Origin of the sequence: Pseudoalteromonas sp. CNAT2-18.1 (assembly GCF_022347865.1) — a bacterium.
GTDB lineage: Bacteria > Pseudomonadota > Gammaproteobacteria > Enterobacterales > Alteromonadaceae > Pseudoalteromonas > Pseudoalteromonas ruthenica.
Genome location: NZ_JAKRFR010000007.1, coordinates 115,344 through 173,014, shown reverse-complemented (window position 1 = coordinate 173,014; position 57,671 = coordinate 115,344). Strand labels below are relative to the sequence as shown.

The 57,671-nt window shown below is 48.4% G+C and carries 47 protein-coding genes and 2 tRNA genes (2 of these 49 cut by a window edge); 28 read left to right on the top strand and 21 right to left on the bottom strand.

Annotated elements, in window-relative coordinates:
• On the top strand, positions 1 to 2,131 hold the 3' portion of the coding sequence (locus MHM94_RS16400; protein ID WP_235419980.1) for a DEAD/DEAH box helicase. Its footprint begins 2,042 nt before the window's first position; only the last 2,131 of its 4,173 coding nucleotides appear in the window; its start codon lies off the left edge, out of view; the stop codon is at positions 2,129 to 2,131.
• Between the two features lie 67 nt (positions 2,132 to 2,198).
• Here MHM94_RS16400 and MHM94_RS16395 read toward each other — a convergent pair whose 3' ends face one another.
• Positions 2,199 to 4,031 (bottom strand): fasciclin domain-containing protein, encoded by a 1,833-nt coding sequence (locus MHM94_RS16395; protein ID WP_235419981.1) that lies wholly within the window; start codon positions 4,029 to 4,031, stop codon positions 2,199 to 2,201.
• Between the two features lie 318 nt (positions 4,032 to 4,349).
• On the opposite strand from MHM94_RS16395, the gene MHM94_RS16390 reads away from it, so the two are divergent.
• The 6 genes from MHM94_RS16390 (at position 4,350) to MHM94_RS16365 (ending at position 12,398) form a co-directional block, all read left to right on the top strand.
• Positions 4,350 to 6,491, top strand: coding sequence for a TonB-dependent siderophore receptor (locus MHM94_RS16390; protein WP_235419982.1), 2,142 nt, complete (start codon positions 4,350 to 4,352; stop codon positions 6,489 to 6,491).
• Positions 6,492 to 6,500: 9 nt separating this feature from the next.
• Positions 6,501 to 7,715 (top strand): PepSY-associated TM helix domain-containing protein, encoded by a 1,215-nt coding sequence (locus tag MHM94_RS16385; protein ID WP_235419983.1) that lies wholly within the window; start codon positions 6,501 to 6,503, stop codon positions 7,713 to 7,715.
• Between the two features lie 183 nt (positions 7,716 to 7,898).
• Complete coding sequence (locus MHM94_RS16380) at positions 7,899 to 10,226, top strand: TonB-dependent receptor (protein WP_235419984.1); 2,328 nt, start codon at positions 7,899 to 7,901, stop codon at positions 10,224 to 10,226.
• 47 nt (positions 10,227 to 10,273) lie between these two features.
• Entirely contained in the window at positions 10,274 to 10,561 is a 288-nt protein-coding gene (locus tag MHM94_RS16375; protein ID WP_022944995.1) for a hypothetical protein, read from the top strand.
• Positions 10,558 to 12,165, top strand: coding sequence for a PepSY-associated TM helix domain-containing protein (locus tag MHM94_RS16370; RefSeq protein ID WP_235419985.1), 1,608 nt, complete (start codon positions 10,558 to 10,560; stop codon positions 12,163 to 12,165). Before MHM94_RS16375 ends, MHM94_RS16370 begins: the two co-directional genes overlap by 4 nt.
• Positions 12,162 to 12,398 (top strand): hypothetical protein, encoded by a 237-nt coding sequence (locus MHM94_RS16365; protein WP_022944993.1) that lies wholly within the window; start codon positions 12,162 to 12,164, stop codon positions 12,396 to 12,398. The genes MHM94_RS16370 and MHM94_RS16365 overlap by 4 nt, the downstream gene beginning before the upstream one ends.
• A 5-nt stretch (positions 12,399 to 12,403) precedes the next feature.
• On the opposite strand, the gene MHM94_RS16360 is transcribed toward MHM94_RS16365, so the two are convergent.
• From MHM94_RS16360 to MHM94_RS16350, 3 genes are all read right to left on the bottom strand, one after another.
• Positions 12,404 to 13,138 carry an SDR family oxidoreductase gene (locus MHM94_RS16360; protein WP_235419986.1) on the bottom strand — a complete coding sequence of 245 codons (735 nt, stop codon included), beginning with the start codon at positions 13,136 to 13,138 and terminating at the stop codon, positions 12,404 to 12,406.
• A gap of 39 nt (positions 13,139 to 13,177) precedes the next feature.
• Positions 13,178 to 14,104: a prohibitin family protein gene (locus tag MHM94_RS16355; RefSeq protein WP_022944991.1), complete on the bottom strand. Its 927-nt coding sequence runs from the start codon at positions 14,102 to 14,104 to the stop codon at positions 13,178 to 13,180.
• 80 nt (positions 14,105 to 14,184) lie between these two features.
• Complete coding sequence (locus MHM94_RS16350) at positions 14,185 to 15,057, bottom strand: MBL fold metallo-hydrolase (RefSeq protein ID WP_022944990.1); 873 nt, start codon at positions 15,055 to 15,057, stop codon at positions 14,185 to 14,187.
• Between the two features lie 227 nt (positions 15,058 to 15,284).
• On the opposite strand from MHM94_RS16350, the gene MHM94_RS16345 reads away from it, so the two are divergent.
• Positions 15,285 to 16,379 (top strand): GGDEF domain-containing protein, encoded by a 1,095-nt coding sequence (locus tag MHM94_RS16345; protein WP_235419987.1) that lies wholly within the window; start codon positions 15,285 to 15,287, stop codon positions 16,377 to 16,379.
• On the opposite strand, the gene MHM94_RS16340 is transcribed toward MHM94_RS16345, so the two are convergent.
• Positions 16,376 to 18,634 carry a penicillin acylase family protein gene (locus MHM94_RS16340; RefSeq protein ID WP_235419988.1) on the bottom strand — a complete coding sequence of 753 codons (2,259 nt, stop codon included), beginning with the start codon at positions 18,632 to 18,634 and terminating at the stop codon, positions 16,376 to 16,378. The two genes, MHM94_RS16345 and MHM94_RS16340, sit on opposite strands and share 4 nt — an antisense overlap.
• Before the next feature lie 153 nt (positions 18,635 to 18,787).
• Here MHM94_RS16340 and ycaO point away from each other — a divergent pair, with 153 nt between their 5' ends.
• From ycaO to folX, 6 genes are all read left to right on the top strand, one after another.
• Positions 18,788 to 20,548: a 30S ribosomal protein S12 methylthiotransferase accessory factor YcaO gene (gene ycaO, locus MHM94_RS16335; RefSeq protein WP_026111117.1), complete on the top strand. Its 1,761-nt coding sequence runs from the start codon at positions 18,788 to 18,790 to the stop codon at positions 20,546 to 20,548.
• Between the two features lie 142 nt (positions 20,549 to 20,690).
• Positions 20,691 to 25,094 carry a PAS domain-containing protein gene (locus MHM94_RS16330; RefSeq protein ID WP_235419989.1) on the top strand — a complete coding sequence of 1,468 codons (4,404 nt, stop codon included), beginning with the start codon at positions 20,691 to 20,693 and terminating at the stop codon, positions 25,092 to 25,094.
• Between the two features lie 95 nt (positions 25,095 to 25,189).
• The gene (nadE, locus tag MHM94_RS16325; RefSeq protein ID WP_235419990.1) at positions 25,190 to 26,020 is read left to right on the top strand and encodes an ammonia-dependent NAD(+) synthetase; all 831 of its coding nucleotides are present in this window, start codon (positions 25,190 to 25,192) and stop codon (positions 26,018 to 26,020) included.
• A 151-nt stretch (positions 26,021 to 26,171) separates the two neighbouring features.
• Entirely contained in the window at positions 26,172 to 26,879 is a 708-nt protein-coding gene (gene folM / locus MHM94_RS16320) for a dihydromonapterin reductase (protein WP_022944984.1), read from the top strand.
• 11 nt (positions 26,880 to 26,890) lie between these two features.
• Entirely contained in the window at positions 26,891 to 27,445 is a 555-nt protein-coding gene (folE, locus tag MHM94_RS16315) for a GTP cyclohydrolase I FolE (RefSeq protein WP_022944983.1), read from the top strand.
• 8 nt (positions 27,446 to 27,453) lie between these two features.
• The gene (gene folX, locus MHM94_RS16310; protein WP_022944982.1) at positions 27,454 to 27,810 is read left to right on the top strand and encodes a dihydroneopterin triphosphate 2'-epimerase; all 357 of its coding nucleotides are present in this window, start codon (positions 27,454 to 27,456) and stop codon (positions 27,808 to 27,810) included.
• A 27-nt stretch (positions 27,811 to 27,837) separates the two neighbouring features.
• On the opposite strand, the gene MHM94_RS16305 is transcribed toward folX, so the two are convergent.
• Both MHM94_RS16305 and MHM94_RS16300 read right to left on the bottom strand, forming a co-directional pair.
• The gene (locus MHM94_RS16305; protein ID WP_026111116.1) at positions 27,838 to 28,296 is read right to left on the bottom strand and encodes a YqaA family protein; all 459 of its coding nucleotides are present in this window, start codon (positions 28,294 to 28,296) and stop codon (positions 27,838 to 27,840) included.
• 39 nt (positions 28,297 to 28,335) lie between these two features.
• Entirely contained in the window at positions 28,336 to 28,650 is a 315-nt protein-coding gene (locus MHM94_RS16300) for a DUF4870 domain-containing protein (RefSeq protein ID WP_045979475.1), read from the bottom strand.
• Between the two features lie 268 nt (positions 28,651 to 28,918).
• Here MHM94_RS16300 and MHM94_RS16295 point away from each other — a divergent pair, with 268 nt between their 5' ends.
• Entirely contained in the window at positions 28,919 to 29,389 is a 471-nt protein-coding gene (locus tag MHM94_RS16295) for a DUF2721 domain-containing protein (RefSeq protein ID WP_022944979.1), read from the top strand.
• Positions 29,390 to 29,521: 132 nt separating this feature from the next.
• Positions 29,522 to 29,971 carry a cytochrome c gene (locus MHM94_RS16290; protein WP_045979403.1) on the top strand — a complete coding sequence of 150 codons (450 nt, stop codon included), beginning with the start codon at positions 29,522 to 29,524 and terminating at the stop codon, positions 29,969 to 29,971.
• A gap of 115 nt (positions 29,972 to 30,086) precedes the next feature.
• Here the strand turns inward: MHM94_RS16290 and MHM94_RS16285 are convergent, their stop codons facing one another.
• Both MHM94_RS16285 and MHM94_RS16280 read right to left on the bottom strand, forming a co-directional pair.
• Complete coding sequence (locus MHM94_RS16285; RefSeq protein WP_235419991.1) at positions 30,087 to 33,479, bottom strand: S8 family serine peptidase; 3,393 nt, start codon at positions 33,477 to 33,479, stop codon at positions 30,087 to 30,089.
• A 162-nt stretch (positions 33,480 to 33,641) separates the two neighbouring features.
• The gene (locus tag MHM94_RS16280; RefSeq protein ID WP_235419992.1) at positions 33,642 to 34,277 is read right to left on the bottom strand and encodes a cytochrome b/b6 domain-containing protein; all 636 of its coding nucleotides are present in this window, start codon (positions 34,275 to 34,277) and stop codon (positions 33,642 to 33,644) included.
• A gap of 112 nt (positions 34,278 to 34,389) precedes the next feature.
• On the opposite strand from MHM94_RS16280, the gene MHM94_RS16275 reads away from it, so the two are divergent.
• Together MHM94_RS16275 and MHM94_RS16270 are read left to right on the top strand one after the other, a co-directional pair.
• On the top strand, positions 34,390 to 35,076 hold the full coding sequence (locus MHM94_RS16275; RefSeq protein ID WP_235420058.1) for an AzlC family ABC transporter permease: 687 nt from the start codon (positions 34,390 to 34,392) through the stop codon (positions 35,074 to 35,076).
• Positions 35,076 to 35,375, top strand: coding sequence for an AzlD domain-containing protein (locus tag MHM94_RS16270; protein ID WP_026111113.1), 300 nt, complete (start codon positions 35,076 to 35,078; stop codon positions 35,373 to 35,375). The genes MHM94_RS16275 and MHM94_RS16270 overlap by 1 nt, the downstream gene beginning before the upstream one ends.
• 33 nt (positions 35,376 to 35,408) lie before the next feature.
• Here MHM94_RS16270 and MHM94_RS16265 read toward each other — a convergent pair whose 3' ends face one another.
• A complete protein-coding gene (locus MHM94_RS16265) occupies positions 35,409 to 35,597 on the bottom strand; it encodes a hypothetical protein (protein WP_022944972.1) in 189 nt (62 codons plus the stop codon).
• 340 nt (positions 35,598 to 35,937) lie between these two features.
• Here MHM94_RS16265 and MHM94_RS16260 point away from each other — a divergent pair, with 340 nt between their 5' ends.
• Positions 35,938 to 36,729: a YggN family protein gene (locus MHM94_RS16260; RefSeq protein WP_235419993.1), complete on the top strand. Its 792-nt coding sequence runs from the start codon at positions 35,938 to 35,940 to the stop codon at positions 36,727 to 36,729.
• Positions 36,730 to 36,738: 9 nt separating this feature from the next.
• Here MHM94_RS16260 and MHM94_RS16255 read toward each other — a convergent pair whose 3' ends face one another.
• Positions 36,739 to 38,184, bottom strand: coding sequence for a PLP-dependent aminotransferase family protein (locus tag MHM94_RS16255; protein ID WP_235419994.1), 1,446 nt, complete (start codon positions 38,182 to 38,184; stop codon positions 36,739 to 36,741).
• Positions 38,185 to 38,276: 92 nt separating this feature from the next.
• Between MHM94_RS16255 and MHM94_RS16250 the strand changes: the two genes are divergently transcribed.
• A complete protein-coding gene (locus tag MHM94_RS16250) occupies positions 38,277 to 39,224 on the top strand; it encodes a DMT family transporter (protein WP_045979409.1) in 948 nt (315 codons plus the stop codon).
• Here MHM94_RS16250 and MHM94_RS16245 read toward each other — a convergent pair.
• Positions 39,181 to 40,044, bottom strand: coding sequence for a YegS/Rv2252/BmrU family lipid kinase (locus MHM94_RS16245; protein WP_235419995.1), 864 nt, complete (start codon positions 40,042 to 40,044; stop codon positions 39,181 to 39,183). The genes MHM94_RS16250 and MHM94_RS16245 overlap by 44 nt on opposite strands.
• Before the next feature lie 277 nt (positions 40,045 to 40,321).
• Between MHM94_RS16245 and MHM94_RS16240 the strand changes: the two genes are divergently transcribed.
• The 4 genes from MHM94_RS16240 (at position 40,322) to MHM94_RS16225 (ending at position 42,061) form a co-directional block, all read left to right on the top strand.
• Positions 40,322 to 40,462: a hypothetical protein gene (locus MHM94_RS16240; RefSeq protein WP_022944967.1), complete on the top strand. Its 141-nt coding sequence runs from the start codon at positions 40,322 to 40,324 to the stop codon at positions 40,460 to 40,462.
• 172 nt (positions 40,463 to 40,634) lie between these two features.
• Positions 40,635 to 40,725 (top strand) — tRNA-Ser (locus MHM94_RS16235).
• 23 nt (positions 40,726 to 40,748) lie between these two features.
• A tRNA-Ser gene (locus MHM94_RS16230) sits at positions 40,749 to 40,841 on the top strand.
• Positions 40,842 to 41,446: 605 nt separating this feature from the next.
• Positions 41,447 to 42,061 (top strand): flavin reductase family protein, encoded by a 615-nt coding sequence (locus tag MHM94_RS16225; protein ID WP_235419996.1) that lies wholly within the window; start codon positions 41,447 to 41,449, stop codon positions 42,059 to 42,061.
• Here the strand turns inward: MHM94_RS16225 and MHM94_RS16220 are convergent.
• Together MHM94_RS16220 and MHM94_RS16215 are read right to left on the bottom strand one after the other, a co-directional pair.
• The gene (locus MHM94_RS16220) at positions 42,039 to 43,154 is read right to left on the bottom strand and encodes an aminotransferase class V-fold PLP-dependent enzyme (protein ID WP_235419997.1); all 1,116 of its coding nucleotides are present in this window, start codon (positions 43,152 to 43,154) and stop codon (positions 42,039 to 42,041) included. The genes MHM94_RS16225 and MHM94_RS16220 overlap by 23 nt on opposite strands.
• Positions 43,154 to 44,329 (bottom strand): monodechloroaminopyrrolnitrin synthase PrnB family protein, encoded by a 1,176-nt coding sequence (locus tag MHM94_RS16215; RefSeq protein WP_235419998.1) that lies wholly within the window; start codon positions 44,327 to 44,329, stop codon positions 43,154 to 43,156. The genes MHM94_RS16220 and MHM94_RS16215 overlap by 1 nt, the downstream gene beginning before the upstream one ends.
• A gap of 116 nt (positions 44,330 to 44,445) precedes the next feature.
• On the opposite strand from MHM94_RS16215, the gene MHM94_RS16210 reads away from it, so the two are divergent.
• The 3 genes from MHM94_RS16210 (at position 44,446) to MHM94_RS16200 (ending at position 47,498) form a co-directional block, all read left to right on the top strand.
• Positions 44,446 to 44,931: an Lrp/AsnC family transcriptional regulator gene (locus tag MHM94_RS16210; protein ID WP_045979413.1), complete on the top strand. Its 486-nt coding sequence runs from the start codon at positions 44,446 to 44,448 to the stop codon at positions 44,929 to 44,931.
• An 85-nt stretch (positions 44,932 to 45,016) separates the two neighbouring features.
• On the top strand, positions 45,017 to 46,357 hold the full coding sequence (locus MHM94_RS16205) for an alpha/beta fold hydrolase (protein ID WP_235419999.1): 1,341 nt from the start codon (positions 45,017 to 45,019) through the stop codon (positions 46,355 to 46,357).
• 1 nt (position 46,358) lies between these two features.
• Positions 46,359 to 47,498, top strand: coding sequence for a GNAT family N-acetyltransferase (locus MHM94_RS16200; RefSeq protein ID WP_235420000.1), 1,140 nt, complete (start codon positions 46,359 to 46,361; stop codon positions 47,496 to 47,498).
• On the opposite strand, the gene MHM94_RS16195 is transcribed toward MHM94_RS16200, so the two are convergent.
• From MHM94_RS16195 to MHM94_RS16170, 6 genes are all read right to left on the bottom strand, one after another.
• Positions 47,469 to 48,065, bottom strand: a complete 597-nt coding sequence (locus MHM94_RS16195) for a DUF938 domain-containing protein (RefSeq protein ID WP_235420059.1) — start codon at positions 48,063 to 48,065, stop codon at positions 47,469 to 47,471. The genes MHM94_RS16200 and MHM94_RS16195 overlap by 30 nt on opposite strands.
• Positions 48,058 to 50,130: a S9 family peptidase gene (locus tag MHM94_RS16190; protein ID WP_235420001.1), complete on the bottom strand. Its 2,073-nt coding sequence runs from the start codon at positions 50,128 to 50,130 to the stop codon at positions 48,058 to 48,060. The genes MHM94_RS16195 and MHM94_RS16190 overlap by 8 nt, the downstream gene beginning before the upstream one ends.
• 58 nt (positions 50,131 to 50,188) lie before the next feature.
• Positions 50,189 to 50,758: a hypothetical protein gene (locus MHM94_RS16185; protein WP_022944957.1), complete on the bottom strand. Its 570-nt coding sequence runs from the start codon at positions 50,756 to 50,758 to the stop codon at positions 50,189 to 50,191.
• Positions 50,759 to 50,969: 211 nt separating this feature from the next.
• Complete coding sequence (locus MHM94_RS16180; protein WP_053911053.1) at positions 50,970 to 54,092, bottom strand: efflux RND transporter permease subunit; 3,123 nt, start codon at positions 54,090 to 54,092, stop codon at positions 50,970 to 50,972.
• Between the two features lie 9 nt (positions 54,093 to 54,101).
• Positions 54,102 to 55,196, bottom strand: coding sequence for an efflux RND transporter periplasmic adaptor subunit (locus tag MHM94_RS16175; RefSeq protein WP_235420060.1), 1,095 nt, complete (start codon positions 55,194 to 55,196; stop codon positions 54,102 to 54,104).
• Positions 55,197 to 55,525: 329 nt separating this feature from the next.
• Positions 55,526 to 56,140, bottom strand: coding sequence for a PQ-loop domain-containing transporter (locus MHM94_RS16170; protein ID WP_040643146.1), 615 nt, complete (start codon positions 56,138 to 56,140; stop codon positions 55,526 to 55,528).
• A 274-nt stretch (positions 56,141 to 56,414) separates the two neighbouring features.
• Here MHM94_RS16170 and MHM94_RS16165 point away from each other — a divergent pair, with 274 nt between their 5' ends.
• The gene (locus tag MHM94_RS16165) at positions 56,415 to 57,554 is read left to right on the top strand and encodes a PepSY-associated TM helix domain-containing protein (RefSeq protein WP_235420002.1); all 1,140 of its coding nucleotides are present in this window, start codon (positions 56,415 to 56,417) and stop codon (positions 57,552 to 57,554) included.
• Positions 57,555 to 57,566: 12 nt separating this feature from the next.
• Here MHM94_RS16165 and MHM94_RS16160 read toward each other — a convergent pair whose 3' ends face one another.
• Positions 57,567 to 57,671 carry the final stretch of a PH domain-containing protein gene (locus MHM94_RS16160; protein ID WP_235420003.1) on the bottom strand. 1,434 nt of this gene lie beyond the right edge of the window, so 105 of the gene's 1,539 nt are visible here — the last part of the coding sequence; its start codon lies beyond the right edge, outside the window — the gene reads right to left on this strand; it ends in the stop codon at positions 57,567 to 57,569.

The window sequence follows — 57,671 nt, the reverse complement described above, 5'->3', positions numbered from 1 at the left end:
TATTACCCCTTTGGCGTCGGGGTTAAAGTTCGACTGCGTAGTGATGCCTTTTGGCGAGCATGGCCCAACCATGAAGCCAGGGGTGGGCAGCCGCAATGTCAGTGCTCATATTGACGGCAAGCGTATTGCTCTACAGCGCGATCTCGCCTACGAACAACGTTTGCTCGAGCAACTCGATGAGCATTGCAGTGATTTCCAGGCCATGACCGACACCAGCTTGTCACAACCCGATTGGCAACCTGCGTTAGTCACTTTAGAGCAATTGCAATTGGCGTTAGCCAACCAACACCCTGATTTACCGCTCAAGCTGCGCTGGCCGCGAGGAAAAGCTATTACCCTAACACAGCCACTAAAAAGTGAGCATTTACAACTCAGTATCAGCCAAAAAAATGAGTGGTTTGATATTACCGGCAGCGCCACACTGGACGATGGTAAGGTGCTGGAGTGGCAAGCTTTGATCACCGCTTTCGCCACGAGTGGGGGGCGCTTTATTACCTTGGAAGATAATCGTATTGTGGCGCTCAGCGAGCAGCTCAAACAGCAGCTCGAAGTGCTCAGCGGGGCGGCAGATCAGGGCTTATATCACCCGCTAACCAGCCGCTTAATTCGCGACCATACCACAGGTATGCGCATGCAAACTGTGCCTGGGTGGGAGCAATTAGATCGCCGCATGCGTGAAGCCAATACGTTACAGCCGCCACTCCCCAGCACCTTTCAAGCACATTTACGCGATTATCAATTGCAAGGTTTTGACTGGGCCATGCGTCTCGCCCACTGGGGTGCGGGAGGATGTTTAGCCGATGATATGGGCTTAGGTAAAACGGTGCAGGCTTTGGCGGTGTTAGTTGCCCGCGCCGGGGATGGCCCAGCGCTGATCATTGCCCCTACCTCGGTGTGCTTTAATTGGCAGCAAGAGGCGCAGCACTTCGCTCCGACCTTAACGCTAACACAATTCTCAGAACTAAAAGATCACCAGAGCAGAGCTCAAAAAGTTCAGGCGCTTGGCGCCGGCGATGGTTTAGTGATCAGCTACCAGCAACTACAGCGTCATATTGAGTTACTTGAGCCCATCCGCTGGCATAGCATTATTGCCGACGAAGCTCAGGCGTTAAAAAACCCGCTGGCCAAACGCACTCGCGCTGCGTACGCCCTAAAAGGCGAATTTAAACTGATCACCACAGGCACCCCCATTGAGAACAACCTCACCGAATTGTGGAGTTTGTTTCGCTTTATTAACCCTGGTTTGCTGGGCAACTTAAAACGCTTTAGTCGCCGCTTTACCCACGTCATTGATAATGCCGAGCAGGAGCCGGCCAAGGCCTTAAAGGCACGCCGGGCGCTCAAGGAACTGATCAAACCTTTTATGCTACGCCGCTTAAAGTCGCAAGTTTTGCAGGAGCTGCCGCAAAAGACTGAAATTAACCAGTTAGTACCATTGAGCGACGAAGAACAGCATTTTTATGAAGCGCTGCGCCAGCAGGCCCTTGAGCAACTGCAACAACTAGAACAGCTCGATAATCCCGGTGAACAACGCATCCAAATGTTGGCGCAGTTGACTAAGTTGCGTCAGGCTAGTTGTCACCCACAATTAGCAATGCCACAAAGCACCTTAACCAGTAGTAAACTCGAAGCCCTTGATGAACTACTACAGGAGCTACTTGAGAATCATCATAAAGCACTTATTTTTAGCCAATTTGTCGGCCATTTGCGGTTATTGGAAGCGCATATTAAGCGCCGTGGCATCGCCTATCAATATCTAGACGGCAGCACCCCAGCCGCTGCGCGCAAAGCACGTATTGAGGCCTTCCAGCAAGGCCAAGGGGAAGTGTTCTTAATTAGCCTTAAAGCCGGTGGCTCAGGCTTGAACCTCACGGCGGCCGACTATGTTATTCATATGGACCCTTGGTGGAACCCAGCGGTGGAGCAACAGGCTTCTGATCGCGTTCACCGTATGGGGCAAACACGACCAGTGACCATCTATCGACTCATTGCCAAAGGCACCATTGAAGAAAAGATTCTCGCCCTGCATCAGCACAAGCGCGAATTAGCCGACACCTTACTCAGTGATTTTGATAGCACTGCACAGCTCAGTGTTAGCGAGATGATGGCTATGCTTAAAGACACCTTTTAACTCTGTTCCACAGCAAGCACAAAAGCCCGCTTAAATAAGCGGGCCGACTGTCTACACTGAGTTGTACTTATTGCATGGGCATCAAAACGGTGTCGATGACGTGGATGACGCCATTGTCACTTGCCAAATCCGCCGAGCTCACCACCGACTCGTCGATATACAGCGCTCCATCTTGCAGTGACAAAGTGCTCATATCACCGTTGGCCATGGTGACCATTGGGTTGTCTGAATTAGCGATATCAATGGCCGCATCAGAGCTCACCGTAGCATCAGCAACTACATGATATAAAAGTACATTTGTAAGCGCTTCAGGATCGGCTAACAGCGCATCTAAGGTCGCTTGGTCAAGCTTATCAAACGCCGCATCGGTAGGAGCAAACACCGTAAACTCGCGCTCTAAGTCTGCCAAGGTTTGCTCAAGCCCAGCCTCTTGCAACGCACTGACTAGGGTTGTGAAATTACCATCGGCTACGGCAACATCCACGATTGACTGCTCACTAGGCGGCATTAGCACGCTGTCAATCACATGAATAACACCGTTGTCAGCAGCCACATTGGCGGTGGTTACCTGCGCATTGTCAATGTACAACATGTCATTTTGCAGCGATAACGTCGCTGTATCGCCATTGGCCATGGTGATCATCGGCTGCTCTGAGTTAGCCACAGCAATGGCCGCGTCTGATTGTACTGTGGCATCAGGAAGTACGTGATAAAGCAACAAATCTGATAGCGCTTCAGCGTCGGCAAATAGCGCATCGACAGTAGCTTGGTCAAGCTGCTCAAAGGCCGCATCGGTCGGGGCAAAAACGGTAAATTCACGCTCTAAATCGGCTAACGTGGTATCCAGCCCAGTGGTTTGCAAAGCCGCCACCAAAGTGCTGAAGTTGCCATTACCGACGGCGACATCGACCACAGATTGTGCTGGTGCCGGAACTTGAACTTCACCAACAACAACAGTATCGAGCACATGGATAATACCGTTAGTAGTTTGGATGTCTGTCATGGTCACTGTGGCATCACCAAATTTTAGCGTGTCGTTTTCGCCATCAATGGTTATATCTATCTGATTGCCTGATACCGTCTGTGCTTGTTGGCCATTCAAAGAAAATGCCGTGATTGAGTCTACCGAGCCACTGACAACATGCTGCAACAAAATCTCTTTGAGCACTTCAGGGTTGGCCAGTAACGTGTCGATGGTGGCTTGCCCTAATGCCGCAAAAGCCGCATCAGTCGGAGCAAAAACAGTGAACTCCTGCGATTCGTCACTCAAGGTTGCGACCAAATTAGTCGCTTCAAGGGCCGCCGCTAAGGTGGTGAAGTCGTCGCTAGCAACCGCTGTTTCAATAATATTCATCGTTGGCTGCTGCGGTTGCGATTGTGGCGGCGTCAATACCGCATCAATCACATGGATCACGCCGTTGTTGGCGCTAATATCCGTGGTGGTCACGGTTGCCGTGTTGACCAATAGCTCGTCGCCAGATAAAGACAAGCCCAATGCTGCACCATTGACTGTCGCAATAGTTGAGCCTGCGGCATCAATTGCGGCACTTGAGCTGATCCGAGAGTCCAAAACATGATAAGTGAGAATCGCCGAGAGGGTATCAGGGTCCTCAAGCAAGGCATCAATGGTTTCTTGCCCAAGCAAGGCAAAAGCGTCATCAGTGGGTGCGAATACTGTAAATTGACTGTCAGTGTCGCTGAGAGTGGCGTCTAGCCCGGTGGCCTGAAGTGCAGCGGTCAGGGTTTCAAAATCCTCAGACGCAGCGGCAACATCAACCACTGTAGTAATGGGCGCTTCGGGCGGTTCGACGACAGCAGTATCGTTGTCATCATCATCGCTACAAGCAGTAGTAAGCGCCAACAAACCTGCTATAAGCGTTAATTTCAGATAGTCTTTCACGTTTGCTTTCCTTTTTTTTAAGTGAGACAGCAAACTCAACTACGTCGGTAACGATAATAAAAGATCAATAAAGTGTTACTTTATTTATACAAGCTGCGCCTACATCATCAACAAACAACGGTGATTCTCTCTATCACAACCACATAGTAACTATCTAAATAAATTGAGATTTTTATCGCTTTCAGAGCAAAGATAAAGCATCGAGAGTGCTCCTAACTATTGCTCAATTTTATATAAGCCTTATACAACCACATTGTAAGTGATAATTATTTTCATTATACTTAAGTTCTGTTTTCAGTTTTACTTACTACAATAACTATGCGCTACTGTTCCATTTTCTTAGCTGTAATTAGCTCTTTACCGGCTCTTACTCTTGCCAATACGGCCACCGAGCAAGATCAAGCGAATAACGATACCATAGAGAAAATTGAGGTAGTTGGTCGCGCGTTTTCTCTTTATCGGCCAACAGAGTCAAGTTTCGGTACCCGCACCAATACGCCTTTGGAAGAAATTCCACAGTCGATTCAGGTACTGCCACAAGCATTAATAAGCGATCAAGCTGCACGGCAGATCACCGATTTATACAGCAATATCGCCGGCGTTAATGCGTTTAGTTATTCAGGGGTGACCTTTCGCGGCTTTCGCCAAGACGAAATTCTCTATGATGGTGTAAAGGGCGACCCATTTAATGGTTTTGCCGTTCCCCAGCTATTTAATATTGAACAAGTCGCCGTGCTCAAAGGGCCAGCTGGCGCAGTGTATGGCAGTGGTAACCCAGGCGGCATTATCAACTATGTGACTAAAAAGCCGCAGTTTAGTGAGCAAACCACGGTAGAACTAGAGGTAGGTAATGATGATTATCTTAGCGGAGCGTTTGAAAGCACCGGCGCCATCAGTGACTCCGACGCTCATGCCTATCGCGTTGGTCTATACCGTGATAGCGAAGAGCCCTTTCGCGCCAACACCACCACCGACAACACCATTGTCGATCTGGGCTATACCTGGCTGGCCACTCACGATACCGAGCTGACGCTACAGTATACCTATATAGAACAAGAGCTAGGAGGCGCACGCTTGCGTGGCGTTCCTGTAGACGAACAAGGTAACTTCGTCACCGATATTAGTTGGAATCACAACGAAGCGACTGATTTTCAAAACGTTGAGGCCCATGTTTATCAAGCCATTATAAAACATGACCTAAATGATACTTGGCGAATGGATATCATCGCACGTTACTTCGACAACGAGGAACTACAGAATTACCATGAGCCTCGCGGCCTAGTCGATACTGACAACGACGGCGTGGCTGACTGGAGCCATCGCGAATTTCGTGATCAAATACGCGAAAATGAAGGTTTTAGTCTAACAGCCAACGCTATTGCTGAGTTGCAACTTGGCGATACGCAGCATCAAATACTGCTTGGTAGTGATTGGTATAAGCATGACTTCGCTGGCGACTACCGTACTGCACGGCAACAAAGTAAAGGCGGCCCCGTGCCCGGGCTCGACCTACACAACCCTGAGTATGGCCTGACTTCACGCGCCGACTATAACATGGACGCCATTGCCTCTCGCTTGAGCGCGACTACGCTGACGCGTTGGGGGGTCTATGCACAAGACCAAGTCGACTTAACCGACCAATGGAGTGTGACTGCAGGGCTACGTTACGATCACTTTGAAGACCGTGATGAGCTTAATCACACCGAGTTCTCCGACAGCGATATAACTTATCGTCTCGGCACCAGCTATAACATCAATGACATGTTCTTCCCTTATGCCTTGCACGGTACCGGATTTGTGCCGCAAAGCGCGAGCAATCAAGACCCTGCAGCTGGTGGCCCGTTTGACCCAGAACACAGCCGTATCAATGAGTTAGGACTAAGAACTAAGCTTTTCGATGACAGCCTCGCGGTGAACATCGCCACCTACGATATTGTTCGCGAGAATATTTTACAGCCCAGCTTGCTCGGTGATATTGGCAATGATGGCACCGATGATCTGGTGGCCTTGGGAGAAGTGCAAAGTAAGGGGATTGAGCTGGAAGTGGTGGGAGATATTACCGAGCGTTGGGTGATCACCGCAAGCTATGCATACAACGACACACGAATCACCGAATCCAGTGATAGCATTCGCAACCAAATTCCCGACAGCGACAAGTTTGCTAATGCGCCACAAAACACGCTGGGAGTCTGGACTCGCTATGAACTGCCACAGCTTAACTCATCAATTTCCGCAGGTTTAGACTATGTCGACGAGCAAATGAGCCTAGGTGGATTGCCGGTGAAGCCTTACACCATTTACAATATGGCATGGCAAACCCAGTATCAAAACTGGCAATGGCAGCTCTCGGTTAAAAACCTCTTCGACAAAGAGTATGCATCCAGCGGCTTTATTACCCGTACAGGGCACTTCCCTGGCGAGCCTCGTCGCATTTATGTGAGCGCCAAGTATCGTTTTTAAGGAATACCAGTGAGCGCTAGGCAGTGGTTTAATGTGCACTCATGGGCAGGGCTGTTTGTTGGCGCCCTGCTTTTTGTGACTTGTTTATCGGGTACTTTGGCAACGCTCAGTCACGAGCTTGAGTACCTGAGTGATAGTCAGTTTCGCGCTATCAGTGACAGTGGCGACACCGATTTTGCCGCCATTGAACGCACCTTGAATACGCATTATCCCGGTGCTCAGGTGATGTATCTAGCTCGCCATAAACAAGACTATCTCGCCACTGAAGTTCAGTTAAAAATACAAGGGTCTTTTCGCTTCGTGTATGTGGATGGTGCCACCGGTGCATTACTCGGAGAGGGGCCGTGGGCGCGTATCTCACGATTCTTGCGTAACTGGCATATGACCCTATCCATGGGCTGGACGGGGAAGCTGATCATCACCAGCTTAAGCTTACTGTTAGTGGTGTTGCTGGTGTCCAGCCTTTACGTATACCGTCAGTGGTGGCGTCACTTCTTGAAGCGCCCCGCTGCTCTCACACTTAGCAAGCGCAATAGCTGGTCCGATTGGCATAAACTCCTCGGCCTGTGGAGCTACTGGTTTATCTTGGTGATGGCACTAACGGGGTTATGGTATTTAGTTGAACACGGCCTACAAACGGCGAAGATAGATCATTATGTTGCACCGCCGCCAGCAGTGACCCAATTGGCCAATCAAAATGAAAAGAGCTCACGCCCGCCGCTCACTTTGAGTGCCGCTTATCAGGCAGCGAAGCAGGCCTTCCCAAGTTTGGATATTCGCTATATCAGCTACCCACAACACAGTCATCAAGCTATCCAAATTCGCGGTTACAACGACGATATACTGCTGCGTCTACGCGCCAATAAGGTCTATTTGCACCCGGCAACAGGAGCCATATTAGGCATTCAAAAAGGCGAGCAGCTGCCCTTAGTACCGCGCCTAAAAGACACCGCCGATCCATTGCACTTTGGTAACTTTGCCGGCCTCGGCACTAAGCTCATTTGGGCGTTCTTTGGCGCGCTGATGACCTTTGTGAGCGGTGCTGGAGTGGTGATGGGCTGGTTACGAGTGCGACGTAAAACCTCTGCTATTCGCTGGCTAGGGGTATCCGGCGTTATCGCTATTGCGTTAGTGCTTGCCTCGGTGGTTGCCACGAGTATGTCATTTAGTGTGCGCGACGTTCCGGCGCAGTTATTTTCGCCAGTGCTCGGCGTTGAGACGTAAGAGGGTGTTGCAATAGTGCTACCACTCTAAAAATAACAATTAATCCCTTAGCTATTGAGTTGAAAGTAGAAAATTAGCGATTAATCAGCTTTATTAGCAAAAAATGAACAAATGATTATTGTTTGTACTTACACAACAGATCTATAATGCGAACGATTTTCATTTTTCATACAGGGAATTATTATGAAGTCCTCTCCCGCTCTCGCTCCCTTAGCCAGTGCTATTACTTTGGCGTTATGTGCAGCAAACAGCTTAACCGTTCACGCCGATGTTCAGGATATCGAAAAGATTATTGTCAGTGGTCAAAAAATTGATCGCGGTCTACAAGAAACCTCCACCAGCGTTGCCGTAATAACAGAGCAAACGGTAGAGCGTGAGAATCTCAATACCTTCTATGATGTCCTTGCTCGTACCCCCAACGTATCTGGAACTGACGGTGCAGGCTTTAATATTCGTGGCATTGATGCGTTTAATGTTACCGGCGGCGGTTCTGGCGGTTTAGCCAGTGTGTATATCGATGGCGCGCCTGTGCCGTACAGAATGATGCAACAAGGCGGCTTTTCTACTTGGGACATCAGCCAGGTGGAGGTTCTTCGAGGCCCGCAATCGACCCTGCAAGGCCGTAATGCATTAGCAGGCGCGGTGGTCATGAATACTCGCGATGCAGAGCAAGAATACAGTTTGAAAGCTCGCCTGGGCATGGGCGAATACGGTGCTCAAGAAGCCGCTATTGCTCTTGGAGGTGGCCTGGTTGAGGATGAACTGGCATTTCGTCTCAGTGCTGAAAAACGCGATAGCGATGGTTACAACACCAATGTGGCTACCGGTGAAGAGTCGGACTTTGACGACAATGAATTCTATCGCGCTAAGCTACGCTATACGCCGACAGCCTTACCCCAGTTTGAAGCACAACTGAGCTTTATGCACAGCGAAAACGAAAAAGGCATCGAATGGGTAGCGACACAAAGCGGTAATACGGCTTATCCGATTAACGATATCTTTGCTGATCGTTACGTTTATCTCGACTCACCAACCTTTGAGTTTACCGATACCGACATGTACGCGCTCAATATGCAGTACGACCTTAGTGATTTTTGGCGCCTCACTGCAATCACTACTTACTCTAACTCAAAGTATGGCTATGAATGGGATGGCGATGCGTCGATGGTTGGACCGCAATCAACACTCACCGATCGCCGCGAAGACAAAACCACTTCTCAAGAACTGCGCTTAACCTATGATGGTGAACGCCTCAGTGGGTTGATCGGGCTTTACTATTCCGATGTTGATGTTAATGACATCAGCAGTGGCGAGCGTGGTGTCACCTTTGAGCAGCTGGGTGTACGCACGTTACTGACAGCCCCCCCTGAGTTTGGCGGGCTGGGACTACCCGCTGTGTTAGCCGAACAAGTTCTGCAATTATACCGTGGCGCTGACCCCTTGTTTATTAGCCAGTCAGCCCATTATGTGCAAGGGATCACCACCACCGCCTTGTTCGCTGATTTTACCTATGAGCTAAACAACCACTGGGACGTATTCGTTGGCCTACGCTATGACCGCGAACAACAGGAAAACGGCAACACCACCGATATCAGTATCAGTGCACGCACCGAGCAAGCGCTACCACAACCCAGTGACTATGCGTTTGATCCCATGCTGGCACAACTGATTGGCGGCATTAATCAGCAATTATACGCGATGGCCGCCGACGCCTCAGGCGACGAGCCTGTTGAAGACGCTGACTTTGATGCTTGGCTGCCCAAAGTGGGCGCTACGTATCGCTTCAATGACGACGTATCATCTAGTTTTACAGTGCAACGCGGTTATCGCTCAGGTGGTGTGGGCACTAATATCGCCCAGTCGACGCCCTTTACGTTCGACCCTGAATACACTTGGAACTACGAGTTAGCAATGCGTTCCGTATGGCTTGACGACGCATTAGTACTCAACGCCAACCTCTTTTATTTGGACTGGGAAGACCAGCAAGTTGATGTCTATCTATCCAGTAACCAATATGATCGTGAGGTTCGCAACGTTGGCGCGTCCCATGTCCAAGGTTTTGAAACCGAATTAAGTTACTCGCTCAACCCAAGCACTCGCTTCTATGGCGGTATTGGTTATTCGCAAACAGAGTTTGACGACTTCGTGCAACTCTTTAATGGCATTGAGACCAATTACAGCGGACGCGAATTCGCCGGTGCGCCGCAATGGACTGCGCTAATGGGAGTTGATTATTTCTCTCATCAAGGTTGGGTCGCCAATGTGAATGCCAGCTACACCGGCAGCTCCCAACGCCTATCCACACCCTTAGAGCAGGGGTTAGACCCACGCAATGACGCCCACTGGCTGGTCAATGCCCGTGTCGGCTACCAATGGCAGCATTATGGTGTGTATGCCTTAGTGCAAAATGCGCTTGATGAGCAATATGTTGTGTTAGCCCCAGCGGGACTTGGCAACCAAACCTTAGGCGCTCCGCGCACCTTCAGTGTGCGCTTCGAAGCACAATTTTAGTTAGGCATTCATCGCGCGGCCCAGCGCCGCGCTCAAGGGGCAATAATATGACAAAAAAACGCACCTTCAGTGCCACCAAGCGTCGGCACTTTCTTGCCTGCGTGTTGGCACTGCTCACCTCGGTAGTGATTATTCCGGGCATGACAACCTATTTACCTTTTGCCATGAGCGAGCAAATTCTCATGCCAATTATGCTGTTTCCGCTTATTTGGACAGCGCTATTTATGTACGCATATATGGCGGAAAAGGCATGGCATCCGTTGGCAGTAATGGTACTGCTGATAGTTATTCATGGCGTATTGAGTTTTATCGCCCTAACAGGAGCAACAGGATGAAATCATTAACCATCAAGAAGCTCTTTAATATCCATAGTTGGGTGGGAGTTATTACCGCTGTATTGCTATTTATTGTCGCCTTTAGTGGTGCTATTGCGGTATTGAGTCGCCCTGAGCTGAAAATATGGGCGAACCCCGAAATTCAGCAGGCTCCAAAAATACCAGCGCAAGCAATCACTGAGCTTGTGAACCAATACCATGAGCAAGTACCCGCACCATTCGGTGAAAATATTCATGTGTATCTGCCTAGCGGCCATAACACTCATTTACTGACCTTGTTATTTGAATCGCATCATGGTGATGACAATTACGACCAGGCTGTGGCGCACGTTTTTCAATTTCACCCCAACACTTTGGCGTTGCAATCGACTTACTATGGTCCGAGCCAAACCTTCTATGCTGAACGCAAAACAGATGCTGCCAGCTTTATTGGCCACTTTCATGCCGACTTACATCTCGGCCGACCGATTGGGCTAATACTCACAGGGGTGCTAGGTTTGACGCTGTTGGTGTCGACGCTCACCGGGCTGTTTATCCACCGTCAGTTTTTGCGGCAACTGTTTACCTTTCGCCGCCATAAAGGGACCAGTGTGTGGGTAAGTGACGGGCACAAAATCATGGGGATTTGGGGAAGTCTCTTTCATGGCGTGATTGGTTTTACCGGGGCATTCCTTGGCCTAGCCACGGTTATTTTATTGCCAGCCGCCGCTTTGGTTAACTTTGGCGGCGATCAAGATAAGCTGGTGGAAACATTTACCGCTATTCCTGAGCCAGTCATTAGCCATCAGTATCAACCGACCCAACTGGCCGATATTCTTGCTGATGCCGAGCAGCGCTTCGCCGATGCCCATATTCTTGATGCCACGATTATGGCGCATAACGATGCCAACAGCGAAGTCTATCTACGTTTGCTTGGCGGGGAGTCGGTGGCCTCGCAGTTACTGCATTATCACGGCGATGGCGAGTACATAAAATCAATGAGTAGCTTTGGCGATATCCCCGGCGTGTCCATCAAAGTGTTAGAGCTATTGTTTCCCTTGCACTTTGGTAATTTCGGTGGGATTTTTATCAAGCTCGTGTGGACTGCACTGGGCTTAACCACAGCACTATTGCCACTGTCAGGGATCATGATGTGGTTAAGTAAACGCGCTCGAGGCAACAACCCGAGCTTAAGCCACAAAGCTTATCAGCGCTGGAATCGCTTTATCATTGGCAGCTGTGGCGGCTTAGCACTGGCCTGTATGTTACTATTTCCGGCGCAAGTGCTCATCAATGCCTATGTTCCACCCACCGCGCACAATGCCGTTATCGGCCCGCTGTTTTTCTATTCATGGTTGCTCTGGTTACTGCTGGGCGCATTACCTTGGCATTATCATCGCTATTTCCAAGCGACATTAGCATGCATAGGCAGCTTAGCGTTGTTGGTGCTACCGCTTAACGTTTTACTCTCTGAAAACCACGTGTTTAATGCTGGCAGCTTATTGGTAAGTAGTGTTGATATCGGCTTTTTTGCTATTGGCTTGGGTTGCTACTACGCCCTTAGACGCCTCTATAAAGGCGCTGCAACTCAGTCGCAGCTTGTTAATCAGGAGCAACAAGTATGAAGCTAATAATACTCGTGTGTGTCTCGATGCTACTGTTGGCCGCCACCGGGTTAGTGCGTAAACACCCTAAAACCCCACTCACTGTGCTGAGCTCGGTGCTTGGTTATGGCTTAGCAGCTTGGGGGTTTGTTTATGTCTACGGCGTTATCGGCGGCGCTTTCACTTTCATTGCTAGTGCCTTATTAGCAGGGATAGTTATCGCCTTGAGCTTAGGCAAGCCTGACCAGCAATAACGGCCTCAAGCGCCACCACTGACCTCAATAAAAGTGCCAGTGGTAAAACTTGCTTGTTCACCGAGTAGCCAGGCAATGGCTTGTGCTACTTCGTGAGCATACCCACAACGGCCTAAGGGTAACTGCGGCCCAAGACGATGCACACGCTCTGGTTCCCCGCCGTCGCCATGAATATCAGTGGCAATCACGCCCGGGCGCACACCATTGACGCGGATGCCTCGCGCAGCAACCTCTTTTGCCAAGCCGATAGTGAAGCTATCCATGGCTCCTTTTGATGCTGCGTAATCAAGATACTCAAAGGGCGCACCCGTGCGCGCTGCAGCTGAAGACACATTAACGATAGCGCCGTTATCAGGCATACGTAGCAATGCTGCTTGAGCACATAAGAAGGCACTGGTTACGTTCACGCTCAAAATGCGATTGATGCGCTGAGCATTGAGCCCTGCCAGCGAGGTTTGCGCTGCCAAGATGCCAACATTATTCACCAAATGAGTAAGGCCGCCGCAATGCTCATCAATGGTCGCAAAGAGACGCTCTACCTCTGATTCTTGGCTGACGTCGCCAGCCACGGCGAGCGCTACGCCACCACCTTGTTCAATCTCTGCTACGAGTGCATGCGCGGCGCGATGATTATTCAGGTAGTTAATGACGACTTGATAACCTTGCTCAGCCAACAACCGGGCTGTTGCTGCGCCAATGCCTCGACTTGCGCCGGTGACCAGTACGGTATGTTTATTCATAACTTAACTGCACAAAAAAAGCGGCTAACGCCGCTTCTCTTATTTTTCTTTCATATTCCAAAGAATACCTTGGTCTGAGCCCATAACCGTAGTCGGCATCTGACCATTCCATTGCTGTGCACGCATGTACTCAACTAGGGTAGCATTATTCTTAATGGCTTCAGCTTTCTTCTGCATCGCTTCAGCTTCCGCTAAACCTTTTAGTTTAATTGCTTCCGCTTCGGCCTGCGCCTCGATTTTAATCGAATAGGCTTTACCGTCTGCTTTTGCTTTTGCGGCATCACGTTGAGCCATTGCGGTATTTACTTCACGCTGAGCCTCAAGCTTCTGGCGCTCTAGACGGTGCTTTTCAGCCGCCGCAAGGTTCTTTTCTGTTTGCTTGGTCTCGATAGATTGGATGTATTTTTGCGGCAATACCAAGTCTTCGATTTGCGCCGAGTCTAACTTCACCGGATAAGCTTTCATTTCATCAAGTAACAGCTCCTCAATACGGGCGATAACTTGCGAGCGGTTTTGAATCAGCTCTTCTGCTTTGTAACGCGCCAGCGCATCTTTTGTTGCCGAGCGAAGCTTCGGGTCCAAGATACGATTTTCGAACTGGGTCAACCCGCCATAGCTTTTAAAAAGATCAAAAGCTTCGGTGCGGATCACTGTCCAGTTGATACTCACTTCAGCGGTTAAGGGCATTTGCTCGTGAGTAGCCGCACGCAGCTTTTCTACGTTTTTGCGTGTGCGGATTTCTAACATCTCGACACTATCGACGAAAGGTATTTTGGTGTGTAGCCCCGGATTCACTTGTTCGGTGGCTTCGCCAAAGCGTTTAATGATGCCAACATGGCCTTCATCAACGGTGTACATCGCACTCATTACCAAAAATACGGCTAACACCATGGCAATGACAGAAATGATAAGTCCTTTTTTCTTGCCTACCGAGGCGGTTAAATCAGGTAGGTTATTATCGTTCATCCTCGTTGTTCCTTAATTACTTCACTGTAGGAACAACGAGTATAAATTAACCATTCACATTTGTTAACTAAGCATTCATATTAATGCCCATGATTCTCAATGGTTAAACTACGGTAAAATAGGGTGGTTACTCGCTCTTTGGGTAACCAGTTGGCGTATTCAAGCTCAAGCGCCCCGAGTGGGTCTGCCGCCAATACTGACTCGAGGTCTTGATGCTCATCAATCGCAGCCACCATCAGTGATTTCGCTTTGCTGAGCAACTGATAATATCTCTGCAGCCCTGCTTTATTGCTCATAGGCCCGTGCCCTGGGATCACCTGAGTGGAGTCATCTATTTGTGTCATCACTTGCTCAACCGCAGCTAAGATGCCGTCCACACTGCCTCCGCTATCCACATCAACAAAAGGCAGGCTACCTAAATTAAAGTAGATATCGCCCATATGCACGACATTGGCGGTATCGAAAAAAATCACCGCATCGCCATCGGTATGCGCATGGGCAAAGTGTACCGCTCTAGCATGCTCGCCGTTAAAATGTAATGTTAAGTCTTGGCCAAAGCTTAGCTTGGGTAAGTACTGTGAACCCTCACCATGCTTTTGCTGCAAACGCTTATGAACATTGTGGTGGGCAATCACATGGGCACCAGATTGGGCAAACACTTCGTTGCCGCCGGTATGGTCACCATGGTGATGGGTATTGATCACAAACTCAGGCGCATTCGGGTTGAGATTTTTCAGCGCTGCTTTTATTTTTGGGGCTAACTTGGCAAATTGGTCATCAATGATGTAGGTGCCATCTTTACCTACGTGCGCGGCTATGTTGCCTCCTTGACCGAAAAGAACATGAATGTGTTCGCTCAATTGCTGAGTTTTTATTTCTACTTCTTCAGCTTGAAGTGAGACGCTCATGGTGGTCGCCACCGCTGCCGCTGTAAATAACGAGGGTAATTTCATTGTTTGTCCTGTTGATGGTGTTGTTATTACTGTAGAGAACGCAATTGTCTGCAGTTTAGTTCATATTCGCGCTTTTGGCGGCGTCACTTTGTGGCGGTAACAGTACCCAATGACTTGTTAACAACTATCAATAGCCATATAAATCATATAGTTGCCAGCCTAACAAAATTACCCTTATGCACTATACTCAATAGTCATACGATTTTTCATCGGCAGTAGGTCGTCCATTGCAGAAGCTACCCAGCAATACACACTCAGCTGAAGGTATTTTTGAGCAGGTTGAAGAGCTCAAGTTTAAGATTATTGTACGCGTTGCTATCTTCGCTGCCGTGATTCACGCTGCTCTGATCCCAGGCTTTTATGTCATCGGCGCGACTCCTTTAGCGATTTTGAACATATTTAGTACCTTAAGCTGGCTACTCGGGATTTGGTTAATTAAAAATAACCGACAAAGTTGGGGGTTAAGGGTGGTCAGCGTTGAGGTAGTGGTACATTCAATTGCCGCCTGTGCCTTTATGGGCACGGAAACGGGCTTTCAGTTTTATCTATGGAGTGTCTCATGTATTTTAATGGTTGATTATAAAATGCGAATGGGTAGTGCAGTGGGCTTCAGCCTGACCTTGATCGCTATATTTGCTGCCATATACATTTTGTTCTCCGGTGTTGCCTATCCCTATGCGTATGGTGAGTTTTTACGCTATATCGAGGTCGCTAACATTCTTGTTGCCGGAGTACCGATGATTTATACCCTTGCACTGATCCGCCGTATCACCCTAGAACAACGCTCCACGCTGGCAGATATGGCTGCCAAAGATTTTCTTACCGGATTATATAATCGACGCTTTGCCAAAGAGCTTATGTTGAAGTTACACAATCGCTGCAGCACAGCAGAGCAACCCATGTGTGTCGCTATCGGCGATATCGATTATTTTAAGCAGATTAACGACCAATATGGCCACGAAGTCGGTGACAAAGTGCTGGTAGCACTGTCGCAAACATTACTTGAACACACTCGCGCCAGCGATGTTGTCGCGCGCTGGGGAGGGGAAGAATTTATTATTGCCCTGCCCAATATTGATATTGATACCGCCTCGGCAAGGATAGAATCTATCCGCAGTGCCATCAAAACCATGGACGCACGGCAGGTAAGCCCCGAATTGTCATTGACTATGAGCTTTGGTCTTAGCCAGTGGCAACCACAGCAGAGCGTGGAGGACGTTATCAACGTCGCTGATGACGCTCTGTATCGCAGTAAATCCAACGGTCGTGACCAAACGACCTTAGCGGCGTCAGCGCCAGTGACACTGACACAAGTCACCTAATCAGCAGCCCGAAATTCAATGCGATGCAAAGGCTCACCGGGTAATAAAGACGTCGCTTGATGCTCAGCAAACTGCTGATAACCCGCCCGATAAAACGAAGACAACGGATGTGCCGATTGACCACCAGGAATGGCTAAAATAGCGTGCTCCAAACGCCCCGGTTGCGCAATAAATCGCTGTGAAGCGCCAAATTCTGGGCGCTGCACTGCGGGCATAAAGCTATCACCAAACCCGGGGGTAATTGGCATATCCAGCCATGAGCTCAGCAACGGTATCTGTTTGCTAAACGGATGCTTGAGCGCTAACGCATTCACTTTGCCCCATTGCCATTGCTGCATATCATCGCCAAATTTGTCACGCAAACGCTGAATCGCGAGCTCGAAGCTGCGTATCAGTAAGCTCTGTTTATCGCCCAACTGCCAGCGCTGAGGCTGCGCCAAAAGCTGCCAGGTGGCGGGCTCAAGGTTGCGTTTGATAGGCCCTAGAGACAAAGACTCTTGTGCTAGCGCCGACTCAATATCGGCAAACACGGTGTCCATCACTGCGCTGCGGAAGTAGCGAACTAAGGTATAGCCAATGGAATCAGTGCATGCACAGCCCCGCCAATTGCGAACCGCCTCTAAGTATGGGGACTTAGGTTCGCTCTGCAAAGTCGTCACCAATAGCGCCTGCCATTTGCCTAAAAAGCGCGCTTCGTTATCAAGTTGCAGGTCAAGGAATGCCTGCTCATCAAACTGTTCACGTGCAGTGAGACGGTCGCGAATTTGTTGCTGGCGCGCTCCTAGCGCATAGCCTCCATCACCAAAGCGCTGATGCTGCTGTGCTGACATAACACGCGCATTGGCGGTCCAAATGCGCCCCTGTTTAGGGTTCATCACGCGTGGTCGCTGCGGCTCATTACTAAACCAAGCTTGTTCAAATTGCTGCTCGGTGATGGCGGTATCACTAGGTTGAGTGCGTGCTGCAATAGCGCCCATGGGCTGCCAGCCTAGCTGGCCTTGGGCATCAACAACCACTAGATTTTGCACCGGCATACCGGCTGTATTCGCTAACTGAAAGGCTTCGGTGACCGTTTTGGTGGTGGCGAGTTCAGCTAAATCAAGGTTCAAGGCATAATCGTAATGACCCACCCAACTAAGCGCGTAGCGCTGACCAACGACTTCGCGCACCGGGCCATAATCGCTCATGAGTAAGCGATATTGATGCACACTGCCATCATCAAGGGCGATGCTCTCTTGCACCTCGACTAAATCAGCGTCGTCGCTAAGGCGAATCCAATCAGATGTGTCGACGTAGGCATTGGTGAATCCCCACGCAATGTGGTTATTACTGCCAACGACAATGGCGGGCGCACCCGGTAACGATACGCCTGTTACTTGGGTATCGGCAAAATTCAGCTGCGCACGATACCAAATAATGGGCACCGCTAAGCCTAAATGCATGTCATCGGCGACCATAGGTTGGCCGCTTGTGGTTAACTCCCCCGACACAGCCCAATTGTTGCTCCCCACTTCCAAACTAGGAATGATTTCCCGTATCTGAGCATGCTGCGCTGAAGCCGGCAGCAATGGAATCGTCATCTGTGGTGCCAAGAGTTCGCTGTTATCGAGCGCAGATTGATAGGATGAAGGCTGAGTTAAAAACTGTCGCATTGGCGCACCAAACTGCTGCTCGATACGCTCTAGCACCATGTCACGGGCAAAAGTACCGGCTTGTAAATCGAGGTACATGCTGTAAATCACTAATAAGCTGTCGACTGGCTGCCAAGGCTCAATATCGGCGCCCACTAACAAGTATTCAAAGGTTTTTAAACTCTGCGCCTGCTGGGCATCATTCACGCCTTGGCTATAACGCTGAAGCAATTGCTGTTGTGCCGGTTTAAGCTGAGCATAAATGCGCTTTGAGCGTTGACGCAGTTGATGGAAACGCATTTTCTTATCCAATGGCAAAGCGGCCTCACCAAAAAGCGCACTGAGTTCGCCCGCCGCATTACGCCGCAGTAAATCCATTTGAAAGAAACGGTCTTGCGAATGGGCAAAACCCAGCCCATATGCGGCATCGGTCATTGAGTGAGCATCGACAATGGCTTGCCCTAGCGCATCGCGCTTTATCGTCACCACTTTATCAATACTCTGACTTTGACCGCGACCATCTAGGCTTGGCAAACTGAGATATAAAATGGCATAAAGGAGTGCCGTTACCAGAAGTAGCAAAACAATGACTGCTATCGCTAAGCGCTTAATCCACATCAACATAATCTGTCCATATCGAGTTTATTGTTATTCTGCCCACAGCTAGTGTATGACATTTTTTAAGCTTTGTTCGTGTTAAAGGCAAGTTACCGATATAATAACGGCCATAGTAAGATTTCTTCGCAATCAACTGCGTGTCGCTTTATTGAGAACATTATGACTGAACAGACTTTTATCAAAGGTAAAGACAGAGACTTAGAATCGTCTATCTCTACCATGCAAAACAAACTCGTGGCATTAGATATCAATGTGGAGGAGGCTTTGTGGCTGAACCCAGTGGCTAACTGCTACTCGGTCCACATCCGTGATAAAGACTGTGGGGTGATGTTCACTAATGGTAAAGGGGCTACCGATAAAGCGTGTTTAGCGTCGGCACTAGGCGAGTATTTTGAGCGTTTAAGCTGCAACTACTTCTTCGCCGATTTTTACTTAGGCGAAGAGTTCGCGAACGCCGAATTCACCCACTACCCCAGTGAAAAGTGGTTTGCTGTTGATGGCGAACAAGTGCCAGAGGGTTTGATGAATGAGCAGCTATGGGACTATTTTGACCCTGAGCGCGAACTCACTCCATCTCACCTTTATGACTTTAACTCCGGCAATACCGAGCGCGGTATTTGTGCGCTGCCTTACACCCGTGTGCGCGATGAAGAAATTGCCTACATCCCCGTCAATGTCATCGGCAACATCTTTGTATCTAACGGCATGAGTGCCGGTAACACCAAATATGAAGCTCGCGTGCAAGGCCTTTCAGAAGTGTTTGAGCGCGCCATTAAAAACCAAATTATCGCTGAAGGAATTTGCCTACCCGAAGTGCCTGAAGAAGTGGTTAAGCAATATCCGAAGATTCACCAAGCCTGTGAAGAGCTACGTAGCCATGGTTTTCATTTACGCATTGCCGATGCGTCGTTGGGCGGTAAATACCCGGTTATGAGTGTGACCCTAATCAACCCAGTTGATGGCTCGGTGTTCGCTTCATTCGGTGCTCACCCGTCATTTGAAGTGGCGTTAGAGCGTACCGTTACTGAGCTTCTTCAAGGCCGTCGCCTTGACCAACTTGACGTATTCCAATGCGCCACTTTCGATAACGACGAAGTAGCGTCAGCAGAAAATATCGAATTACATTTTATCGACTCCAGCGGCCTGATCTCCTATGACTTCTTCCGTGACCAAGCCGATTTTGACTTTGTGCACTGGGATTTCAGCGGCAACACCGAACAAGAGTACCAATTCTGTACGGATCTGATCCACGACATGGGCTACGACATCTACATCATGGATTACACGCACTTAAACGTGTACGCCTGTCGTATCTTGGTACCCGGTTTATCCGATATTTACCCTGTGGATGAGCTCATCTGGCGCAACAATAATGAAGGCGCTAAATTCCGCCAAGACTTCCTGTCACTGGATCAATACGACGCCGAACAATGGCTGGAAATCTACGACCGCTTAGAAGAAGCAGGACATAGCGATATTATCCGCGCTGCCGAATTTATCGGTGTGGTGACTGATGCCGACACGCCTTGGCATACACTGCGCATCGGCGAGCTGAAAGCGCATCTATGCCTTGCCGCACAAAGCGAGGAAGCCATTGATTGGGTCGAGTGGATTCTGCATACCGATCAAATTAGCCCAGAGCGAATTCGCTTCTTCCGCTGCTTAAAAGCGGTCTTGGAAATCAAATATGACGAACAACGAGCGTACAGCACTTATCAAAGTTCATTGGCGCTGATGTTTGGTGCTGACAATGTTGAACTCGCGATTGAAATAGCAGAAGCGCGGATACAATTCCACGGGCTTAGCTTCCCAGGCTTAGCACTTGAGGGCTTCAAAAAGCACCACGCACTACTCGATGGCTACCGTAAACTGCACAGAGCAAAAGCGCAGTTTTGGGATCGCCAAGTAAGCGATAGCTAAACTCTTTTGATGATGCGCCCAAAACCTGGGCGCATTGTTCCTATGCCCGAAAAATCAGCACCTTAGCTGATATATTAATTAGACAAGCCTCGCTACTGCACTATAGTTTAAGGTGTTGTTCAACCATCGACTATCTGCAGCCATGCCACCAGCTTCGAAAAGCCGCTTTTATGCCATTGCCTTTTACGGCCTAATAGCCCTAACCTTGGCTGTGGCTGTATTTCTCGATCACCTCAATTATCAAAAAGCTGAGCAACAATATCGCCAAGATGTGCGGGAAGTAGCGCAAAGTTATCGCAGCCAATTACAAGCACTGATGACCGCCAATATTCAACTTGTACGCGGATTAATACCGGCCATCGCTGCCCAGCCCAACCTCAACCAACAACAATTCAGTGTCATTGCACAAAGCTTGTTTACCAGTTCTAAAGAACTGCGCACCATAGGTGCAGCACCTGATATGGTTATTCGAATGACCTACCCTCTCAAGGGTAATGAGGGAGCCATTGGCCTCGATTATATGGCCACCCCCAGTCAACGTGATGCAGCCTTGGCCGCTAAAGAAGGTGGAGAAATAGTCATTGATGCCCCCGTTAATTTAGTGCAGGGCGGTGTTGGTATTGTTGCTCGACTGCCCATTTATCTGCAGCAGCCGAAACAAGAATTTTGGGGGCTAATATCGGTCGTGCTCGACGCCAACAAGGTCTATAGCAATGGCGGACTCGTGCAGTTACAAGAACAATTCAATGTCGCCTTGTATAAGCGTAATCCAGATAAACACATGTTTGGCGATACCGCTATTCGCTACAGCGACCCCATTGAACTATCGATTAGTCTACCTAATGATACTTGGTATTTGGCAGTTCAACCGCAAGGGGGCTGGCAGCCTCCGTGGGAGAGCTTTGGCTATGCGCGCATCGCGATTATTTTAACCGCCTTGTTAGTGGTACTGTTTTTAGCTTGGCTTCGAGCCTTATTCTTAAAACTCATGGTCAATGAGCAGCGTCTTCAAGCGTTATTCGACCTTTTTCCGCTAGGTATCGCGTTATGTGATGCCAAAACGGGCCGCTATATCAATGCTAATAAAGCCTTACTAAACTCGCTCGACACCCACTTACAACAGCTAAAACAACAACACTTCGCCAACACTCTGCGCTTCAACGAGCGCACAGTACCGGCCTTAGATCAATTGCGCCATGGTCAACATATTGTTGCGGGAGAAGCTCTGTGGCAAAACAACGGTACCTTCCCGGTGAATGTGAATGGGGTGCAATTTACCAATGCTCAGGGTGAACCTTTTGTGTGGCTACTCATTGAAGATTTGCGCGAAAAGAAGGCGACACAAGCAGAAATACTTGAAAAGAGTCAGCGCCTAGCATTGATCGTTGAAAATATCGGTGTTGGAACCTGGGATTGGCAAGTACAAAGCGGCGAAGTGACGTTTAACGAGCGTTGGGCGCAAATCATTGGTTATGAGCTCGAAGAACTCACCCCCATTAATATTGATACTTGGCTCAATCACACCCACCCTGATGACTTAAAAGAATCAGGACTACGTTTGGAGCAACACTGGCAGGGACACAGTGAACAGTATGTATGTGAAGCCCGAATGCGTCATAAATTAGGCCATTGGGTGTGGGTTCTGGATACCGGCCGAGTCATTGAATGGTGCGACGATGGTCGACCAAAACGTATGATTGGCACGCACTTAGATATTAGCTCACAAAAGTCGACTGAGGCGGCACTACGCCATGCTAAGCAAGAGATCGAGCGCTTCTTTGAGCTCAGCGCTAACTTTATGGCTATTCTCAACGTACATGGCTTTTTCGAACGCGCCAACTCACGCATATACCGGGGCTTAGGCTTTACAGCCAGTGAAATACTTGCCAAGCCGCTGCTCGACTTTGTCGCCTGTGATGATAAAGAGCGCGTACAACAACAATTTGATAAGTTGGGCCAGCAGGACAATGAAACTCAATTTGATTGCTACTTGCGTACCCACTCACACAAACAGCTGCTGTGCCGTATTAACTTGGCTCTGGATCAAGAGAATAGCAAGATTTATATGGTTGCTAGCGACATCACTGAGCAGCAACGAATCAGTAAGCAGCTGTTGACGCATAAACAAATGCTCGAAGCAATGAGTACCCAGGCACGCATTGGCGCATGGGAGCTAAATAACGATACTAACCGCGCGTTCTGGTCCAAAGTGAACCGCGAGATTCATGGCGTCGATGACAGCTACCTGATCACCGCAGATAATCTTTTTCACTTTTTCACACCCAGTTCCCAATCCCAGCTAAATACGCTTATTACTCGCACTATCAATGACCGTCAGCCGTTTTGTACTGAGCTACAGATAGTCACAGCTCAAGGTGCTAAAAAGTGGGTACGCGTGCGCGGTGAAGCGGAGTTTGACCAGCAACGCTGTATTCGCATCTTTGGCTCTACCCAAGATATAGATGGCGAAAAGCGCGGCCAGCTCGCACAACAGCAATTAGCACAACGTAATAGCGCTTTAGCAGGGCTCACGGTCGATGACGCGATTCTCAATGGTGATTTAGACGCGGCTAAACACATTATCACCCGCATGGTCAGCCGCACCTTAAACACCCATAGGGTCAGTATCTGGTTGTTTGACGATGCCCATCAAGAAATGCATTTACTGTCACTGTACGAGCAAGAGAAAAACAGCCATAGCGAGAGCGGTGTATTAGTCGGTGAGCAATACCCAACTTACTTTAGCGCGATACAAAAGCGAGCGGTATTAAGCATCAGTGATGCCCACAACGATCCGCTGACCAGGGAGTTTTTACAGGACTATCTGCAGCCGCTCAATATTCATGCGCTTCTCGACTGTGCCATCCCAGGGCGCCATGGCATGGTCGGCGTGGTGTGCGCAGAACAGCTTCATGAACCGCGTGTGTGGAGTGAGAATGATGAAAACTTTCTTATTGCTATCGCTAATATCATCGGTGGTGTCTATGCCAACCACGAAAGACAACTAACGGAAATTGCCCTTCGCAACGCGAAAAATAAAGCTGAGCATGCGGCGCTCGTAAAAAGTGAGTTTCTTGCCAGTATGAGTCATGAAATACGTACGCCGATGAATGGCGTATTGGGCATGTTAGAGCTACTGGATCACAGCACATTAAATGACTCGCAGCATCATCACCTGCAACTAGCCCGCTCTTCTGCCAACACCTTATTAAGCATTATCAACGATATATTGGATTTTTCTAAAATTGAAGCGGGCAAGGTAGAAATTGAACACATAAGTTTTGATATTCACCAAGTGTTGTCACAGGTTGTTGAGTCGCTAGCCTTGAAAGCACAGCAACAAAACAACCGTTTATATCTGGATGCGCATCAGCTACCACAGCAAATAGTTGAGGGTGATCCCAACCGCCTGCGACAAGTGCTGGCCAACTTATTATCGAATGCGATTAAATTTACCGAAGACGGTGAGATAACGATTACCGCAACACTCGATGAGCATGGGGTATTTACCTGCAGTGTCCAAGACACCGGTATTGGTATCTCTAAACAAGCTCAAGCGCAATTATTTGATGCCTTTACCCAGGCTGACAGCTCCACCACCCGGCGCTTTGGCGGCACCGGTTTAGGTCTTGCCATTGTCCGTCAGCTATGTCAGCTCATGCATGGCGATGTCAGTGTGAAAAGCACTGTGGATCAAGGCAGTACATTTACGTTCTTCATTCAACTGGAAGCCGATGAGCAATCTACCATCACTCAACACCTGGTGGGTGAGCATGTGGCTATTTTCTGTCATGACCGCCAAGAGAGTACCCTCGCTCGGCAACACTGTGAGTTGATGGGAGCAAAGGTCACCTGCTTTACGGATGGCAATGACTTGCTTGAGCATTTGGCTAACCAAAGCGTCGAGCGCCTCATTATCGATGCCGAACCGCTATTAAAAAATACCCACGAGTTACAGCATCGACTGAAAAGCACGCTTAGCGAACAATGTCAGCTGTTGGTCTTAGCGAATATGGAGCAAACTAATGAAGTCAGCGAGCAACTGGAATTTGAACACTTCCGATTGGCGTTTCATCCATTAACTAGCTTTGATATTTTCAGCGGTTATACGCGCTCAGAAGAGACTGGTGCGCAGCAGCTTTCAGAGACTATTAACTGTTTGCTCGTAGAAGATAATCAGGTCAATCAAATTGTTACCTCATCCTTATTGGACAAACACGGTTGCAACTACGAAATTGCCAATGATGGACAACAAGCGATAACACGCTTGCAACAGTGTCCTTCGGGGTATTTTGATGTGGTGCTGATGGATTGCCAAATGCCCGTTCTCGATGGCTACCAAGCAGCCACTCAAATCCGCCAAGGCAAGGCCGGAGAGCAACATCAAAACATTGCGATTATTGCCCTGACCGCCAACGCAATGGAGGGCGACAAGGAAAAATGTTTGCAATCGGGTATGAACGATTATTTGAGTAAGCCCCTTAAGCCAGACGCGCTCTACGAGAAGCTGACCATCTGGGCACATATGGCACCGCCGTGTGAATAGCGCGAAGCAAAATAGCAACCCCGAGGTCGGCGCTTTAATTTTTTTGTAAATGCTTACATAATAGCTGCTTACCATCTTGCTCAAGCGGGGGAATTATGCGAGCCGAAATCGTTGCCGAAATGAAAGTGCAACCTAGCATTGATGTCCAACAAGAAGTTATTCGTCGGGTGTCATTTTTAAAACACAAGCTTCAACAAGCCCACTGCCGCACCTTGGTGCTTGGCATCAGTGGCGGTGTTGATTCCTCTACTTGCGGCCGTCTTTGCCAGCTTGCCATTGAAGAGCTCAACGCCGATCACGATACTGAACAATATCAGTTCATTGCCGTGCGCTTACCTTATGGTGTGCAAGCCGACGAGGATGAGGCGCAGCTGGCGCTCGACTTTATTCAACCCAGTCAGCGTGTTACCGTGAATATCAAACCCGCTACCGACCATATGCATGAACAGGTGCTAAGCAGCCTCGCTGGCAGTGATTTAAGTTTACCCGCACAAAGTCAAATTGATTTTGTTAAGGGCAATGTCAAAGCGCGCCAGCGCATGATTGCCCAATATGAGCTAGCGGGTCTACATCAAGGTTTAGTCGTTGGCACCGATCATAGCGCGGAGAACATTACCGGGTTTTATACTAAGTTTGGGGATGGTGCGTGCGATCTAGCGCCGCTGTTTGGCTTATCTAAACGCCAAGTGCGTGCGCTTGCTCAACACCTCGGAGCGCCTGACGCCTTAGTTACCAAGGCACCGACCGCCGACTTAGAGTGCGATCGCCCCGGCCTCACAGACGAAGAAGCACTGGGCTTAAGTTATGACCAAATCGACGACTTCCTTGAGGCGAAACCCTTAAGTGCAGAAATAGAGCAACGCATAATCGCCATATATCAGCGCACTCAGCATAAACGCCAACCGATTCCGACCATTTACGATTAGTGCACATAGCCCATGTCAGTACATGGGCTATGACTACAACAAAACTAACCTCAGGCATAAATGATCGACCGCTCTCGCCCATGCGTAAACACTGCAATCCTTTTGTCATTTGTTTATAGTAAGAGCAGTTCACGCTTAAACTGAAGAAGTTATGTCCTTTCCAATTTTAATAACCGGGGCCGGACAACGTATAGGTCTTGCCCTTGCCCAGCATTTTGTAGCTGAGCAGCACGATGTCATTATTACCTACCGTACTCGGCACAATGCAGTAGATGAGTTAGCGGCGCAAGGTGTTACTTGCATTCAAGCAGATTTTAGTGACGATGAAAGCATTGTGCACTTTATCAATGAGTTACGAGTCCATACGCCAAAGTTACGCGCTATTATTCATAACGCATCAAGTTGGGATAGTGAGAGTAAAAACGACGACTACGCAGCCTTGTTCGATAATATGATGCGTATTCATGCCAAGGTACCTTACCTTATCAATCAACACTGCCAAGACATGCTCGAGCACAGCGATGGCTATGGCGACATTATTCATTTAACCGACTTTGTGGTCGAGACAGGCAGTGCCAAACATCTTGCCTACGCAGCCAGCAAAGCGGCATTGGATAATTTAACTAAGTCATTTGCGGCCAAGTACGCACCACATATAAAAGTAAACGCTGTTGCCCCTTCGCTGATTATTTTTAACGAGGGCGACAGTGAACAGTATAAACACAAGACATTACAAAAATCCCTCATGGGCATTGAACCTGGGTGTCGAGAAATTATTAATGCTGTCGAGCTTCTGCTAACCAGCGACTATATAACCGGACGCAGCTTAGCCGTTGATGGCGGCCGTCATCTAAAGTAATTGAGAACATTATGCACGACGAATTAAAACAAAGTTACCAACAATTAATCTCCGCCGTTGGCGAAGACCCACAACGCGAAGGCCTACTAGATACCCCCAAGCGTGCAGCCAAAGCCATGGAGTACCTAACTCAAGGCTACCGTCAGACATTAGCAGAAATCACCAATAATGCGGTGTTTACCTCTGATGCTGATGACATGGTTCTGATCCAAGATATAGAGCTTTACTCAATGTGTGAGCATCACCTGTTACCCTTTGTCGGCAAAGCACATATTGCTTACATTCCCGACGGTAAGGTCTTAGGGCTTTCGAAGTTTGCCCGTATCGTTGACATGTTTGCCCGTCGCTTCCAGATCCAAGAGCAATTGACTCATCAAATCGCTCAAGCAGTTGAAGAAGTCACTGGCGCCAAAGGCGTTGGCGTGATCGTTGAAGCTAAGCACATGTGTATGATGATGCGTGGGGTCGAAAAGCAAAACTCTAAAATGCGTACGTCAGTTATGCTTGGTAATTTCCGCACTGATCCGAAAACGCGCAATGAATTTCTGCAGCTAGTGAAGAATTAGGACACACCATGACCAACGCCATTATCAATGTTACTAATCTCCGGCTAAGAACCTATATTGGGTTCAACCCCGAAGAACGGGAAAAAAAGCAAGATGTTGTGATTAATATCGAGATCCACTATCCGGCAGATAAGGCGTGTACCAGTGATGAGGTGCAAGAGGCACTCAACTATAAGACTGTCACCAAGGAAGTGATCGCACTGGTAGAGCAAGGACAGTTTTTACTTTTAGAAAAGCTAGTCGCGGATATCTTAGCGCTCTGCCACCAGCACCCTAGTGTGCATTACGCTAAAGTACGGGTGGACAAGCCACATGCGTTGCGATTTGCCGACTCTGTATCGTTGACCTTGGATTGGCACGCTTAGCTGTCTAGCTATGATTAAGCACTCGCATTAATTGGCGAGTGCTTCCCCCCCGCCATACAATGACTGTATGCCAAGAGCCATCAATATAACCACCCAATACCGCACGCCTTTACCGATACTGACAATAGCAACAAACAGCCAAAACCGGACCCGAAAGATACCACCTATCACGGTGAGTGGATCGCCAATCACCGGCAGCCATGCGAAAAATAGGCTATACACACCGTAACGATGAAAACGGCGTGTCGCTTTTTCCATCGCTGCGGCTGAGACCGGAAACCACTTTTTGTGCTGAAAGCGTGTAACTTGGGTCCCCAAGGCATAATTGACACAGCTACCAAGAACATTCCCAAGTGTTGCAAACAACCATAACAACACTAGGTGATAGCCCCCTTGCGTCACCATCGCAGTAAGTACCAATTCCGATGAGCTAGGTAGGAGCGTTGCCGACACAAAGGCGGTTAAAAATAAACTAAAATAGGCCAGCAAAACGCTCCTGTATTGCTATTTTTGTATGTCTAATGCTTATAAAAACTTAATACACAGCGGATACTTAAATTCTTTGCCTTCGTAGGCTTTGATGCTAGCAATAATCACCATTACGAACGAGAAAATGGCGACTAAAGGCAGTAGCACAACCCCAATAGCAACAAAAATAAGTAAGAAGCAGACGATGAAAGCAATAAGCATAGTTAGCTGAAAGTTCAATGACGCGCGGCCATGACGGTCAACCACTTCCATCTCATCTTTTTTCACCAACCAGACAATCAACGGGCCAATGATAGATCCAAATGGCACTATAAAACCCGCGAGTGCGGCTAAGTGACACAGCATCGCCATGGTTTTCTCATCATTGCTTTGCTTGTTGTTATTGTTTGCCGGTGGCGGGGTGTCATTCTTCTCTGGTAATACGGGTTCCATATTCTCTCCTGCTTTATGGGTTTGGTATTCAGATTCGCAGGTTTTCTTGCTTGTGTCTAGATACCCGCTCGGTATTAATAACAAACCAGATACGTATAGGTTGGCTCTGTGAGGACAGCCTAAGCATTGGTATTACGGCGTATTAGCGCTAGACTAGGGCTCTTGTAATATCATCGTCGGAGTTAACGTGGGTACTGAAGTTGTTAATATTTTAACCATGGCAAAGGTCATTCAAACAGCCGTCGCTCCGGTATTTCTAATCACAGGGATTGCGGCCACCCTTGGGGTACTATCAAACCGCTTGGCGCGGATCACCGACCGTGCTCGTGCCTTGGAGAGAAAACTAAAAATCAGCAGCGATGAAGAGTTTAATCGCTCACTAGCAACAGAGCTGCGCGCCCTGTTAAAGCGTGCGCGTTGTATTCATATCGCTTTTAGTTTCAGTGTACTCAGCGCTACCTTAGTGAGTGCTGTCGTTATGCTGTTGTTTATGGCAAATATCCAAGCCATTAACCTTGGTACTGCTATTGCTGGGTGTTTTATGGTCGCGATGCTGCTGCTTATATTGGCATTTATCGCGTTATTAGGAGAAGTCTTTTTAGCGACTAGAAGTATGCGCAGGGGCATGATATTCGCAGATATTGATCTCGGAGAATAACCACAATTGCACATACCTTCAGCGTTTAGTAGGACTTATTAGTCATTGCAGCGATTATTAGCACACTTGCTCTTGTGTTCACTGCCCTGCTTAGGTAAAAAGAAGGTTGTTTTACGAAAAGGGGCAAATGGAATGAAACTAAAAACATTATTGGCGGCGACTCTGATCGCCACATCGGGTTCAGCACTAGCAAACTCCGTGTTCGAGAAGCCGGAAGATGCGATTGAGTATCGGCAGTCGGTCTTTTCATTGATCCGGGTGCAAATTGGTGACATGGGCGACATGCTTAAGGGTAAGGTTCCTTTTGACGCGGCACGCTTTCAACAACGCGCAGATAACGCTGCAGCGCTATCACAAATGCCTTGGGAAGCGTTCACTGCGGGCTCAGATCAGGGTAATACCGATGCCTTAGCAGCCATCTGGGAAGACAAGGCCACCTTTGATAAAAAAGCCAACTCCTTTGCGCAATATGCCCAAGAACTTGCTGTTGCTGCTAAAAGTGGTGATAAGAAGCAAATCGCTCCTGCTTTTAAAAACTGGGCGAAAGGCTGTAAAGATTGCCACAAGTCATTTAAAGACTAAACAAACCCGCTCATGGCGGTATCAACCAGTATGAAGCTCAAGCTGATTACCATGTTGGAACACCTATAAAAAACGGCGCCTTCAGGCGCCGTTTTTATGTCCATAGCTCAACGAATTAGCTGCGACGACGACGCAACCACATGAGTGGTGCCATCAGTAGCGCTAGCCACCCTAATGAGCCCGAGCTAGTGCTCTTCTTCACAGGAACTTGAGGCTGTGGTTCTGGTTGCTCAGATGCTTCATCAGCTAGGTTAGTGACATTGACCATCACCGTTGCCGTGTTAGAAATATTGCCGCTGGTATCTGTGGCAACAACTTCAAACATTACCTGTTCAAGGCCACTGTCGTAATCAAGCTGTTCGGCATTGGCCACAACGACCTCACCATCGCTGTTGATATCAACGGCGGTCGAGCTTGAGCTCACAACAATAAACTCTGAAATAGCGCCAGCAAAGGTCGCATTTCGCTCAGCGGTAAGTGTACCAATAACCGTACCTTGTTCGGTGTTTTCATCTACCGAGAACTGCGCATCGGCCAAACTAGGCGCCACTTGCATATCATTGCGCGGTGAGGTGACAACGGCTTTGGCACCATTGGTAGATAGAATAGTGAAGTTAGCATCAGCAAATAAGAACTGTGCACTTTCCCCAGGAGCAATACTCTGTACTTCATCACCCTGATCATCTACTGCCATTGCCACAATTTGTGCAGGTGCGAAGTTATAGTTACCTTGAGCAGTATCAACGGCGTTACTGCCACCTGTTGGGAAATTATCAGGTGCGGTTCTGAAACGTACCGTAGCATTGACATTGCCCAAGTCCGCCGCAGTCAGACCATAATCACCAATACAGTTTTGCAGTGTTACGTAGTTAGTCGCACTGTCGAAGTACAAGTTGCTCAGATTACCGCTTAATTGACCATAAGGCGTTGTAAAGGTAATAGGTGTAGGTGTCGCGCCGCCAAACAGTGAGTAGTTTAGCGAGTGGGCTGTGACATCCCAGCGGCCATCACCATCCATATCAAAATCTGCGGCGAAGCCACCCATATCAGCGTGGGCTACAGGCTGGTCAACAACCAAAGTTGTAAATACGCCATATCCTGATTCACAGAACGAGGCTGGTACAGCCAATGTCTCGACACTGCCAGCTACAATATCTAAACGACCACCATCACCCACTGTGTCTGTTACTGTATTTTCAACAATCACCGGTGTGAGCTCCGCAGCACCTTGGTTGTGCAATGTATAAACGACACCTTGCTCACCTTTTTCGGCGCTGATCACAGGTTTTGCCGCAGCACGTGGAAGCACATGATAAACCAAGTGCAAGGCCTGCTCACCGCCTTCACTAAAGACCAACGCACCATCTAGCTCTGAGTCAGTCAGCAACTCAGTCGCTGCTAAGGTGTCAATATTGCTGCCACTTAGCTGCCACTCTGGTAATGTTGTGGGGTCAATAGTCATTGCCACTTCAAACTCGACGGATTGGCCCGCCGGAATAGTCACTGAAGTGGGATACTCAGCCATTAAGCTACCGCGTTCAACATCGTCTGCAAAACGCTGCTCTAAACTGAGCTCATATGTCTTAGCACTGCTTGAGAAGTTTTTAACTACCACGGTTTTAGTCATCGTGGTTGTTTCACTTAAGCTTTGCAGCCCGAATGACAGCGCAGCTTGATGCGTGTCTTTTGCCCACGCCGCTACCGGTAGGTTGGCAGCCTTTTCTACGTCAACCAAACCAGAGCCAATGGCGCTAATCGGTGCCATTGCTGCGTTCTCATCAAGCGCACGTGGGGTGACGGTAACATCAAGGTTTGCTGCGTTCATCAAGGTTGCTTTAAGTTCCATCGCGTTGCGCTCTGGTAAAGCCTCTTTAAGCATACTGATAGCACCAGCAGTAATTGGGCCTGAGAATGACGTGCCTGTTGCTCCTGAAAGCCCTGTGCCTGTGCCAGGCTCGGCGGTCATGATATTAACACCGGGGGCAGTAATCTCAGGTTTTAATAGGCCGCTGACCGAAGGTCCACGAGAGGTGAAATCGGCCATTGCACCAGGTGTTGCCACTAACTCAGAGGAAATATTGAAGCTAGCGCCGCCTTTTAATTGCGCCCCAGTGGCAAAAGTAACCCCCACTGATGGAATACTCACTGCTTCGTCAAATCCGCCCATAGGCGCAGGCGTGCCATCATCAACGTTATTGGCGATAATAACAAAAGCAGCACCATTAGTTTGGGCAGCCAGTACTTTATCAGTGAAGTTACAGCCACCACGGTCCACCACTACAGCCTTGCCTGTAAAATCAACACCTTCAGCAAAAGGCTCACAAGCGGTTTGGTTGGCATCTGGATAAACCAGCTCAATGTCATCGCTGCTAAAGCTGAACGCACCTGGGCCAAAATTGGCGCCCTGAATAACAGCTTCTTCGCCTGCCACTGTGCCTTCAGCCACACGAGTCTCATCCGTTGGGTGAGTCATGGCTCCCACAGAAAGTGCATTTTCAGTGGTGCTTGGGCCACCAACGATAAATGGATATGCACCATCGTTGCCGGCAGAGATAACCACACTTGTACCTAACTTGGCGGCGCGATTAATAAATAAGCCTACCGCATCTTCCGCAAGGTCACCGTAGTCGCCACCTAAAGACATGTTAACTACATCGACGCGGTCTTCAATATCCATGTCGCCATTGGGGTCCATCGCTGATTCTAGCGCCAGTAATTGTGCAAGCCCTGGACAACCACCGCCACACACTGAATACACAAACAATTCTACATTAGGTGCAATCCCCGTTACCGAGTGTGAAACATGTGTACCGTGACTTGTGCCGAAGTCAATCGGATCGGCATCATTATTAAAGTAGTCATAGCCACCTTTAACAATACCTTGCGGCCAAGTTACCGTCGTGGGATCGGCAGTGGCTGCGTCATAAGCTGCTTGCGTACCCTCACCACCAAATACTGCGTGGGTATAATCAATGCCGGTATCAAGCACTGCCACTCGAACTCCTTCACCAGTCGCGATTTGGCTCTCAACTAAGGGCGTTGCTTTGATGTAATCAGCGCTATCAGCCACATTAAGCTCGTAGTCGTAAACCGGGTAGATTTCTTTCACATCCTCGTGTGCCAGCACTTTTCTCACTTCAGACTCATCGCCGTTAACGACAAGCGCATTAACCAGCTTAGTGGTGCGTGTGATCACATTGAGATTTAAATCGGCACTTTGGATATTACTTAATACACGCTCTTGCGCTTGCGAGATTTGCGCACTTTGCGTGGCTTGCTGATCTTTGCTTACTGAAAACATCGGCTCACTGTTAAGCTCAATAAGCCAAGATACAGCACGTTTGTTCTGTTTTTTAATGTCGCCAAGTTGGCGCTCAATTTTGCTTTGATGTTGCGGTGTAAAAATTTTATTCTGTGGTTCTAATTCTGAAGCTGCGACTTGAGTGCTAAGCAAGGCAGACGACACGCCCAGTGCTAATGCACTCAATTTGAGTTTATTTGAAGCCATAATTTTCCTCTGAAAGACATCATTATTGTTGTTGTTCAATTGCAACTATAATGAAAACAAAAAGAGGAGCAAGATTAAATTAATGTAAAATTATTATAAGTAAGTTGGAAGGCGGGCTATGCCCGCTCAATGGGTCACTATGAATATGTAACAAAGTATGTTTTAAATAAGACTTACGAGTGGCTCGTAACCCCAAGTACATAACAACGCAGCCAGTATAGCTGCAAAAACGACGAACGCGGGCCAAGCAGGTTTGACTACCGCTGTTTCTTGCAATGCATTATTGCGACCGGTGATCATCGCTGGTACCAGTCTTTTACCTTTCAATGCATAAATCACAATAGCAGCAATATGCAAAGCAATGGCGGCTAGGATAAAGTCAAAGTTTTGATGGTGCACGGACGAGGCCCACTCAACCCAATCGTAAGATACATATTGGACTAAAGGACCATCGGTAAGAATGTCGTCTGTGGTCATCAATCCGCTGAGCAGTTGCACCAATAACAGTGCAAAAAATAGCAACACCATATAGCTGCCCGCCGCATTATGCCCGGCCACTTGTTCGCTTTGTTTGAGCGCCCTAAACACGGCTTTGGGTGAGTGTAATAACTTGCGCAAACGAGCACTTTCGCTACCAAAAAGCCCCCATAACAAGCGAGTTGCAAGCAATGCTAAGGTAATGTAGGCGAGCACAAAGTGTAACTCCATCGCGCCCTCCTCCGCAGAGAAATAGAGGCCAGCAATACACAGCACTAAACTCCAATGAAAAAAGCGTATAAACCCATCCCAAACTTTCATTTTTGACTCCTTAACTTGGCAATATTGCGATTATGCCAAACTCTGTGTCATGCTGCGTGCTTGATCGTAAAAAACTTTGCTTATGTCTGCTGTTACAAACGCTAAAAACCGAATCCGCTTACATCGACTGGCCTTTATCAAAGGTCAGCTCGATATGTTACCGTTAAACTTAGCGGTTTTACCTTGGGGGCTATTGTGTGGCTCGTTAGCGATGCAAAACGGCTTCAGCGCCTGGGAAACACAATTGATGTCGTTGTTGGTCTTTGCCGGCTCGGCGCAACTGGTGGCCATCGAGCTTATCGCTGATCATACGCCACTGCTGACACTGCTGTTTACGACCTTCATTATTAGCTCTCGCCACTTTCTCTATGGTCTGGCAGTACGCCAAAAAGTGATTAGCCAACCGCTGCGCTGGCGCTTGCCCGTCAGCTTCGTGTTAACCGACGAGCTATTCGCCTTTTCCCACCACCGCAAGGCATATCAAACGAAAACACGCCTTATTTATGCGCTCAGCGCTGGCTTTAGCTTTTATGTGGCCTGGAATATATGGACTCTATTGGGCATCTTGGCAGGCCAACTATTACCCGATTTAACCAATTTAGGCTTAGACTTTGCCATCGCCACTACTTTTATTGCCTTGGTTGTGCCCACCATAAAAAACAAAGCAACCTTAGCCTGCGTGGTGATCACCGGGATTTGCGCCGCCACTTTCAAAGCTTGGGGACTGGAACTCTGGTTGGTACTTAGCGCCCTAAGTGGTATGACGGTGGGCTACATGGTCAGTAAGGATAGCCAATGATACTGACGACCATAGTGCTTATGGCATGTATCACCTTTGCCAGCCGTTACCTGTTTTTACATCGCGCCTTACCCTTTCGGGTCGGGCCCAAATTGCAGCGCTTTTTAAGCTTCAGTGCGCCGGCGGTACTGACCGCTATTTGGGTGCCCATTGTCCTCCTTCCTGAGGGGCAGTGGCATATTAGTTATCGCAATCCTTATTTACTGGCCGCCGTACTGGCCATTATTGTTGCTTATCGCAGTAAAAGTATCTATCTCACTACCTTAGTAGGGATGGCTGCTTATTTTCTGCTGCGCTGAAAACAAAAAAGGGGCTTTCGCCCCTTCCTAACTTTACTCGTTGAGGTAATCGTCAAAATCATCGTAGCCGAGATTTTTCCGCAGCTTACGCTGCTCTAGATAATCATCAAGCTTCTTTTTGACCTTGCGCTTACGACGGTCATGTTGGTTACGCCCCATCGCTTCGTATTCATCTTCAACAAATTCGTCATCTAACGCATCATAGGAATATGTTTTACCCACAATACACTCCAGTTAATTACAATCATTGTGCGCGGCTCAAGCTTAGCTTCACCACGACCAAGAGCCTACGCCCTTAAAATGAATAAATAGCTGCAAATGGCAAAACTGGAAAGTGAGATTTTTTTATCGTTTCAACAAATATCTTTTATTGACGTTGATCATCAATGTGCGACTTTCACTAACACCTTGTTAAAAACGACTAAAAGTTAGCTTTTTTTTAAATCTCTAGCAAAAGCCAGCTCACCATAAATCCATAACCTATTGTTTATTATGGAGTAATAATTTTGGCACCGAATTTGTAATGTATCTCTCGTAACAACAATCAACGGGAATAATTACAATGAAAACGACAGCAGCCCTTCTTTTTGCATCCATGACGGTAACTACAAGCGCACTGGCACACGAGCAAAAGCCAGGTAACCTCTCATTTGGTTCACAACAGTGCGATATTGAGTTTAAAAGTGATATTCGTATCAACCCAGAACGCATACAAATCACCAATGTCGATAATCAACACATGGTATACGATGGTCAGCAGCTGCTCGTTGATGGTGAAGTTATGCCTCTGACTGCGGCTCAGCAGCAAGCACTGGATAACTACTCTCAGCAACTGCGTAGTTACGTCCCTGAAGTTGCTCAGATTGCCCTTGATGGCGTGAAAATAGCCGGTGTGGCCATTGAGGAAGTAAGTACAGCATTTGGCATTGAGCATAATGATGCGTTACAGCAGGTCGTGGATAATATTGGCAACAATATCGAGCATAGCTTTTATCAAAATGGCGAGTTTGTGATGGGCAAACAAAGCTTTGATGAGCTAGGTGAAGATATTGAGCAACAATTCGATGAAAACTTTGAACAAGCCGTTGAACAGGCGATGGTGCAATCAATAGGCAGCGTGCTGATGGCGCTGGGCTCACAAATGGTCAGCTCAGGTGGCGACATGGACGAGTTCGAGCAGCGCATGGAACGCATGGGTGAGCAAATTGAACAGCGTGTTGAGCTTCAAGCCGCCAATATAGAGCAGCGCGCAGATGCCCTGTGCCATTCATTCTCAGAGTTGGCCGAGCAAGAGGCCCAACTGGTGAGCATGGTCCCAGAACTAAGTGACTTCCAGCTTTTAATTACTAAATAGTCGGAATAATCACCCCTTTCGCACTTGCTGGCAGAGCGCTCCCAACCGCGCTACTGCCACTTCCACTTTATCGCTCCAAGGAATACCATAACTCAGGCGCACACATTGACGGTATTTATCGGTAGCGCTAAATATTGAGCCCGGTGTAATGCTGATCCCCGCGTCCAACGCCAAATGAAAAAGTTCAATCACATCGTATTGGCTTGGTAACTGCAGCCACAAGACACAGCCGCCCTTGGGATTAGTCATCCGCGTTTTTTCCGGAAAATGCTGTAACACCAGCGCCCGCATGCGCTCCTTGTTCAAGGCTAGGCGCTGGCGTAGTGTACGTAAGTTTTTGTCGTAATCGCCACTACTCATAAACTCATACAGGGTCCACTGATTCATCAATGATGATGAACAGCTAATCGCCCGCTTTAAGCGCCGCGCTTGCGCTGCATACTTACCGGCAATCATCCACCCGACGCGATAACTCGGCGCCGCTGTTTTAGACAGCGACGAGCAGGTGATCACTTGCCCTTTGCGAGAAAAGTATTGCGCCGGTTTAGCATGACTATGTTCATACGCCAATTCACCATACACATCATCCTCAATAAGCACCGCCCCTCGTTCCTCAATCATGCGCACCAGTTGCTGGCGGCGCTCATCGGACATTTGCGAGCCCAAGGGGTTGCTAATTGTAGTAGAGAAAATACAGGCTTTGATGTCGTGCTCTGCGAAGGCACGCGCCAAATCATCTGCACAGACACCTTCTTCCGGACACATTGGGATCTCTATGGCTTTCAGCCCCAAGCTTTCAATCATCTCAATGATGCCGAAGTAACAGGGCGATTCGATAGCGACAATATCACCCATTTGCGTAACACATTGCAGCGCAATGTTTAATGCTTCTTGCGCGCCATTGGTAATAACGAGCTCGTCACTATTCACACCGATGGCAAAATCTAAATATCGACCAATGATCTCTTTTTTTAACGGCGCAAAGCCATCCAGTGGGCCATAGTTAATTGCTTGATCGCCAGCTGCGTTCATGACCTTGCGCATAGTTCGGCTCAGTACTTTATCGGTGGCACTCACCGCCACCGGGTTGGCGATCCCCAGCGGGATCACACCGGGCTGATGTAAACCATCGAAAACCTGTTCAATTAATGCCTGCTTGTTAACTGCCACGGGCGAGCGCGCCAATCGCGAGCGCTTTGGCTGGCTGCACGGGAGCACCGCCGCATTTGAGTAAAACCCAGACTTTTCCCGGGCGCTTACCACCCCTTGACGTTCTAACTCCTGATACGCTTGCTGTACCGTAGGAATGCTAACCGAGAGTTTCTGCGCCATGGCCCGCAGCGAGGGAAGTTTTTCCCCTGCATTTAAGGTGCCGTGTTGCTGCATATCTTTAATCAGGTCGACAACTTGCTGATAAAGATAAACAGCGCGCTGCTTGTTAATCGTCCGCGACATAATCTGTATAGGTATCAAAATCACTTTTCTGTGTATGTACAGTATACAGAATCACTTTAAAATACCACCTTTTACGATCACGAGAATTCATCATGAACAACATCCTGCTTTATGTGGTCACTGTGCTCATTTGGGGCTCAACTTGGCTGGCGATTGAGTTTCAACTAGGTAGCGTCCCCGTGGAAGTATCACTATTGCTGCGCTTTGCCATAGCAGCGCTATTGATGTGGGGGTATGTGCTCATCAAACGCCTGCCTATGCGTTTTAATCGCCGCGATCATGTCTTTTTTGCCCTATTAGCATTGTGCAATTTTGGCGCGAATTACCTCATTCTCTATTGGGCGCAAGCCTATTTAACCTCAGCACTGGCCTCGATTGCGTTCAGTATGCTGTTGTTGATGAATATCATTAATACCAAACTGTTTTTCTCTCGTCCCATCGCCAAACGCATTTACTTTGGCGCCCTACTGGGCGTGGTAGGGATTGCCGTACTGTTTTGGCCGGCAATTTCGTCGTTGGATTTAAACAATGGCGTATTAATTGGCTTGCTGCTGGCGTTATCGGGCACCTTAGTGGCATCGTTAGGGAATATGGTCAGTGTGCGTAACTCACAAGCCGAGGTCGGAATTTTACAAGGCAATGCCTGGGGCATGTTGTATGCCACCCTAGGTTTAAGCTTGTATGTGATACTCACTGGCGCCAGTGTCGATTTCGCAGCAACCACAATGAGTTACTGGCTATCGCTGCTTTACTTAAGTACCTTTGGTACGGTCATCGCCTTTGCCTGCTACTTCGTGCTATTAAAAAATATTGGCCCTGAGAAAGCCAGCTATGTGATCGTCTTATTCCCGCTCGTAGCTGTGGTACTGAGCACCCTATTTGAAGGCTTTGTATGGCAAGCGAACACCGTATATGGCTTTGCCTGTGTACTGCTTGGCAATGCCATTGTGCTCACGCCAGTGCACAAAATAACGGCTCGCTTTCGTAAGCCCCGTGTTACTGAGGTACCACAAAAAGCAGTGCGTCCGCTTGGCAGCTAATCACGGCGGGCGTGGTGCCAATGTATTCGCCATCGGCTTCAATACCCAACCCTACAGTTGTCACCTCACAGCGCTTTATAACCGCTGTGGTGATCTGTGCAAGTCGGGTATGCGCGCCAAAGTAACTATATAATAGCGCCACAGCTTGGCGCAGTGGCGCGCCTTGAGCAACGCTAAGGTAATTTAGAGCGCCGCTTGTCACATTGGCATCCGGCGCGACCTTCATGCCACCACCAAAAAACTGACCATTGGCAAAGCAGCACATCAGCTGGCGTTGGTTTGTCACCTTGCCACCAATTTCTACCCTGACCTGCGGGTTAGAGTAGGTATACAAGTGCTTGAGCCCCTCCCAGCTGTATCGCCAACGGGCTAATCGGCCTTTTTTATTTTGCGTTGCGCGCACCACCTCAGCGTCATAACCAACTCCAGCCACATTAACAAAGTAACGATCGTTGATTCGCCCTAAGTCGATACGCTGCGCCGGTGCCCGTAAAGCTGTAACTAACCAATGCGCTTGGCTAACACGCCACTGCCGAGCAAAGTCGTTACCACTGCCACAAGGGATCAACGCCACCTCAACAGCGGTGTAGGCAAACGCATTGACAACCAAGTGTAAGGTGCCATCGCCACCGAGCACCACAACCCTTGTTAAACCATTGCTACACGCTTTCAAACGTTTTAAGTCACGCGCAAAATCCCCGGACGTAGCCAAGCAGGAGTAACCAATAGCCGCTTGCTGCAAACATTTTTCGAGTTGGTCGAGCAACTTTTTTTGGTAACTGGGGTGATAGACCACCAACCAAGATGAACAAGTCGGCAAATGGACACCTTAAAACAAATATGTTTTATCTGAATAAATATGCAGCCTATTTTAATACAGAAAGCTTATCAAGCTTTAAACCCTTAATATAATAAGGATCAAGGTAAAAGCACACAAATATAACCATGCATAAAACACACTAAACCGAAACTTAACAAAAGCAAAATACATAAAAAAAACTTATGCGAAAGGGCCAAAATTTATCGTTTTATTTTTAACCACTTCAGCCTCACAATAGCCATGTTTTCAGACACAGACATAGCGCGGAGCAACCAAGATGAACCCAGTAAACACATTAAACCAAACGGCAGCAAGCCAAGTCGCAGTTAAGCCCAGCAAGCGTAAAGCAAAAATGCTGGCAAAGTTAAACCGCTTCGGTAAGGAACTCGCTCTTAGTGGCGTCGTTCGTTACAAGTAATAAGTTAGATTAATGTTACTTTGGGTGTAAGGCACCAACCAGCTTTACACCCTCAACCTTCCCCCATCGCAGTCTAAAATACCCTCTATTTCACTGAATTAGCACAAAAATCAAGCAAACGACCGTTTTTCTATTTACACCTGCGTTTTGCCTCAGTATTATCCTAGCCCATGGAGAGATGGCAGAGCGGTTGAATGCACCGGTCTTGAAAACCGGCATGGGTTAATAGCCCATCTAGGGTTCGAATCCCTATCTCTCCGCCACATTTTACAAACTGATTCGCGCCGGAGAGGTGGCCGAGTGGCTGAAGGCGCTCCCCTGCTAAGGGAGTATAGGGTTTGTAGCCCTATCGAGGGTTCGAATCCCTCCTTCTCCGCCATTAGTTAAGTTAAAAAACCGCACATTGTTGCGGTTTTTTGCTTTTCGGCGTCCAGTCGCAAGCGTCCAGCCTTCGGCGTCTCAGAACTGCGAAGCAATACTTCGATTTCTTCGACCCTTCTCCGCCATTAGTTATAAGAGAACCGCCTTTACGGCGGTTTTTTTATAACTAAATTTCGAGAAGGCGGACTTGGTGAGCCCCCTCCGTTCGACAAAATGTCCGGAACATTTTGAGCCGCGAAGGCGCCCGTAGGGGCGAGTACAGGACGTGCGAGCGCTTATCCCGACAACCGCTATCAAAACCCGACCACCTTACTCGCGGCTTTTTATAATTAAATTTCCAGTAGGCGGACTTGGTGAGCGCCCGTAGGGACGAGTACAGGGCGTGCGAGCGCTTATCCCAACAACCGCTATCAAAACCCGGTCATCTTACGCGCGGGTTCGCTATCACTAAATTTCCAGTAGGCGGACTTGGTGAGCGCCCGTAGGGACGAGTACAGGATGTACGAGCGCTTATCCCAACAACCGTTATCAGAACCTGGCCTTTACTTTTTCACCACGTTTGCCACCATAGCGCCCCACTATCAACAGCGATGAATATTCACTATGCTACTACACACCCAAGACGCAGAGTCTAGCCAACAACTTTATCAGCACCTTGTCGGTGCCATCACCCCTCGTCCTATTGCTTGGGTCAGCACCCGCAGCGCCACTGGCGTCGATAATATCGCCCCTTACTCATTTTTTAGCGTGGCCAGCTGCCAACCGCCGGTGTTATCAGTTACTCATGTGACACCTCGCACAGGAGAGCCGAAAGACACATTGAAAAACTTGCTGGCAACCAAAGAATGTGTCGTCAATATTGTCACTGAAGACTTGCTCACGGCGATGAATCAAAGCTGCGCCAACTACCCGAGTGATATCAGTGAATTTACGGCCGTGGGTATTGATAAACATACTAGCCACAGTGTATCCGTGCCAGGCGTTGCCGCTGCGCCAGTACGTTACGAGTGCACACTGCGAGAGGTGATTGAACTTGGCTCAGAGCCGGGAAGCGGGCAAGTGATGTTGCTCGACGTTAAAACCATCGACATTGATGATGTTCTATTGGTCGATGGTCGCATCGCACCGGAACGTTTGCCAACTATAGGTAAGCTAGGTGGCGATGCCTACGCGCATACCACCCGTCAAAGCGTGCTTAGTCGCCCAATACTCGATTAGCAACGCTGAGTAACGCCGCAATATCTTGCTCATCATTATAGATGTGCGGTGAAATACGAATACCCAAGCGACGTTCATCGACGCTGATACAGGCTTTGTTTAGTTCCGCTAGCAGGGCCTGTTGGTGACGTCCGCCATGGACAATCAGGGTACCACTGCGCTTCTCGGGCTCCTTCGGCGAGACAATCCACTGCTGCAGGTGCGACCACAGCAATTGTTGCATGGCCAGGTTATGGTTACGCACCTTATCGATGCCGTACTCATTGAACCAGCTAATACTGTGCGCGGCCAAAACATAAGGTGCAATATTGGGAGTCCCGCCCCAAAAACGTAAGGCACTGGGATGGTAGTCAAAATGATGAATATCAAATTCAAAAGGATTGCTGTGGGAAAACCAGCCCACGTCTTTGGGCTGACAGTGCGCTAATTGCTGTTCACTAACCCATAAGTAAGCGGCTCCTGGTCCACCACACAGCCATTTTACGCTCGAGCCGATCATAAAGTCGGGTGCCACTGCGGTTAAATCCAAAGGGATCACCCCCGCTCCCTGAGCTACATCGATTAGCGACAACACTCCCCGCTTTTTCGCGTACTCACAGATATGAGCAACCGGGGCCTGCTGCCCAGAGTTGGAATACACCTGACTAACAAACACCAAATCAGCCTCAGTGTCTAAGTAATGCTGCCATACCTGAGCATCACTGACATCTTCGTGAGCCGGTATAAATCGCAGCTGACAATCCTCAGGTAAGGCTTTTTGCAACACAAAGCCCATACTCGGGAAGTCTTGCTCACTGAGCAGCACTTTGCACCCACCTTTCGTTAGCCGTGGGTGGGCCATCATCAGCTTGGTCAATGCACTGGATAAATTAACCTGCGGGCAAAATTGCCCAGCAGAGCTATTAAACAACCTCGCGAGTGCTTGAGTAAACTGTTCAATAGCCTGCAGCCATTGTGACCAAGGCTCTTGTTGGCCCTGCTGCCAAGGCGCAAAGAACGCCTCATTGAAGGCGTGCTGTGCGGTTGTTAATGGCCGACCCACCGAGTGGCTGAGTAAGTAGGGCCCTTGAGGCAAGACAAAGGTATCTTTCATTAGTTGTCCACCAACGCCGTTAATGTGGCGATATCGTGATAACGGGTGTGAATATCATCGCGCTCACGCGCGGCGCGCTTATCGCGCAGATTAGCGAGTTCGGCCAACAGCACAGGTAAGGGCGGTCCACTGGCCGTTACCTTCGTTTGATGCTGGCTACCAAGATTTTCATTAGGAATACGAATATACTTATCAACCAGCTGGTTATGGTGCTGAATTGCCGTTTGCCCATGCAATTTACACACCCTCAAAAATGCTCTGAGGTTTTGCTGAAACCAGGAACTGCTATGCTGCTGCGGTGCCACCGCTAAAAACTCATCCATAATCGACGGCAAACGCATGCAATTGCGCAGTACGCGCTGATCTTCTGGCATCATGTATAAAAACTTCTCTACCAGCATTTGTGAATAAGCCGGTTCATTGGCGCAGCATAACCCCAACAACATATCGATCACGTTAATACCAGCAAAATCACCGGCATTGGCGCCCCGATAGACCTCTTTGCCAACCCGATAAGGCTTGTAATAGGGGCGCACGGCATAAAAGAACTGCTGTGCATCAAGGTGCTGAAATAAATAGCGGTTACTCTCCAGTACATCTTTTAGCGCTTGTTCGGCCACTAACAATAAATCAGGAACCACAGGGTGAGAAATGCCCAAGGGCTGGATACGCAACAACGCATCGGCGGCCCGCTTGAAGGCCACTATGCCCTTAGTGTTATAGTCAACAAACAAGCGTTCATCGGGCAGATCAGTAAAGCGTTTATATTGGCCATTGATAGCGCGATTATGGGTGGTTAAATGCGCCGTTGCAAAACGAGGGGTAACGCCTATGGACGCGCCAATATGCATAGCCAAAGTCGACGCTTGTTGCAGCGGAGAATACGTTTCTCGTGACGGCTCGGTGATTTCATGACGCCGACACGCCGCCATATATAAGCCAACATTGCCGAGCAAATCAAAGGCACTATCGAAGCCCTCATCGGTATTGCCCTCATCAACTAAATTAGCTATTAACGCGTCTCCTTCGTCTGTGAGTTGCTGCTTCAGTGCATCGCCGACACCATGGACATTGGCACGATCGGCCTGTGCTTGGTAGCGCTGTTCTAATTGATTATTAATTTCGACAAAACGACTGCGGATCCAGTCATCAAATTGCTGTGCGTGCGGTGTCATAGGAGCTACAAAAATATTGCCTTACATAAGGTAAAAATAGCATAAAGCCGGTGGTGCTTTTTATTAACCTCCACTAACATAAACACATAAAAATAATAAAAATCACCATTTAATAAATGATAAATAGCGATAACCACTCAAAAATTAAAATAGATGCCAAGGACCTGCAGTTGCTTGCGCTGCTGCAAGACAATGGCCGGATGAGTGTCAGCGAGTTAGCGCAGCGCGTTAATCTTTCAGATACTCCTTGTATTCGCCGCATCACTAAGCTGCAGCAAGCTGGCTATATTCGTGGCTACCATGCCCGTTTAAACGCCCAACAGCTGGGGTTTCATGTTACCGTCTATGCGCTTATTAAATTGCAGCAAAACTCCGCTCAGGCTGCCGATAACTTCGAAAGCCAAGTGGATGGCTTTTTAGCGGTACAGGAATGTGCGGTGATCACCGGTGAGTATGATTATTTGCTAAAAATTATTGCCAAAGATCTCGGTGACTACGAACACTTCGTCAAACATACTCTCGGAGGCCTTGCGGAGATTGCCGCCATTGACTCCACCGTGGTTTTAAAACAACGTTTCTCTCGCTGGCAGCTGCCGCTGTAGTTGTATATACAGGGTTGCTCGCTATCCGCTAGCTGTCAGTGCAGTGCTTTGGTATGCTGCTAACTTGGATTGATGGAGTACTCCCATGCGTATCGTTATTTTTATGCTGATGTTGATCAGCGGTGTAGGCCACAGCAGCGAAACTTGCCTCGATATAGTCAGCGATGTCGACACCATAACGGCGGCGAAAGAACAAGGCCGCTACCGCTACGCCATTGGTGATGGCCAAGCTGCGGTTGATATCAGCGACAACCCTAGCTTTGCTACCTATTTACGCCGTGCCAATCAGTGGCTAAAGACACACAATCCCCGCGCCCACACTCCTTGCCCCGTAAACACAGCCACAGTGCAACTGCTGCAGCAGCAACAACAGCTTCCTGCCAATACTCAGGTGCATCATTTACTCAGCCCATTTGAGCTGCGTCAGCATAATAATGACAAGGTTGCGTTGCTGTTTCACGGCCTCACAGACTCCCCTTTTAGCTATCATAGCCTCGCGGCCTATTTCTATCGCCAAGGTTTCACCGTGCGGACAGTGCTGTTACCAGGCCATGGCAGTGCCGCAGCTCAGCTTCAGGATGCCGAGTTTTCGCAGTGGCAGCAACTTGCTCACTATGCCATAAACCGTGCCGCTAACGAGTTCAAACAGGTGGTGATTGGCGGCTACTCAACCGGTGCGGCGTTAGCCATGGCCGAGCTTGTAGCCGAGCCTGATAGAGCCAATATCCGCGCCCTTATGCTTTGGTCTCCCGCCAGTGAACCACATAATAAAAATGGCTGGCTAGCAAAGTGGATTGATCGGGTTCCATTCGTAAACTGGATTGATAAAGACGCCGACATAGATTTCGCCAAATATGAAAGCTTTCCTTTCGCTGCCGCTGCTTTAGCCCATCAAGCCATGTCGCGTATTAGTCAAGATGCGCTGACTGAAGCCGAGCTGCCCAATATTCCGTTATTTGTTGTTCAAAGCGAAGTCGATACCACCATTGATGCACGCGCGACCTTAAATATGCTTAAGGTATGGCATGACCCACAAAAACGTCCGCAAACTCGGCACGATATGTTGGTGTTTTATGGTCAACAACAAGCTGCTAGAGCATTGTTAGGGGCCGCGTTCGATATTCGGAGTTATTCATGTCAGCGTGGACAGCCTCCTTGTGAGGACGTTATTGATATCTCTCATATTGGAGTGGTCAACGCGCCACAGCACCCGTACTATGGTCGGCAAGGGCTTTATCGTAACTGCGGCAGCTATTTAGAGGATGATGCCCGCTACCGCCAATGCAAAGTGGGTGAGGTGATCGTCGGTGAGCGCACCGCCGCTAACCTCTCGCAGCAGCGGCCGCTCAAGCGCCTGACCTATAACCCGTTTTATGCGCAGCTAGAGCAAGATATGAGCGCGTTTTTAGCTCGGGTCATGCAGTAACATGGGGGCACTGACGCATCGCTTCTTTACGTCGGTCACCGAGGTTGGACAACCCACTTGGCAACGGTTTTTCAGCGCTCACCCTTTTAGCCAATATCCGTTTATTTACGCCCTAGAGCAATCCGGGAGCGCCTGCGCACAATCCGGCTGGCAGCCCTACCACCTAGGTTTATACCGAGGTGAGGAGCTGGTCGCCCTATGTATAGGCTATATAAAGTCTCACTCTTATGGCGAGTATGTATTTGATTGGAGTATTGCCGAGGCCTACCAGCAATACGGCTTTGACTATTACCCTAAATGGCTTAGCGCCATCCCCTTTACGCCCATCACCGGCCCGCGTATCGCTTACCATGATATTGACCCACAGCAAGCGGCTATCGCCCTCGCCAACGCCCTAGATCACGAAGCCGAGCAACAGCAATGGTCGGGATGGCATATCAACTTTTACAATGACGACGTCAGCCAACACTTGGCAAATACCCCTTTACTGAAGCGTCAAACCGTACAGTTTCAGTGGCGCAATCACGGCTATAACAACTTCGAACACTTCTGTAGCGCACTGAAGTCTCGTAAGCGCAAGCAAGTATTAAAAGAGCGAGCACAGATTGCGGCGCAGCAGTTGCAGGTACAAGTGCATCAAGGCCGGGAAATTAGCCCCGAGTTAATGCATGCAATGATCCGCTTTTACCAGCAAACTTACCTCAAGCGCTCAGGCCACCTGGGCTATTTAACTGCAGACTTTTTCACCCGGCTACTCACGCTGATGGCTGACCATTTGGTCATTATCAGCGCTTGGCACCAAGGCACCATTGTCGCCGCAAGCCTTTATCTGCGCGACCAGCAAACCTTGTACGGTCGATATTGGGGTTGCGATGAGCAATTCCAGCACTTGCACTTCGAACTATGCTATTACCAAGGTATTGAATTGTGTATAAACGAGGGGCTAACAACCTTTAATAGCGGCGCTCAAGGGGAGCATAAAATCGCTCGTGGCTTTGCGCCGATTTTCACCCACTCCTGCCATCGCTTTTGTGACAGCCCATTCACCGCCGCATTAACGGACTTTGTGGCTCGCGAAAGTGCGCAGCTGGACTTGTATAGACAACAATGCTTAGCGCTTAGTCCGTTCAAAGTGCAGTAACTGATTATTCGCAGGCATCGCTACATCATCAATCAAGGTCAGCCCCGCTTGCTTGGCTAAGGCGACCAGCCATTGTTGCTCCCTAATACCACTGAGTGGATCGCGTTGTTTGAGCATGGCATCAAACTGTGCATTGCTGGCACTGGTGAACTGACCTTGATACTTAAATGGCCCGTAAATACATAACTGGCCATGCAATGGCAAATGCTCACTAACACCTGCAAAGAACGCCTCAACCAGCGCTTCACTGACAATATGGAGGGTATTGGCAGTGAACATACCATCTGGTTGCGATACCGGCCAAGGCTCGCCGATATCGAGAGACAATGGCGGTAACAGGGTGTCACACTGTGCCTCTTGCAACCATAGCTCGATGCCATCATGGTTAGCAGGTAAGTCGCTGGTTTGCCACAATAAGTGCGGCAATCGAGGAGCGAAATAAGCAGCATGCTGACCGGTGCCCGAGCCAATCTCAAGCACCTGCTCAGTATTTTTAAAAATACGCTGTAATTGCGCCAATATTGGCGCTTTATTGTTTTCACACGCCTGTGAAAAAGGTTTATTGATGCTCATCTTCAGCCAAAGTATGTAGGAAGAAGTTAAACTCAAGGGCTTTCTCTTGCAGGCTTTTGAATCGCCCAGAAGCCCCACCATGACCCGACTCCATGTCGGTTTTAAATAACAATAGATGATTATCGCTTTTGTACTCGCGCATTTTCGCAACCCATTTCATCGGTTCCCAGTACTGCACTTGTGAGTCATGCAGCCCAGTGGTTACCAAAATATGGGGATAATCTTGCGCCTTGATATTATCGTACGGGGAATAAGCCACGATGGTTTGATAATCGCCCTCGTCGTTGGGGTTACCCCATTCATCATACTCGTTGGTGGTCAGCGGAATGCTCTCATCCAGCATGGTGGTCAGTACATCAAGGAAGGGCACATGACAGCCAATCGCACGATACAAATGCGGAGCCTGGTTAATGACCGCCCCCATCAGTAGGCCACCGGCACTACCGCCGCTGGCGAACACTTTATCCTCGGCTCCATAGCCCTTAGCAACCAGCGCCTCTGTAACATCAATAAAGTCGTTGAAGCTATTTTGCTTATATTTGAGCTTGCCTGCTTCATACCATTGCCGGCCCAGCATCTCTGAGCCACGAATATGCGCAATAGCATAGACGAAGCCACGATCGAGTAAACTCAGGATGGTGCTAGAAAAGCTTGGATCGATGGTAATGCCATAGGCACCATAACCATACTGTAACAACGGGTTGCTGCCATCGCCTTTAAATAAGTCACGGCGGTATACCAGAGAAACAGGCACTTGCTCACCGTCACGCGCAGTGATAAACAAGCGTTCGCTGGCGTAGTCATCGGCATTAAACTCACCCACCACCTGCTGCTGCTTCAACAAGGTTTTCTCACCCGTGGCCAAATCAAACTCAAACAAGCTACCCGGCGTTGTTAAGCTCGAATAAAACACCCGCGCCTTGCTCACATTCGGTTCGGGATTCATGGCCACACCGGCAAAGTAACAGGGGTCGGCAAATTGCAGTGGCATCGGCGTTCCCGCCACCTTGCCTTGGCGGTGCTGGTACACCACAAAGCCTATCTGCCCTTGCTGGCGCTCGGTGAGCAACCAGTAGTGCTCAAACAGCTCGACACTCTCTAACAAAACATCATCGCGGTGGGCAACAAGCTCTTGCCATTGCTGTAAGTCGGCTAATTGCGCAGCAGTGGCTTGCATAAAGCGGAAGTTCTTCGCCTGCCAATTGCTGACGATATAAAAGTGCTCACCTAGCTTATCAATATCATACAGGTGTCCTTGGGTGCGCGGCAGCAGCTCCGTTACTGGAGCACACGGGTTATCGGCATCAATAGCAAAGGTATGGCTGGTTTCTGTGGCTTCTAAATCGATAAAGATCAGGCTCTCGTCACGGCTTTTGCCCAGCCCCATGTAAAAGCTGCGGTCACTCTCTTCGTATACCAGCACGTCTTGCTCTTGCGCCGTACCTAAGCGATGACGAAACACCTGATAACCCAGCAGTGTTTGTTCATCTTTACGCACATAAAAAACTGTTTGGTTATCGTTGGCCCAGACTACCTGGCCCTCGGTGTTAGTGAGTGTGTCGCTAAGCAGCTCACCGGTGGCGAGATCTTTAAACGCCACGGTGTAGATACGTCTTCCCGAGGTATCTTCGGCATAGGCAAGAAGCTGCTCATTGGGGCTCACTGCCACCTCACCTAAATCATAGAAGTCATGGCCTTGTGCAAGCTGATTAACATCCAACAGTAGGGTTTTATTATCACCACTAAAACTGGTGGCACGAAAATGTCGACCGTACTCTTCATCACCACTGACTTCGCTGTGATACCAGTAGGCGCCATCTTTGACCGGCACAGTATTGTCGTCTTTCTTTATGCGCCCTTTGAGCTCGGCGAACAGCTGTTGCTGGCGCTGCGCAGTAGATGAAAGCATTTGCTGACAATAACGATTTTCCGCCTCTAAGTGCGCTAGAACTTCGGGGTTTTCACGCTTATCATCACGCATCCAATAGTAATCATCTTGGCGCTGCTGACCATGGTGGGAAAGTAAGTGGGGAACCTTTTTGGCGATGGGTGCTTGCACAAATGACCTCAATACACTGAAACTGAGCCGTCAGTGTATCATTTGCTCAACAGGGCGACTATTCCTCTACTTCTTGCCAAGCTGTTTGCCAATTTAAGCCAACGCCTGGTTCGTATTGATCGTGGTTTTTACCACCCAAACGACACAGTTCGGTATACGGCCAAGGCTTGCAACGGTACACCTTTCCAGTCGCTAAATGCAGTACTCGGTCACCAGCGCGATAGGACTCGTGGTTAACAGGAAAAATGTGATCATAGCCGGAAGCCATTTCTCCTACCTGATCTTGGCTTTTAGCTACACAGTTATAATTAATGACTACCTCAGTAATGCCACAGCGACTACTTGCATAAATTTCATTACCACGATAGCCAACAATCAATCCTTGCTCGGTCATGCGCCCAGCCTGCATTAAAGGGATATGAGTGTTAATGTATTGCGCCACTTCACGGGACCAATTCTGAGGTTCCCCTTGCTGGTCCGATTCAATATTGATGACAAAACTGAGATCTTTGACTAGCCCTTGGGTGTCGTATACTTCTACTTCAACCACGTCGCCACGAAACAACTGGGTATGACTACTGAGCGTGCCCACGCTGATCCATTCACTTTCGGGTAAAGACTTCACCATTGCAAACCTCACAATTTGGCTTTCCTAAACAAACCAGGTAGCAACCCAATAAAGCTTAATTAAAACTTAAAGGTAACTTAATTTTTAACCAGCTGAAAGATTAATATTCTACTTTCACCCTTTGCCATAGCGCAATAAAGTATTGGTTTATTGAGGCAATATAATACTTTGATACTAAAAAAGGGAAGTCTCCTTCCCTTCTATTAGTTGCTTACGCCTTTGCCGCTTTTGGCCTGCGACTGAATAACTGCCAGAACTTAACAAATGCTCGGCGCACGTCAGCGAGTATCATATATAAGCAAGGTACTAAAATGAGTGTCAGTAACGTTGCGTACATTACCGCAAAGCCTAATGCTACGGCCATAGGGATGACGAATTTAGCTTGTAGGCTGGTTTCGAACATAATGGGTAGGACACCGGCAAAGGTAGTAATCGACGTCAGGGTAATAGCACGAAAACGGGCGCAGCCACCCTCAACCACTGCCCTGGCCGTGCTGTGTCCTTCACGACGCGCTTGGTTGACAAAGTCAGTCATTACCAATGAGTCATTGATAACCACACCGGCGGCGGCGATTAGGCCGAAGAAAGACATGGTACTGAGGTCAAGGCCGAACCAAAAATGCCCCCACAATGCCCCTGTTAAGCTAAACGGGATCACCGACATCACAATGAATGGCTGGCTATAGCTCTTCAGCGGCACAGCCAAAAGAATATAAACAATGATCATTCCCGCAATGAAAAACAGCATTTGCTCATTTGCCTGCGCTTGCTGCTCTTCAATGGAGCCGCCAAGTTCAGTTTTAACCGAGGGAAAGTCCTCTTTTAGCTGTGGCAGTAGGTCTTCTTTAATGCGTTTAACAACGGCTGTTGGCTCCACCATTTCTTCATCGATGCTGCCATACACATAGACGGTGCGGTAACCACCCTCGCGGCGGATATAGCTCACACCCGGGCGCTCTTGAAGTTCAACCACATCACCTAACATCACTTCTTGACCGCTAGGAGTCATCACTACGGTGTGTTTTAACGATGAGAACGCCTCGCGCGTGAGTTTAGGGTAACGCACCATCACCCGTACTTCTTCACCATTGCGGATCACCCGTTGCGCTTCACCACCATAGAAACTTGCCCCAACTTGATTAGCAATATCTTGCAAATCTAGACCCAAGTCATAGGCCACTGGCTTGAGACTAAGCTGCACTTCCTTGCTTGCTGGGTCGATGGTTGAACTAATATCAAACAACCCCTTTTGCTGTTGCAGCATGGAGATAAACTGACGCCCAGCGGCATTAAGCGTATCGATATCGGAACCAAATAGTAGGTAACCGAATTCGCCGTCTCCTCCTGGATTACCGTTGACATCATCTTGGATAGTCAGTGATTTAATGCCGGCTATTTCTGGCATAGCTTCGCGCCAACGGCGCGACAATTCAAAGGCGTTATAAGGACGAATTTCCTCTTCAACGAGTGGCGCCAATACTGTGGCTTCCGTGCGGCCTTGGTTAAACACCAACAAATCACGCACCATTTTTTGCCCAGCTTGTTGTTCGGTTTCGCGATCAACTTCACGCACCATGGCTTCAATTTTTTGCACCGCTCGGATAGTTTGCATGTCCGAGGCATTATCGTTCATCTCGATATTAATTTGCGGGAAGTCATGCGGCACTTTTGGTGTGGGAACCATACGCACATGGTTGCTGGCTATAAGTGTAAAACTGAGCACTAACATACCGATGAAACCTAAAAGCACCACCCAACGCCACTCGATGCACTTTTCTACCGTGCGTCGGTAAGGGCCATTGACGAAAGCAAAGAACCGAGTATTAAAGCGCGTTCTGAACCCATCTTTTTTAATAGGTGGGAACTTAGTATGAGCGATGTGCGCAGGTAAAATCAGTTTTGATTCAATTAAGCTAAACGCCAAACACGCCATCACTACCACGGCGATACCGAAGAAGAAGGCTCGTTCAGGACCACTTGATAATGTAAACGGCGCGAATACCGCCATTGTAGTAAGCACCCCGAAGGTCGCCGGTGTGGCGACACGTTTAGCGCCGCGCACCACATTTTCAACGCCACCGCCTTTTCTCTCAATTTCGGTATAGGCACTTTCGCCTATGACAATGGCATCATCCACCACGATTCCAAGTACCATGATAAAGGCGAATAACGATACGATATTGATACTAATGCCAAATAACGGCATGGTCATCAGGGCACCCAAGAAACAGACTGGTAAGCCCACCATCACCCACAGAGCCAATTTAAAACGTAAAAACAAGCTCAACATAATGGCCACCAAAATGGCCCCTTGGAACAAGTTTTTCAGCATCATGTCCAAGCGCGCATTGAGGTAGTAAGTCATATCCATCAAGGGTACAAGACGCACTCCAGAGGGGAGCGACTCATTCTTACTGTCGATATAGGCTTTAACCGATTCGGCCACGGGAATCATATTTTGTTCTTTGGTTGCTTTCACACTGAGGTAAATGGCGTTTTTACCATTGAACTTGAAATAACGTTCACCCTCGGTGAAACCGTCTTTTATTACCGCCACATCTTGCAGTAAGACCTTAGCGCCATTAGCACCAACTTTCACTGGAATAGAGCGGAACTCCTCACCAGAGTATGACTGCGCCTCTACACGCACAGAGATAATGCCGGCATCGGTACGTAATTGACCAGCGGAGAAGTTAGCCGAATAACGTCTTACCGCACTAGCCACATCATTAAGTGTGAGGCTATAACGGCGCAAAGTATCAGGCTTGATTTCAATAGCAATCTCATCGAGTGGCACATCGTTTTGCACCAACGACACATTGCTTAGCTGTAGTAACTCATCCTCAATGTTATTGGCTATAGGCTTGAGTTCTGTCAGAGGTAAATCAGCCACCAAAGACATGCCTATGACATCTTGGCGGAATTCTACTTGGCTAATGGTGACAGGCTCCATTCCCGCAGGAAAGGTCGCGATGCCATCAACACGCAGCTTAACTTTATCTAAAACATCGGTGAGCTCAACATCTGGGTCTATCTCTAACTGCGCGCTTCCTGAGTTGCGAAAGGCACGATACACCCCTTTTTCGATTTCAGTTACATCCTTAAGTGACTCTTCAATTTTGATCAGGATGCTTTCTTCAATCTCTTGTGGTGAGGCCCCCGGGTAATTAGCCTGAACGGTGATATAGTTGACTTCAACATTGGGAAACATCTGCCGCTGGATGGTCATGTAACTCACAATACCCATAATGATGATGAATAACATCATCAAGTTGGCAGCCACAGGGTTATTGGCAAAGTAAGCGATAATGCCGGTTTGTTTTTGCTGTTGCATTATCGGCTCCTACAGTTGATCCGTTGTCTTGGGGCTATTTTCAGAGCTATTTACAGCTCCGGCAATACGCACTTCCATGCCTTCTTGCGGGTACTCAGGCAAAGTGACAACCACACGGTCGTCAGCATCAAGGCCACCACTGATCAGAAAAAACTCATCTTCTTCACGTACCACTTTGACTTGTCGAGGTTGCAGCAGGTTGTCTTTATTCACCACCCACACCGTCTGGTTATTCACCAGCTCTTGCGGCAGACGGAAAATCTCTTTCAAAGTCTGTCCGGCGAACTGCACTTGCACATAGCTGCCAAACTTCAGCTTAGGCAATTGCCCGTGCATAGCGTAGGGATCGTTAACACGCACCACCAAGTTACTCATACGCGTAGCGCTGTCGACCACGCCTAAATCGCGATCGATCACGGCACTGCGAGTGAAACCGTTTAACCCCTCCCGGATAATGGTGGCCGGCGTGCCAGCAACACGCTGTGGTAAAAAGGCACTGTCAAAACCAGCCACGGGGACAATCACTTCCGCCGTCTCGATATTGTTAAGTTCAGCTACTTGGCTACCCAAAGAAACGAACTGTCCTTGGCCTACGTTTCGGCTGATCACTAAGGCGTCGTAGGGGGCGCGGACTTCGCAGTTGTCTAAATCACGCTGAGCACGCTTTAACGCTGCTTCTGCTGATTTCACAGCAGCTTTGGCGCTGAGCACCTGAGGTTCACGCAGGAATAATGCTGAACGCTTTACACCCGGCGTACGGGCAGCTTCGTCTTTGGCGACGTCTTGTTGTGCTTGTTCTTCAATTAATGCCGCTTGGGCCCGAGCAAGCTCTGCTTCGGCTTGTAATACCGCAGCTTCATAGTTATCTTTTTCAATAGTGAACAGCAGCTCGCCACGCTCAACAATACCGCCTGCAACAAAGCGTTCGTTCCAGCTTACCACCTCGCCGGTAACCTGCGCGGCAAGCTGAGTGCTTTCAAGAGGCCGTACCTCACCATATGTGGATAGCAACACTTGATGATCGTTGGCCGCAAGCTGCTCTACCTCAACGACTGGGCGTGTATCAACTTGCTTGGTCTCATCTGGCTTCTTTGCCGACACCATAACAGCGGCTCCAGCAAGCCCCGTTACTAACACGACTCCCAGCGCCACCAACAACTTTTTCAGTACCTTGTGCATACCCACTTACCTTGATAAATCTATACTCACGTTATATTAACAAGTTGCCGTGTATAAGTAAGGTGACATTTGTAAGGAAGTATTACTACTTTGCAGTTTCTTTACACCACGGCATCACCTGTAGCCATGACCGATAATACGTATCAACGAGATGGAGAGATTAGGTGACTTGAAAGGGCGACAAGAGAGGGCATAAAGTGGGGTATTTAAACGATGAAAAAGGCTGCATACGGGCAGCCTTTTTTACTTCGAACTTATGCCATAGCAGGACGATGACGGTAATATTGAATACAGGCTAATTGCGCCGCATTGGTCAATAAGATCATCACAAAGTTAAGAATATGCGACACGCTGGGCGCCGCCATATAAAGTTCAGCCGTCAGACCAAAGCACCCTGCCAAAAGCTGCAACATAAAATAGCGCGCACTCAAGTTACTAACATCACCACTGCGCAAAGTTTTATAGGTTTGTGGCATAACGCGAATTGAGCTCATAACCAGACCAACATACGTCAGAGCGATAAGCAGACTATCGGCATCAACGTAAGGGCTAGCCAATAAAGAGAACGGCGCCACGCTGAATAGTAGCATGTACAATAATTGCTTACGCTGCTTGGCTGCGGCATCGTAACGAAGAAAATAGTACAAAATAAGGCTACTGAGCATACCGGTCACCACAAAAGGTAAAACCATGTAGTAACGCTCAAAAAATAGGTTGAAGGCAATAAAGTAAATACTTTGTGCTACGCCAAAACTCATCATAAGCAAAGAAAGCCCAGAAACGCTGCGGTTTTTGCGAACTTTATTTAGCATCGGCATAAAGCTAAAAGCTAAGATAAAAGACGAAATAATGGGCAAATACTCAGTCAAAGCAACCTCTTTTGTTAAACTAATCGTTAAAATAGAAAACAGGCCGTTAATAAACAAATAATTAATGTAAATACATGATTATTAACAACTTTTTGAAGGCGCGCATTGTATAGATGCTAGCCAACTAAGCAATAGCAATACGGCACTCAACGCATCATGCAAACGTAAAGAAATAATTACATTTTCAGCTTATGTTTACGCTTAACGAGTATGGTTGTATTATTTTTGATAATCGTTATTATTTGCATAACCGTCAGAAAGCTCGCTTAGTCCCATGCGTAAAACCCTATTTAAAATTCATAGCTGGTTAGCTCTTGCTGCCATGCTGCCACTACTGTTGATCAGTATCACTGGTGCTATTTTGGTGTTTAAAAGCGAAATAGATGGCTGGCTAATGCCGCAAAAACACTTTGCCGTCGCCAATACTGAACAGCGGTTGTCGCTTGATACGCTCACCGAGCGCATCGAACAACGTTATCCAGAACATGTTATTGCTGCGTGGGAAGTATTTGATAATGACACTGCAGATAGAGTGTACACAATCAAAAAAGGCACCGAGGATTGGTACAAGTTCCACGTCAATCAATACAGTGGCGAGACACTTTCTGAACCTGTTAGCACCACACATTACATTACCGATTTCTTGGTAGAACTACATTACACCTTTATGCTCAATGACTTGGACTCCTTACCAGGACAAACAGGAACAGTACTGGGGTTTTTCTTCGCACTGTTCTTACTGGTGTTAGGGGTTACGGGACTTATCATTTATCGCAAATTTTGGCGTCGTTTGTTCACTTTACGCTGGCGAGCAACGCTGCAAATTGTGCTCAGTGACATTCATAAAATGACGGGGGTTTTTGGCTCTCCCATTCTCATTATTTTGGCGATCACCGGGGGCTACTTTAACTACGCTGTGTGGTATCACGAAGTAATTGAACATGCCGATGAAGAGCACCCTGTGGTGATGAATAAACAACATTCGGCAAACTTATCACTGCAGTCATTAATGGATGACAGTCGCACACAAATTGACAGCTTTAAGCCAACTTTTATCACGTTACCTCATGAGGGAGATGACCATATTACCTTTTGGGGAGAAGTCGACAGCAGCAATCCGCTTTTCAGTGAATACGGTAATATGGTGACTTATAACCGTGACACAGGTGCCCATATGAGCAACTGGGATATCCGTGAGGTAGCATTTGGTTGGCAATTAATCGATAGCTTTCGCAAGTTACACTTTGGCTATTTTGCCGGTCTTGTTAGCAAAATCATCTGGGCGGTGATCGGTTTAAGCCCAGTTTGGTTGGCGGGCACAGGGTTTTACTTGTGGTATGTGCGAAGCCGCCGTAAGAAGGCTTCTAAGCGCAACCGCCGTGCACAAACACACCACAAGCGGGCTTATAACTAGGAAAAAAAGCCATTAGAACCAAGCGCGCTGGTCGGTTTCGATATGAAATAACAGTCGATCGGCCAGCATCCGTGCTTGCTGCTCAGGCATAAATGGCAAGGTGAGGCGCTTTGAAGC

Excerpts from the sequence above, each read along its gene's own strand:
- MHM94_RS16390 (WP_235419982.1), top strand. The coding sequence starts at position 4,350 with ATGCGCTACTGTTCCATTTTCTTAGCTGTAATTAGCTCTTTACCGGCT.
- MHM94_RS16380 (WP_235419984.1), top strand. The coding sequence starts at position 7,899 with ATGAAGTCCTCTCCCGCTCTCGCTCCCTTAGCCAGTGCTATTACTTTG.
- MHM94_RS16375 (WP_022944995.1), top strand. The coding sequence starts at position 10,274 with ATGACAAAAAAACGCACCTTCAGTGCCACCAAGCGTCGGCACTTTCTT.
- MHM94_RS16370 (WP_235419985.1), top strand. The coding sequence starts at position 10,558 with ATGAAATCATTAACCATCAAGAAGCTCTTTAATATCCATAGTTGGGTG.
- MHM94_RS16365 (WP_022944993.1), top strand. The coding sequence starts at position 12,162 with ATGAAGCTAATAATACTCGTGTGTGTCTCGATGCTACTGTTGGCCGCC.
- MHM94_RS16360 (WP_235419986.1), bottom strand. The coding sequence starts at position 13,138 with ATGAATAAACATACCGTACTGGTCACCGGCGCAAGTCGAGGCATTGGC.
- MHM94_RS16355 (WP_022944991.1), bottom strand. The coding sequence starts at position 14,104 with ATGAACGATAATAACCTACCTGATTTAACCGCCTCGGTAGGCAAGAAA.
- MHM94_RS16350 (WP_022944990.1), bottom strand. The coding sequence starts at position 15,057 with ATGAAATTACCCTCGTTATTTACAGCGGCAGCGGTGGCGACCACCATG.
- MHM94_RS16340 (WP_235419988.1), bottom strand. The coding sequence starts at position 18,634 with ATGTTGATGTGGATTAAGCGCTTAGCGATAGCAGTCATTGTTTTGCTA.
- ycaO (WP_026111117.1), top strand. The coding sequence starts at position 18,788 with ATGACTGAACAGACTTTTATCAAAGGTAAAGACAGAGACTTAGAATCG.
- MHM94_RS16330 (WP_235419989.1), top strand. The coding sequence starts at position 20,691 with ATGCCACCAGCTTCGAAAAGCCGCTTTTATGCCATTGCCTTTTACGGC.
- nadE (WP_235419990.1), top strand. The coding sequence starts at position 25,190 with ATGCGAGCCGAAATCGTTGCCGAAATGAAAGTGCAACCTAGCATTGAT.
- folM (WP_022944984.1), top strand. The coding sequence starts at position 26,172 with ATGTCCTTTCCAATTTTAATAACCGGGGCCGGACAACGTATAGGTCTT.
- folE (WP_022944983.1), top strand. The coding sequence starts at position 26,891 with ATGCACGACGAATTAAAACAAAGTTACCAACAATTAATCTCCGCCGTT.
- folX (WP_022944982.1), top strand. The coding sequence starts at position 27,454 with ATGACCAACGCCATTATCAATGTTACTAATCTCCGGCTAAGAACCTAT.
- MHM94_RS16300 (WP_045979475.1), bottom strand. The coding sequence starts at position 28,650 with ATGGCGATGCTGTGTCACTTAGCCGCACTCGCGGGTTTTATAGTGCCA.
- MHM94_RS16290 (WP_045979403.1), top strand. The coding sequence starts at position 29,522 with ATGAAACTAAAAACATTATTGGCGGCGACTCTGATCGCCACATCGGGT.
- MHM94_RS16285 (WP_235419991.1), bottom strand. The coding sequence starts at position 33,479 with ATGGCTTCAAATAAACTCAAATTGAGTGCATTAGCACTGGGCGTGTCG.
- MHM94_RS16280 (WP_235419992.1), bottom strand. The coding sequence starts at position 34,277 with ATGAAAGTTTGGGATGGGTTTATACGCTTTTTTCATTGGAGTTTAGTG.
- MHM94_RS16260 (WP_235419993.1), top strand. The coding sequence starts at position 35,938 with ATGAAAACGACAGCAGCCCTTCTTTTTGCATCCATGACGGTAACTACA.
- MHM94_RS16255 (WP_235419994.1), bottom strand. The coding sequence starts at position 38,184 with ATGTCGCGGACGATTAACAAGCAGCGCGCTGTTTATCTTTATCAGCAA.
- MHM94_RS16250 (WP_045979409.1), top strand. The coding sequence starts at position 38,277 with ATGAACAACATCCTGCTTTATGTGGTCACTGTGCTCATTTGGGGCTCA.
- MHM94_RS16240 (WP_022944967.1), top strand. The coding sequence starts at position 40,322 with ATGAACCCAGTAAACACATTAAACCAAACGGCAGCAAGCCAAGTCGCA.
- MHM94_RS16225 (WP_235419996.1), top strand. The coding sequence starts at position 41,447 with ATGCTACTACACACCCAAGACGCAGAGTCTAGCCAACAACTTTATCAG.
- MHM94_RS16220 (WP_235419997.1), bottom strand. The coding sequence starts at position 43,154 with ATGAAAGATACCTTTGTCTTGCCTCAAGGGCCCTACTTACTCAGCCAC.
- MHM94_RS16215 (WP_235419998.1), bottom strand. The coding sequence starts at position 44,329 with ATGACACCGCACGCACAGCAATTTGATGACTGGATCCGCAGTCGTTTT.
- MHM94_RS16210 (WP_045979413.1), top strand. The coding sequence starts at position 44,446 with ATGATAAATAGCGATAACCACTCAAAAATTAAAATAGATGCCAAGGAC.
- MHM94_RS16205 (WP_235419999.1), top strand. The coding sequence starts at position 45,017 with ATGCGTATCGTTATTTTTATGCTGATGTTGATCAGCGGTGTAGGCCAC.
- MHM94_RS16200 (WP_235420000.1), top strand. The coding sequence starts at position 46,359 with ATGGGGGCACTGACGCATCGCTTCTTTACGTCGGTCACCGAGGTTGGA.
- MHM94_RS16185 (WP_022944957.1), bottom strand. The coding sequence starts at position 50,758 with ATGGTGAAGTCTTTACCCGAAAGTGAATGGATCAGCGTGGGCACGCTC.
- MHM94_RS16180 (WP_053911053.1), bottom strand. The coding sequence starts at position 54,092 with ATGCAACAGCAAAAACAAACCGGCATTATCGCTTACTTTGCCAATAAC.
- MHM94_RS16175 (WP_235420060.1), bottom strand. The coding sequence starts at position 55,196 with ATGGTGTCGGCAAAGAAGCCAGATGAGACCAAGCAAGTTGATACACGC.
- MHM94_RS16165 (WP_235420002.1), top strand. The coding sequence starts at position 56,415 with ATGCGTAAAACCCTATTTAAAATTCATAGCTGGTTAGCTCTTGCTGCC.